We start from the raw sequence: 42961 nt of genomic DNA, 5'->3' as shown, positions 1-42961 counted from the left end.
CCGTCTGCTTATCACCGCATGTTGCGTCACACGGTGTGCAGGGTCTCTCACCCCGCGAGATCAGAAACGGCATGAAAATCAAAGCACTCCTTTCTTTGATAGGGGCCCAGCGCACATGAACGACGTGGGGGTCATCGACACTTTCCTCAACACCTTCACCAGCTACATCGATTCCGGCTTCGGCCTGATCAACGGCGAGGTGACAGGCCTCTCCTCCATCCTCATCGCCCTCGACATCACGCTCGCCGGCCTGTTCTGGGCCTGGGGTGCCGACGAGGACGTCATGCGCCGGCTGGTGAAGAAGACCCTCGCCATCGGCTTCTTCGCCTGGATCATCGGCAACTTCAATTCCCTGGCCCAGATCGTCTTCGAGAGCTTCGCCGGGCTCGGCCTCAAGGCCGGCGGGTCCGCCATCAGCACCGCGGACTTCCTGCGGCCGGGGCGTCTTGCGGAAGTGGGCCTCTCCGCCGGCCAACCGATGCTCGATGCCGCAAGCCAGCTCACCGGGCCGGTGGCGATCTTCGTCAATGCCGTGCAGATCGCCGTGCTGCTGATCTCCTGGCTTCTGATCCTGATCGCCTTCTTCATCCTGGCGGTGCAGCTCTTCGTCACCCTCATCGAGTTCAAGCTGACGACGCTCGCCGGCTTCGTCCTTATCCCCTTCGCCTTCTTCGGTAAGACCGCCTTTCTAGCTGAGAAGGTGCTCGGCAACATCGTGGCCTCCGGCGTGAAGGTGATGGTGCTCGCCGTCATCGTCGGCATTGGCTCAGGGCTGTTTTCCCAATTCACCTCCAGTTATGGCGATGCACAGCCGACCATCAGCCAGGCGCTCTCCGCGGTTCTGGCCGCGCTGGCGCTCCTCGGCCTCGGCATTTTCGGTCCCGGAATCGCGACAGGACTGATCACGGGCGCGCCCCAGCTCGGGGCCGGCGCTGCCGTGGGGGCCGGGCTTGCCGCGGGTGGTGTCGCGCTCGCAGGAGTTGGTGCCGCGGGCCTCGCCGCTCGCGGGGCCGGCGCGGCACTCTCCGGGACCGCTGCCGCCGCACAAGCGGGGGCGGGCCTCGCTGGAAGCGCGGCATCCGCCTATAGCGCCGGTGCGGCCGGCCAATCTGGCCTTTCGGGCGTCGCAGGTGGCCTTGGCGGCATGGCGAGGGCGGCCGGCGCAGCGGCGGCATCTCCCCTGCGGCGTTCCGCAGACGCCGCTCGCGACACGGCATCCACCGCCGCAGGCCCGAGCCCCGCGCCGTCGAGCGCTCCTGCTCCGACCAGCACCCCCACCGGCGATGTCCCCGACTGGGCGCGGCGCATGCGGCGCTCCCAGCAGATGTCCCATGGGGTCCAGGCCGCCACCCATGCCGTGCGATCCGGCGACAGCCATGGCGGCGGATCGTCCATCTCCCTCTCTGAAAGCGATCGCCCATGACGCCCTTCAAGCGACCATCGGTCCATTACGGCCGCTCCCCTGAGCCCGAGACGCCGTACCAGCGGGCCGCCCAAGTCTGGGACGATCGCATCGGCTCCGCCCGCGTCCAGGCGAAGAACTGGCGCCTCATGGCTTTTGGCTGCCTTGCCCTCTCGGCTGGCCTCTCCGGCGCTTTGGCATGGCAGGCCCTGAGCGGTTCGGTGGTGCCGTGGGTCGTTCAGGTGGACAAGCTCGGACAGGCGCAAGCCGTGGCGCCGGCCACTTCAGACTTCCGCCCCTCCGATCCCCAGATCGCCTTCCACCTCGCGCGCTTCATTGAGGAGGTGCGCAGCATCTCCGCCGATCCGGTCATCGTGCGCCAGAACTGGCTCAGGGCCTACGCCTATACGACACAAGCCGGAGCGGTGGCCCTCAACGACTATGCCCGCGCCAACGATCCGTTTGCCCGGGTTGGCAAGCAGCAGGTGGCCGTGGAGGTCTCGAGCGTGATCCGCGCCTCGCCGGATTCTTTTCGCATCGCCTGGACCGAGCGCCGCTACCAGGACGGCAGCCTCGCCGACACCGCCCGCTGGAGCGCCATCCTCACCGTCGTGGTGCAGGCGCCGCGCGATGCCGAGCGCCTCCGTGCCAATCCCCTCGGGATCTACGTCAACGCCATCAACTGGTCGAAGGAGCTCGCCCAATGACGCCTGCCATCCGCACTTCCGGGAGGCCGGCTTCCCGTGTCCTCTCCATTCCGGATTTCCGTAAGTCCGGCTTGCCGTTTCTGCTGCTTTGCACGTCCGCGCTTGCCGGCTGTGCCACATTCCAGAAGCCGCCGGAGATCGCCTATGATGATGCCCCGCCCGCCGTCTTCAAGGCTGAGCCGGCGGGTCCGGTGCGGATCGTGGAGCTGCCGAAGCCCTTGCCTCTGCCGGGTCAGCTGAAGCCCGTGGGCAAGAACGGGAAGGCGGAGCCCGAGCCGGCCGATCCGAAGGCGCGTGTCAAGCAGGCCAATGCGGCTGCCCGCGTTCAGCCGGTGCGCAACGGCTTCATCAATTCCATGCAGGTCTATCCCTTCGTGGAAGGCGCGCTCTACCAAGTCTATGCGGCGCCAGGGCAGGTCACCGACATCGCGCTCCAGCCTGGTGAGCAACTGGTGGGTTCGGGGCCGGTGGCCGCCGGTGACACGGTGCGCTGGATCATCGGCGACACCGAGAGCGGGACAGGGGCTTCCGAGCAGGTCCACATCCTGGTGAAGCCCACCCGGCCGGACCTCACCACCAATCTCGTCATCAACACCAATCTGCGTACCTATCACATGGAGTTGCGCTCCACCGAGAAGACCTACATGGCCTCGGTTTCCTGGCAATATCCGCAGGACCAGCTCATCGCCCTGCGGCGTCAGAATGCCGAGGCTCAGGTGGCGCAGCCGGTCGCCAAAGGCATCGATCTCACGCGGGTGAACTTCCGCTACGAGGTCTCGGGCGACCGGGCACCCTGGCGGCCGCTGCGGGCCTTCGACGACGGCCAGCAGGTGTTCATCGAGTTTCCACGCGGCATCGGTCAGGGCGAGATGCCGCCGCTCTTCGTGGTGGGCCCTGAGGGCGACACTTCTGAGCTCGTGAACTATCGCGTGCGCGGCAATTACATGATCGTGGATCGGCTCTTCGCCGCGGCCGAGTTGCGGTTCGGCGCCGATAAAGACCAGAAGCGCGTGCGCATCTCCCGCACCGACGGGAGGCCGGTCATATGAGCGGCATTGACCCCGGGAAGGAGCAAGGACCGGGACCCGACGGCGACGACGGTGCTCGGTCCCTGATGGGGGAGGCTGCGGCAGCCATGCGGCTGCGGCCGGAGTCGCCGCGGGTAACCCGCCTGTCACGTAAGGTTCTGGCCGGCCTGGGGCTCGTCGCCGGCCTCGGGATCGGCGGAGCGCTGATCTACGCCCTCCAGGCGCGGAAGGATCACGGGCCGAACCAGGAACTCTATGCCACCGACGTCAAGGCGACGCCGGACGGGCTCGCCGAGCTGCCCAAGGACTACACCGGCATCCCCAAGTTGGGGCCGCCGCTGCCGGGCGACCTCGGCCGGCCCATCCTGAATGCACAGACCACAACACAACCGCCGGTGCCAACAATGAGCGGCATGCCTAATGCTGCCCTCAGTCCCGATGAACAGCGCCAGCAGCAGGAAAGCGAGGCGGCGCGGACCGGGCGGCTGTTTGCCCAGACCAATACGCGGCCGGCGAGCCCGATTGTGGCGCAACAGGCAAGCGTCACTTCGGTGCCAGCTGCGACACCTGCCCCGGACCTCACGTCTCTTGGTCTTGCCCCCCACGGGGCGACACCAAAAGCCCAAGAACGCCAGCTCGCCTTCCTCAATCAGGCAGTGGACCGACGCACGGTATCGCCAGACCGTGTGGTGGCTCCGGCCTCTGCCGCCATCTTGCAGGCGGGCGCCGTCATTCCCGCGGCGCTGATCACCGGAATTCGTTCTGACCTGCCGGGGCAGATCACGGCCCAGGTCACCGAGAATGTCCATGACAGCCCGACCGGACGGATCCTCCTGATCCCTCAAGGCACCCGCATCATTGGGCAGTACGACAATGGCGTCGGCTTCGGACAGCGCCGGGTGCTGCTCGTCTGGAACCGGCTGATCTTCCCCAATGGCCGCTCCATCGTGCTGGAGCGTCAGCCCGGAGCTGACGCCGAGGGCTATGCCGGGCTCGAGGATGGGGTCGACTATCACTGGGGCGAGCTGTTCAAGGCCGCGGTGCTCTCCACCATCCTGAGTGTTGGGGCGAGCGCGGGCTCGTCCGGTAGCGACAGCGATCTCGTCAGCGCTCTGAAGGAAGGCGCCTCCGACAGCATCAGCCAGACCGGCCGTCAGATCGTCCAGCGCCAGCTCAACATCGCGCCGACGCTGACCATCCGACCGGGGTTTCCGGTCCGCGTGATCGTCACGCACGATCTCGTTCTTGAACCCTATGGAGGCTGACATGCCGAAGCTGAAGCTCGCAGAGATTTTCGACGACAAGCCGGTGAAGGTGACGCTGGAGCTGCCGGCGAAGCTTCATCGAGATCTTGTCGCCTATGCGCAGATGCTGAGCGGAGAAACGGGAAGCGCCAGCGCCGACCCCACCCGCTTGATCGCGCCGATGTTGGAGCGTTTCATCGCCTCCGACCGTGGCTTCGCCAAAGCCAAGCGTTGCCAAATCGCTCAGTCCGACGCTAAGACAGAATCCGTATCGGAATAGCGCTTGCGCAACAGCTTGAGAAAAGAGCGTAGTGCAGGATTTCGATTGGTCTCTTTCCAATAGACCGCGATCCCGAGGCTGAGTGGACCGTCGTCATCATTCAGCTCTCGATACTCGACCCCGGAGACATTGAGCCGGGCGGCGCCTTCCGAGACCAGCGTCAAACCGAGCCCTGCAGCAACTAAGCCCAAGAGGCGGTCCGGGCAAACCTCATGACTAATGAAGGTACAACCACTGCGATCGCCGAGTCGCGCCCGCAGCATCGCTTCATATTCAGGCCCCGGGTCTCGCCGGTTGACCAGTATGCGAGCACCAACAAGATCCCGCCAACGAATAAAGGAGCTCGAGCACAGAATGTGGTCCGCTGGAAGAGCGACCACTAGGTGCTCGCTCCAAAGGGACTTTGATCCGTCGCTCCACGTTGAGTACATGCCTGCTGCAAAGAAGACGTCAATGTTCCCTGACGCCAGATCAGCGAACAGGCGAGATCGCGATCCGTCAATGCTATGAACTTCGATACCATCGTGCTGACGGCGATACTCCGCAAGTATTTCACGCAGATTGAGTGCCGGAAACGCCACGCAGATACCGACGATGAGATCGCCGCTCTCGCCGCGTCCTCGCGCTTTCATCCGCGTGAAAGCGGCCTCCATCTCGGCCACGATACGTTGCGCGGCAGGGATGAATGCTTCACCTGCTGCTGTGAGACTCGTCCCGTTAGCGCTCCTCTCGAACAGCTCAACGCCGAGCCGGTATTCGAGATCTTTCAGGCGTCGGCTGAGGCTCGATTCCTGCACATTGAGCACTTGAGCCGCCTGCCTCAGGCTGCGAGATCTAGAAACCGTAAGGACCCATCTCATGTCACGAAGCTGAAGTGGCACACTCGTTCCTCACGAAAGCCGAACAACCTTACAGTGGAATGCCTTCACCATGTGAACGATCTCATCAATGGGAAATCGTTCTGCGAGAACTGCTGGGTCGCTTTCGCCGCCGGAGTAGTCGCAACAACCGTGTCGTAGCCCCCCGTTGGACTCCTTCAGGCTTTTCACCAGTACAACACGCATTTCATGTGCCGGCGGCCGGCCCGCTCGCGGGCACGCCCTTGTCCTCTGCACGATTTTCACAGATTTCACCAGTCCATATCATTTGTCTGGACTGGTCATCGATAATTTTTACAATAGACGAATGAAGTCTTGCATCACCCCCAGGGTAAGGTATGCCATTAGCAGCGCAATTCCTGCGTCGAGCCAACGCCAAGCCTGCGATGATCTGAAAAGGCCGCTCAACTTCCTGCTGCCAATCGCCAACAGCACGAACCAAAGGAAAGAAGCGGCCATTGTGCCTGCTGAAAACGCTGACTGCTCATTGATCGGCTTGGCTGCTCCGATCGAGCCGATGAGCACGACCGTATCCAGCCAAGCGTAAGGATTTACAAAGCTGAGGATGAACGCGGTCCGCAGCAGGTGCCTCTGATTGCCAGTGTTGGCATCAGTGAAAATTGGCATGGACTGATTGCGGATGCAGGCAAGCAATCTCTGCCCACCGAACCAGAGCAGATAGATCGCGCCGGACAACAATAGGATCGATACAACATAGCGCTGGTTTTTGAGGAGCGTACCGACCCCCGCGACGCCAATGGCAATGAGAATAGCGTCCGCAATCACACAGATGGCAACGACACTCCATATAGAGCCACCGCTGACACCCTGGCGGATGACCAGGGTGTCTTTGGGGCCGGGGGCGGAAAACAGCGCTACGCCCAACGCCAGACCTTCGAGGAACAGAGAATATCCGGATGAACCCATTTCTGCCTCTTATCAGGCCGGTTTCGACGTGACCGCAATTGGACGATTTCCGAAGCCTGTGTGATGCGCATTCATCGTTGCCAAAAGGTCGAGCGGCTTCTTGCGGCGAAAGCCGATAAACGCATCTGAGCTACTGGGGTTGACGAAATATACGAGAGAGCTTCGTTGAATGGGCTGGCTCGGCACCAAAACGGCATGGTAGGTCGCTGGAATGGCGCAATCCGACAGTTGCGTCAGCAACGAACCTGACAGGACAGCCAATTCGTTTTCCAGCAGGCGAACCGGCTCCAGCGCGCTCCCCCGCAAGATGACCAGACCGTCGCGATTGGGGCGGATGAAGGTGAGCAGGTGACCGTCTTCGTGCGGGTCCTGTGCAAATTGCCGTTCACTGGGCGACGGATTCTGGCCGTACACGCACAGCTGCAGGTAAGAACTGTCACGGATTGAAGCTAACGGTGGCGCTCCGAATTCACGGCATATTCCGTTGATGATCTGCTGAGCGAGCCCAGTGATTTCACTTTCATAGGCCGCGGCTGCTCGCAAATATGGACTTTGGCTGAAGGGGTGGTCCTGGCGTTTGTTGCTGTGAGTGTGCCAGTAGCAGAAACGCTCACACAAATCGGGATTGTCACTGACGTGGGCATATTCGGAACCAAATGGAAGGAAGCCGTCGGTATCTTCGGAAAAACTGTAGGTTTCCTTGATTTTTGTTGTCACTGCCAAAAACCCATCAACCAGAAGGAGATAGTTTTTCCTCATTTCCACCGTCATCGGGATCGTCCCAAAGCCGGTTCGTGCAAGAGCTTCAGCGCAGTTTTGAATGTGAGACATAAGGATGACCTGTTCAGCTGCGTTGTTGATCCAACCATCTGGTTGCTGCCATTAGACCTTCTGCGGGCAGCAGAGCGTGTCTGGCAGCAACCTTGTTTATTGGCGATCGCTCGACCGAAGATGGGCTGCCTGATGGATTGAATTCTGGCAGTCGATGAGTTTACTGTGGCGTTCAGATTGTCCTTTTTAGTGGACAATGCACAGTGACTCCCGGAGCGTTTAGCGGAAGCGACATGACATCCAAGAGGGAAACGCTACGCGCGTTGATCGCGCGGCGCGGTCGCGAGCTCGGCAAATCCATGACCGCGATCGCCAAGGAAGCCGGGCTCTCCCGAACCTATCTGTACGGACTGGCAGGCGGAGCATCCCAGGATCCTTCTGTACGCACATTGGTCAAGCTGGCCAAGGCCATCCAGGTCTCGCCATTGCTGCTCTTCCGGTACTACGCGGATCTCGGTGGTGCGCCGTCGATCGGCGCGCAGCTGGCACCGACCAATCGGGCCGTAGGCCTGAAAGATCCGAGTGACATCGCCGTGTTCAATGCGGATGTGACCACACCCGACCACGCCATCGTTCTCCCCGGCGAGTCTTTCCGCAAAATATGGGAGATACAGAATGTCGGCCGGAAGCCGTGGCATGGACGCAGGTTGGTGCGGGTGGATGGTGAGTATGTCATAGCCCGCCGTGATCCGGGTAAGGCCGATTTGCAGGTGGTTTTGAATGCTCACCTCACCAGCCTGTATCAAGAAGTCGCGATTCCTGACACGCTGCCGGGGCAACCTGTGCGGATTAGCGTTGAATTTGCGGCTCCGAAAGAGAGCTGCACGGTGGCATCCATCTGGCGAATCGAGGATAGCGAAGGCAATCCCTGTTATGGACCATCCTTCATCTTGCATGTGGTGGTCACGGTGATGGCGCGTTAGCCTTCAGCAGCGCGCCGTTGTCCCGGGTTTGCCGGAGGCTATTTCGTGTGAGTCACGCCGCCCGTTTCTGCTCGTCGAGGCTGGCGTAGCCGATCCGAAACGCCTCCGGAGCGCTTGCGGCGTCGAGCGCGAACTGCAAACCGGGCGTTACCGCCAGACCCAAGCGGTGGGTGTTGGCCGCTCATGTCTCGGCGCTGAGACCGGCCCGCGGCCTGAGCCAGATGGCAAGGCCACCAGCGGGAACGTCGAAAGTCACTTCATCGCCGAGCCTGTCGATCAATTCCCCCGCAAGATGGTCTCGCCGGGACTGATAGATGCGGCGGGCCTTACGAGCGTGCCGGCGCAGCGTCCCGTCCTCGATCAGACTCGCGAGCGCCTGTTCGTGCGGCAGATCGCCCTGCCGGTCGATGGCGTCGCGGCGATAGGCCATACGAGCGCGCAGGCCTGGTCGCGCCGTCACATATCCGGCGCGGACGGCCGGAGCGAGCAGCTTGGAAAGCGAGCCGACATTGATGACGGGCAACTCCGCCTCGGCGCGTCCCGCCAGCGGCAGGACGGGACGACCGTCGAAGCGGTATTCGTGATCGTAATCGTCTTCGATAATCGTCAGTCCGCGACGGGGCGCGACATAGACCGCCTTCAGCGAAGGCTCCCGGTCGGCAATCCGGTGCGCCGTCCGACACACGCAGCGGCGGCGGCGCGTTCTTCCCTGTCTCCACGGTCTTGGCTGGAATGCAATTGCGCCTCCTGCCGCGAGCCGAGGCGATGTCCGGCAGGTCGAGCGCGACGAATGTGCCGCGCGACGGCTCGGATACGAGCCAGCCCTGCATGGTCAATTCTTGATAGGCCGCATTGACCGTGTTGCGGTGAAGCCCGAGATTGCGCGCGTGCCCGGCAAGGCATCGCCAGGTTTCAGGTGACCGCGCTCGATCTCGCGGATGAGGGGCGTGGCAAGGTTGAGGAAAACCGGCTGTCCGCCGTCTTCCTTCAACTCGATCGAGATGTCGCCACGTTTTCCCAACCCGGCCTACTCACTTTTGAAGAACCGGCACTCCTGAATAGGCCAGTTAGAAGCTATTGCATGGGAAGCAGGTCATCGCAATCGCGCCGTGGCCGAGAGGGAAGGAACGAAGCATGGCCGAGAAAGCAGCGTTTTATCACGCCGGATGTTCAGTGTGCGTCGATGCCGAGCCGCGATTTGTCGGCGCCCTCGACAAGAACCTCTATGACGTCGAGGTCGTCCACCTTGGCGAGAGTAAGGGCCGCATCGACGAAGCCGAGCGAGCCGGCGTGAAGTCTGTTCCCGCGCTCGTCATCGCCGGAGCTGTCTATCATATCAATCACGGTGCCGATCTTTCGGCGCTGCGCTGACCGCCATGTCGAGGGGAGCCCCCGCCATGCTGAAAACGGCAGTCGCCATCCGGCATGTTCATTTCGAGGATCTCGGAACCTTCGAGGCCGTGCTTACGACCGCTGGCTACAGGATTCACTATTACGATCTCGGCGTGCATGACCTTTGGACGCTCGACCCGCCGCTTGCCGACCTGCTCGTCGTGCTCGGCGGCCCGGTGGGGGTATATGAGACAGACGCCTATCCGTTCCTGGCCGAAGAACGGCAGATTCTAGAAGCGCGTTTGGAGGCGGGTCGCCCGACCCTGGGCATCTGCCTTGGCGCGCAGCAGATCGCGGCGACGCTCGGCGCGGAGGTCGCGCCGAGCGGAATCAAGGAAATCGGCTTTTCGGAGTTGACCCTGACCGATGCTGGGCGGGTTGGGCCGCTCCGGCATCTGGAAGGTATCTCCGTGCTACATTGGCACGGCGACGCCTTCCAAATCCCCGAAGGCGGCGAGAATCTCGCGACGACGGCGCTTTGTGCGACGCAAGGCTTCGCGCTCGGCCGGAACGTCCTCGGCCTCCAGTTTCACCCCGAGGTGGACGCCTGCGCCGGCATCGAACGCTGGCTGGTCGGCCACGCCGCCGAGCTGGCGTCGGCGGGCGTCGATCCGCGCGCCTTGCGCGAGGATGCCCAACGGTTCGGCCGGGCCTTGCGCGACGCGGCGCGCAAGATGCTGACCGAATGGTTGCAGGGGCTGGCGCAATGACAGCAGCGGTCGACAGCGAACTCGCCACCGCCATCAGGCAGGAAGCAAGACGGCAGCAGAATCATATAGAGCTGATCGCGTCGGAGAACATCGTCAGCGCGCAAGTGCGGGCCGCACAAGGCTCGATCCTCACCAACAAATATGCCGAGGGCTATCCCGGCCGCCGCTACCATGGCGACTGCGAGGCGGTCGAGAGGGGCGAGCAGCTCGCCATCGACCGGGCCGGAAGGCTGTTCGGTGCGGCCCATGCCAATGTGCAAGCCCATTCAGGCGCGAACGCCAATATCGCCGTCCTGTTCGCGCTGCTCGATCCGGGCGACGGGATCATGGGGCTCGATCTCGCCTGCGGCGGCCACCTGCCGCACGGAACGCCCGTCAGCCCGTCGGGGCGGTGGTCCGAGGTCGCGCCTTACAGCGTCCGCGAGGATGACGAACGGATCGACTATGACGAACTGGACCGTCTTGCCCGCGAGGCCAGGCCGCGTCTGATCTTCGCTGGCGGCTCCGCCTATCCGCGCGAGATCGACTTCGCGCGCATGCGCGCCATCGCCGACGCGGCCGGCGCGTGGCTGGTCGCGGACGTTGCGCACTATGCCGGGCTGATCGCCACCGGGCTCTATCCCAATCCCGTGCCTCACGCTGATGTCGTCACCTCCACCAAGCACAAGACGCTCAGGGGACCGCGTGGCGGACTGATCCTCACCAATGATGCGGCGCTGGCGAAGAAGATCGACAAGGCCGTGTTTCCCGGCATGCAGGGCGGCCCGCTCATCCATGTCATCGCCGCGAAGGCCGCGAGTTTCCATGAAGCGCTTCAAACGGCGTTCGGCGACCACGCCCGCGCCGTCGTCGCCAATGCGCAGGCGCTCGGCGACGCGCTCACGGCGTGCGGGTTGCGCCTCGTCACCGGCGGCACCGACTGTCATCTCCTGCTGGTCGATCTCCGCTCTTTCGGCGCCACCGGCAAAGCGGCGGTCGAAGCTCTCGAACGCTTCGGTCTGACCACCAACAAGAATGCCGTTCTGTTCGATCCTCTGCCGCCGACCGTCACCTCCGGTATCCGCCTCGGCACGCCCGCCGCAACCTCGCGCGGATTCGACGAAGCGGCCTTTCGCGAAGTCGGCGCGCTGACTCTGGAGGTGCTCGGCGCGCTTCGCGCCGGGCGCGAACACGGCCCGTCGGTGCACGACCGGATTCGCCGGCTAACCGACGCCTGGCCGATTGATGGAGGGACGGATGGCTGATGTCGCCGCTAATCTCGCAGTTGTCCAGCAGAAGATCGCCGACGCCGCAGCGCGGTCGGAACGCTCGCCGGATGCGGTGCGCTTCGTCCTCGTGACGAAGACCGTAGCGGCTGAACGGGTGCTGGAAGCCGTCCGCGCGGGTGCGACCGACCTCGGCGAGAACAAGGTGCAGGAGGGACGCAGGAAGGCGGAAGCCCTGACCGACGAGCCAATCCGCTGGACGATGATCGGTCATCTCCAGAGCAACAAGGTGAAGGATGCGCTGCACTTCGCGCGCGAGGTGCAGTCGCTCGATCGTCTCTCTCTGGCGACCGCGCTCGAAAAACGGCTCCAGCTTCTCGGGCATGGCCTCGACGTGCTGGTGCAGGTCAACACGTCGGGCGAGGCCAGCAAATACGGCCTTTCACCCGACGACGTGCCTGCGTTCCTGCGGGAATTGCGCGCCTTCGACGCGCTGCGCCCCAAGGGTTTCATGACGCTTGCCACTTTCTCGCCCGATGAGGCGGAGGTGCGTCGCTGTTTCCGCCTGCTGCGCGGCATACGAGATCGCGCGCTGGCGGAAGCTCCGCAGGGCACGAACCTTGCCGACCTCTCGATGGGCATGTCGGGCGATTACGCCTGGGCGATCGAGGAAGGCGCGACCATCGTCCGGGTCGGCCAGGCGGTGTTCGGTGCCCGGCCGCTTCCCGATTCCCACTATTGGCCGGGCGCGGCAGGGACGGCCTGATGCTGGTCATCTCAATCCAGAGCCAGGTCGTCCACGGCCATGTCGGCAACAGCGCCGCACTCTTTCCCATGCAGGCCGAAGGCGTGACGGTGGCGGCCGTTCCCACCGCGTTGCTCTCCAATCATCCCCACTATTCGACGATGCGGGGCACGGTGCTGGACGCCGGGCTGGTGGCGGACCTGCTGCGCGGAGTCGAGGAACGTGGGCTGGTCGAGCGCGCAACGGTGCTGCTGACCGGCTATCTCGGCTCGCCGACGATTGCCGGGCATGTGGCGCGGTTCGTCGCGGCCGCCCGGAAGCACAATCCAAACCTCGTCTATCTTTGCGATCCCGTCATGGGCGACGACGACCTCGGTGTCTTCGTCGCGGACGGTTTGACGGACATATTCCGCGACCAACTCGTTCCGCTCGCCTCGATCATCACGCCCAACCAGTTCGAGCTGGAGCTTTTGGCCGGGACGAAGGCGCGCGACGCGGCGGGGCTTCTAACGGCCAGCGATGGGATAGCGCACGGCGGGCGACCGGCAGTGATCGCAACCGGATGCACGCTCGCCGATACGCCGGCCGGCCAGGTCGAGACGGTTCTTTGCGCGAACGGACTGATGACGCGCATCGCCACACCGCGCCTGCCGATCCGCCCATGCGGGACGGGCGACCTCATGAGCGGCCTTGTCGCCGCTCATGTGGCGAAGGGCACCGATGTTGAAACTGCGCTGCGCCGCGCTGTCGAAGGCACATGCCGGGTGCTGGAGCGCACGCTGCAGGCCGGCGCGGATGAGATGTGTCTTTCCCCGATGGCGGCGCAAGTTGCCACGCAACCCGATTGACGGAACCCATGAACGGCTTCGATTTTGCCTCATGCTTCGCCGAAACGCTGCAAAACCTGAGACGCGAGGGGCGCTATCGTGTCTTCGCCGATCTTGAACGGGATTCGCATAGCGGCGTCCATGCCTATGACCACCGCACAGGCCGGCGCGTCACGGTCTGGTGCTCGAACGACTATCTGGCGATGGGCTCTCATCCCGATGTCATCCGCGCGGCAGGTGCCGCGCTGGAACGATATGGCGCAGGCGCGGGTGGCACGCGCAACATCTCCGGGACAACCCACGAGCATGTTCTGCTCGAACGGGAACTGGCGGACTTGCACCGCAAAGAATCCGCCTTGCTGTTCACGTCCGGCTATGTGGCGAACGACGCGGCGCTGTCATCACTCGGTCGTTTCCTGCCGAGCTGCGTGATCTTTTCCGACGAACTGAATCATGCGTCGATGATTGAAGGCATTCGCTGCTCAGGCGCCGACAAGCGGATATTCAGGCACAACGACTGGCGTGACCTTGAACGGCAGATCGCGTCCGTCAGCAAATACCGGCCCAAGATCATCTGTTTTGAGAGCTGCTATTCCATGGATGGCGATTTCGCCCCCATGGAAGCGATCTGCGATGTCGCGCAGCGGCACGGCGCGTTCACCTATGTCGATGAAGTGCATGCGGTCGGCCTCTATGGCGCGCGTGGAGCCGGCGTGGCGGAGCGCGATGGCCTGCTCGGCCGCATCGACATGTTCCAGGGCACGCTCAGTAAGGGCTTCGGAGCCATCGGCGGCTATATCGCCGGCAGTCGCGATGCGGTCGATTTCGTCCGCAGCCATGCTCCCGGCTTCATTTTCTCCACCGCTCTGCCGCCCTCCGTCGTTTCCGGCATCCGCGCGACCCTGCATCACCTCAAGGAAGACGGCTCCGCCCGCAAGGCGCTCGCGAAACGTGCGGCCTCGCTCAAGGCGAAGATGCTGGCTCACGGCATTCCGGTTCTTCCAAGCCCAAGCCACATCCTGCCAGTGATGATCGGCGATGCCGCTCTGGCGAAAGAGATCACCGATCGGCTTATGGTCGAGGACGGAATCTACATTCAGCCGATCAACTATCCGACCGTCCCGCGCGGAACCGAGCGCCTGCGAATCACGCCGACGCCACTGCACACGGACGAAGACGAGGATTGCTTGATTGCGGCGCTGATCTCAGCGCGCAACGCCTTTTCGCGCTGGCGGGAGCTTACGGAAATAGCACCTCCCGGCCTCCCCGCGCATATGATGGAGGATGCGGAATGACCGCCGCCCTTCTCCGCGTATTCCAGCCCGCACCCATGATATTCGAGCGCGGCGAAGGGGCCTGGCTCACAACCGCAGAGGGCGAGCGCTGTCTCGATTTCGGCGCGGGCATTGCCATCAACGCCCTGGGCTATTCCCATCATAGATGACGGCGGCCATCATGAGGCGCCGATTCTGGCGTATTCATCGAAGTTCACGTCGGTGTTCTATGGTCCCTTCCGCGCCGCTGTGGGCTGCGACCTGATCGGGGATCGCCTGTCCTACCAAATGGACCCTGCAAACGGACGGGAAGCCTTGCTGGAATCGCTTCTGGACGAAGCGGAGGGTGCGGACATGCTCATGGTCAAGCCCGGTTTGTCCTATCTCGACGTACTGACGCGGTTGCGCGATCGCACGTTGTTGCCTCTCGTGTGCTATCAGGTCGGCGGTGAGTACGCGATGATCAAGTTCGCGACCGACGCTCGCGCTCTCGACGAAGCCGCGACGGTCCGCGAAAGCTTGTTGGCTATGAAGCGCGCGGGTGCAGATCTGATCGTGAGCTATTATGCCTGTCTTGCCTTGCGGGAAGGCTGGATTGCATAGCCCACACCATATTGAGGTGGTTTCCTTCTCGATCTTCATAACATCACGGTGTATCGCCAGATCTCTCGGATACGCAAAATCACCCTCAAAAACCGCGTCACTAACCCACAAAAGCCAGTCGATCATGTCGATCGTGTTGGTGCGAAATTCTTCGCTTACGGTAACGTCTTTGGCACCTGATGTTTACGGCCGCGAACGATCAAGCAAATCGACAGCTTTGATCATTTCATCGTCTTTCAAACGCGCAAAGCCGAGGCGAAACGCTTCCGGCGGCGAAGTTGGCGTCATCATAAATCGAACGCCCGGGAGAATGGAGAGACCGAGGCGCCCGGCGTTCGTCGACCAGGTCTCGGCGCTGACGGTCGTCTCCTCTCGCAGTCGCAACCAGACCGCGAGCCCGCCAGCGGGGATCGAAAATTCGGCGACGTCCGCGAAGCGCTCGCGGAGCAGCGCGGCAAAACGGTCTCGCCGTGCATGGTACACGCGCCGCGCCTTGCGCGCGTGCCGCCGGACTGCCCCTTCTGTGATCAAATCGGCCAAAGCATGTTCGAGCGGTAGATCGCCCTGCCGGTCAATGACTTCGCGGCGGTCAGCCATGCGACGAATAAGGGCGGGCTGTGCGATGGCATAGCCGACGCGCAGGCCGGGCGCAAGCAGCTTCGACAGCGAGCCGAGATAGATGACCGGCACGTCCGCTTCCGCACGTGCGGCCAAGGGCAGCACAGGACGTCCGTCGAAGCGGAATTCGTGGTCGTAGTCGTCCTCGATGACGACCAGCCGATGGCGCCGCGCGAGTTCGAGCAGCCGCAGCCGCCGCGCCGCTCCGAGAGTCACCGTCGTTGGATATTGATGGTGCGGCGTCACATAAACTGCCTTCAACCGCTTCTCGCGTCTCGCCAGTAGCTCGAGTGCGTCAATATCGATGCCTCCTTCGTCTGCTGGCACACCGACGACGCGGGCATCGACCGCTCGGAACGCGCCCCAGGCCAACGGATAGCCAGGCGTCTCGACTGCGATCGCCGCGCCGGGTTCCATGAGGGCGGAGGCCGCGAGAAACAGCGCCATTTGGCTACCGCGCGTGATCAACATATTGTCCGCGCCCACGGCTAGTCCGCGCTCATCCTTGAGGTAGGAGGATAGAGCTTCGCGCAGCGCTAGGCTGCCGCGCGGATCGCCATAGGCCCGGTCGACGAGAAAGGAGGGCGAGCTTAGAGCCCGGCGGAAAGCTTGGCCAAGTGTGGCTATAGGCACGAGGCGCGGGTCTGGCGCACCATCCGAAAGATCAAGCATCGGTCGCTTCCGATCAGCGGTGGCGACTGCCGGTTGAACGAGACGCAGCTCGCGGCCGAAATCTGGCAGATCTCTCGCGACGAAAGTGCCGCGCGACGATTCCGCCGTGAGCCAGCCTTGCATTGTGAGTTCATGATAGGCGGCGTCGACCGTGTTGCGGTTAAGAATGAGATTTCGCGACAAAGCCCGCGTGCCCGGCAGGGGATCGCCCGGCTTAAGTTTGCCCTTTTCGATTTCGGTGATGATGGCGCGAGCGAGCGCGAGGAAGATGGGCTCCTTTTCCTCGGGCCTTACTTCAATCGCCAGTGTCGCACCCTTCCCCATCCGGCCTACCGATATTCTAGAATCCGGCTCTCCTATATGGGCCGGGTAACAGCTATTTCATGAACCATCGCCATTGGCAACTGCGCTCGGCCGGCTCGAACGAGGGAAACAATCACTGGTAGAGAAAAGCGATCCTCTAGCATGCAGAATGTCTTGTCTGTGTGGACGCTGAGCAACGTGTCGCTCACTCTCGATGCCAGAGGTTCGATGTCGAGGTCATGGAGAAGGCGCACCGACCCAGGTTCTTGGCGGGGCATTATCACATCGACCACTGTGCCGATTTGTCGGCTCTTCGTTAAACTTTGGAGACCGTCCCATGTTTAGGACCGCGATCGCCGTTCGTCATATTCACTTTGAGGACCTCGGCGTCTTTGAAGCGGTGCTCTCAGGAGCCAGTTACAAGGTCCATTATCTTGATGTCGATGCCGGCGGCTTTTCGACCCTCGACCCCGTGGAGCCCGATCTTCTTGTCGTGCTCGGCGGGCCGGTTGGGGTCTATGAGACTGACACATATCCATTCCTCGCCGAAGAGCGAGCGCTGATCAGAAAGCGGCTCGACGCCGGGCGTCCGTTGCTCGGCATTTGCCTCGGCGCCCAGCAGATCGCTGCTGTGCTCGGCGCTAAAGTCGCTCCGACCGGCTTCAAGGAGATCGGATTTTCCGAATTGACGCTGACGGATGCGGGCCGCGCCGGGCCGCTCCGGCATTTGGAAGGCGTTCCGGTCCTGCATTGGCACGGCGACGCCTTCGAAATCCCCGAAGGCGCAGCGAGTCTCGCGACGACGCCGATGTGCGCGACGCAGGGATTTGCACTTGGCGAGAACGTCCTCGCTGTCCAGTTCCATCCCGAGGTCGACGCCTGCGCGGGCATAGAACATTGGCTGATCGGTCATGCATGCGAACTTGCCGCAGCCGGTGTTGATCCCCGCGTCATCCGCGAGGATGCCAAACGGCGCGGCCCCGCTTTGCGCGAAGCTGGACGCGCCATGTTCGGCGCTTGGCTGGAGGGCCTCACTTTCTGAGCGTGTCTATCCGATTTTGGCACGAAACGGCCGGCGCAGCCGCGAGAGGCAGCCTGAACAACCACGCTATGCAGGTCGCACCGTTGACCGATCTCTCTATGAGTATGTCCGGCGATCAAGGATCGCCATAAAAAATCGGAGCGAACGTCTTCGGCGTCAGTCAAGCCGCCTTCGGCCTCCGCCCATAACCTGGTTGTTATTATTGGTCGGGTGCGGAGATTTTCTTTCTGAGCATCGCCGACTCGCTCCACGCCCGCCGTGGCGGAATTCGTGAATCGGATTAGTTTCTGCAAGCAGAGCATCGTCTCGACTGGTGAGACGTCAGACGTCAGACGTCGGGACATTGCCCCGCGTCATAAAATAGAACGGAGTTCGAAAACCCCGTCGAATGCCTTCGTTACATGCGCGCTGAGTGTCTGCGTGCCCGCAACCAACTGCTGTATAATCTGACAACCTGTTATGCCCGAAACTCAATACAGGGAAATGCGCGATGGAAGATGCAGCCATTGGAAATGTCGACGCTGTTGGAGACATGCTTAAGAAACTGTCGACGCTCTGGAAAACGCGCGCCGCAGTCAATCTGGATCTTCCGGACTATTGGGGGCTGGCGTATGATCCAACGAAAAGCGACTTCAGCGAATTGCTGTTGCCGTTCAGAGATCATCCCTCCTGGACGGCGGCGCCGAGCGAGCTAAGATCGAAGGTTCTGTCTTACGCTTGGGCGATCTACAATCTCAAAACGGTTTACATCGAATGCAATGTCGTAACTCCGGCTTGCGAAGACTTTATTAAGGCACCGCCCAGCAGCATCAATCGCGCCGCAGTGCAGGATGTCATGTCTCAAGTGCTGCTCGACGAAGCGCTGCACACGCGCATGTCGATCATGGCCTGCAACTATATTTACGAAAAGAACGGCATACCGCCGCTCGAATTCGTAAATTTCAATCTCGTTCAATGGCGCGAAAATCTCCTGTCGAACTGCAACGCCGATTGGGAGCGGCGATTAACGCGTTTCGCTGTGGCCTGCGCGAGCGAAACGCTGATCACCGATTATTTGAAAACCATGGCCGAAGACAATTCCATCCAACCCATCTGCCATGAGGTGACGCGGACGCATGCGATAGATGAATGGGGTCATTCGAGCGTTCTCAGTACTGTAGCGATGGATGTCGTTCACGGCCTCAGCAACCGCGAGCGTGACTATTTGCGACAGGTGATCGTCAAAACCGTGCAAATGTTCGCGAACAACGAACTGGGCGCCTGGGCCAAGGTGTTTTCGATGCTACAATTCGCGCCCGGGCGCGACATGTTACGCGATATCGGCGACACCAACGAAATCAGCGTCTATACGCACTCCGTTGAAACGCTGCTGGAGCGTGTCGGATTGACGCGCAACGAGGGCAATGTTTCGACTCTTGCCGAAGCTGCCGATAAGCGTGAAGGGGCCTTAGTATGAGCGCGCTCGTACTGGCGCGCTGCGAAGGCGTGCGACCCGAAACGGGCGACGTGAAAGTGATTACCTTGCGCGTCGAGGGCGCCCATGCGCATTTCCTCGACACGGTGCTGCCGGGTGGTCACGTCGCGGTCCGCTATCCCGACGGAACAGGGCAACTGCAGCAACGGCTGTATTCCGTCACTCGCGTGGAAGAGCCGAACCTTTTCGAGATCGCCGTCAGACGCGCGAGCTATAACGGTGTTTCGGATCGGCTGCATTCCGACGTTCGCGAGGGGGTGATCATCCCTCTCGCTATCACTGATGCGCCAAGAGCGCGTCTACTGCTCGCGGAAACGGGTCGGATGTTGGGCGTCGCGCCCGGTAAATCGATCCTCGAAATTCTGGATGACTATGGCGTGCCCTTACGCTCTGGATGCCGATCGGGCATTTGTGGCGGTTGCCGGATTAGGATTGTCGGCGGCGAATGTCGTGTCGAAGCCGACTCTTCTCTCAACAACGCCGAGCGGGCTAATGGCTATGCTCTGGCGTGCTGCGTATTTCCGATCTCGGGCGATGTCGTCATCGCGGTCGGGGCAGCTTTGCGAGCATGAGCATGGGCGCCACTTCCTCCGGCGTGTAGATATAGGGCGCTGGGCCTGTCGCAGGATTGCGGTGGGGATGATGCTGGGGGACGTCATGCACGCGATCCTCCGCATGCAGAAAACGGGCACAGTGCGCGATCTCTCGAGGCCGCCGCTGGAGACTACGAGGGGTCCGCTGTGGTTTGCCAGCGTGATCGGTGACGGGGTGCGATGGCCCCGTCTCATGTTCCTTTCGCCATGCGCCAGAGACCGGCATTCAAGATGCCTCCCCGTAGCGTGGCTTCCCGCGAAACGGCCGCCGCCCTCGCGTTAGGGATTGAAGCCGAATGGCGGAAGCGCGCTTGCCAAGCGTGGTTCCGGCGCAGCCGAAAGCCCGGGCCGAAGGGCAACGTCCATTCTCCCCTTTTCTCACTACTCTTCGTCCGGGATCGCATCCAGGGCAGCAATGATGCTGCGAAGGGTCGCGAGAAAGGTTTCCCGCTGGTCCGGCTCGAGGCCGGCGACGGCGTCGGAATTGACGCTGGCGATTGCCTCCCGCACGCCTTGCATCTTGTCCAATGCAGCTGGCGTGAGGGAGATCAACGCTGACCTGAGCCCCATTTTTCCTCCGGTTTGGGGGAGAATCCATGGGTTGATTTGTGACCTCAAGGGGCCACGATTTCCAGTGTGAGTGCTGTGGCAAACTTGGCGGGGGATCGATGGCCCAGCGCCGAGTGGGGTCGGTTCAAATTGTAGTCCTCTTTCCATGAGCTGATGGTGGCGCGGGCCTGCGCCAGGTTCGAGAACAGGGTCTCATTCAAACACTCGTCCCGAAAGCGCGGTACCCACCACTACGAGATCGTCGAGACCGGAAACTGGAGCTGGTGGTTCAAGAACCGCCACTGACCGCACAGACTCTTGATGCCATTGGACGCAATGCACACCAACGCTCCCCGGCCATGGGGCAATGCCCCAGGCCGGGATCAATATTCGGCGTCGATATGGGGGGCAGATTTCCATGCCGATTGACAGCGGGAGTGGACGAAGTGAGCTGGGCCCTGGTCCTCTTGGCAGATTGCCCACGCGTTTACCGATTCATGCGGCAAGTCCATCGTCTTCGTCACGCTCCGGATACTGATCTCCGGCTGCCCTCTGTAGAAACCGTGCCAGCGCCGCTTTCCGGGAGCCTCGATCGAGCGCATAGGCGGTCTGTTTGAACTCGACCCCGTCGAGCAGCCCCTGAATGTAGCCGGAGATGGTATCGGCGGCCATGATCAGCGCTGTGTCGAGCGTATGGATATAATTGCTCGTGACCGATCCCTTCGCATGGCCCACCAACGCGGCGATGGTGACCTCGGTGAAACCCAGATCGTTCGCGACGCTGGCGAAGCTGTGGCGCAGGACGTGAGGGGTGACATCGGCCAAGGGCGAGCCTGCGAAGATCTTCCCCCAGTGATTGGGGAAGCTGCCGAACGCGCTCTCGCCGCCCCGGCCGGGGAAGACATAATCTCCGATCGCCTCATTCCGACGCCTCTCCAGATATTCCACCACGGGTAGCCCAATGGGTCGGATGGAGCTTCCTTCCTTGCTATCCTTCAGGCGCAGGCAACTGCAATCCGTATCGGCTTCATCCCATCGCAGCGTCACCATCTCCATGCGCCGGCATCCGGTCAGGGCGATCTGGCGGATGATCTCCACCGACATCCGGTAGTTCTCGTTCTTGGAAGCCGTCTTGAGCAGGTCGCCGAGGACGCGATATTCGGCTTCGCTCAGTCGCCGGGCGCGGACATTATCCTTTGGCCGCCGCACACCATGTGCAGGGTTCGTCTCGATGATCCCGGCTTCGACCGCGTAGGTGAGGATGCCACCGAGCAGACCGATTGTCCGCGTGGCTGTGCCGGCGCCACCTTTTACGATGGACTTGCCACGCAGGTTCTTCGTCTTGACGGTGATGCGCGTCTTTCCCGCCATGATGTCCTTCATGGCCCTCGTGATGTCGGCTTTCGTCAGGTCCCTGACGCGACGCGAGCCGAGGAGGGGAACGATATGACGGTGGATGCGGCCGAGATCGGAGGCGATCGTGCCCGGCTTCTTGGGGCGGCCACCCTTTCCGAGGATGAGACCCGCTTTCAGATCGGCGAGGTAGAGGTCACAGAGTTCCTTGACCGTGAGCGCTTTCCGATCCAGCCGCCGTTCTTCAGCCGGGTCGTCGCCTTGCGCGATCCGGCCCAATTGCGCCTTGGCTTCCTGGCGCGCGCGTTCTGGTGTCCACACTCCGTGCAGCCCGATCGTAAAGCGGCGCGATCGGCCGGCCGACCGATACTGAAGGACGTAGCTTCGCTTTCCGGACGTGAAAACCCGGAGGCCAAAACCAGGGAGCTCATCGTCCCAGATCACGTAATCCTTCGCGCCGGCTTCCGCGGCATCGACAGCCCTTTTGGTGAGCTTAGCCATGGGGTTTCTCCGCCCTGATCGCTTCGTCTCGCGTAAGCGCCACGTAAGCAGCAGGAAGAAAGTGGTGGCGGAGAGAAGGATAGTCTCGGCTAGAGTGCGTTACAAATTCCTTTTCAGTAACAGTACGATATCGCATTTCTTCGCGCTCCATCGTAAATTTGACGGAGCTACCAGTAATCCCTCCGAAGGCGGAGGCCACACGTTCGAATCGTGTCGGGTGCGCCATTTCAGGACAGAACTCTGAACGCCGAATGCCGCCGTTTCCACGCTAGAAGCGGCGACCAGCGTTCGCAGCAGTTCCGATTTCGACCCCATGATCCGAACATCGTCGTCTGCGACCTCGACGCGCTGTGCCAGGGCGCGCAGGTGGTCGCGGCGGTAGCCGCCATCGTCGAGGCACATCCGTTCACGGGCCTTGCGGGCGAACGCCGCTAGCATGTCCGGGCTGACGGCCTGACTGGCCGAGCTATCTAGCGCGAGCCGCGTGCGCTCCGCTTCGGCCGTAGCTTGATCCCGCAACGCCTTGAGGCTGGCCATTCGCTCTTTCGCTACCGCATCGTCCTTATTGACCATGCCCGATTCGATGGCATCGAAGAGACCGCCGATCCGCTGATCCGCCTCGGTGATTCGCCTGTGAAGTTCGGCCAGATGCTCACGGCGGCGCTCAGTGCGCTCCTGGCGGCGGTCGATAATGCTGGCGAGGATGGTTGACGTTGCCCCCAACTTCTATCCAGCAGTGAGCTCGTCCTGGCGATTGGGTTTGGCCTTGTCGGCCGGGTGAGCGGCGGGATCTGGCGCGGAGCCCTTGGCTTGGCGCAGCGGCAGATCCCGTCGCGGGTGGAAGGTGGCTGCGAATGCGGACGGGGTCTGCCAGCCGATTAAACGCCTTTGCATGCGGGTCCAAACGCCCGTCGCGCTTCTTGGCCTCGATCTCTTCCATCGCCTTCGGGACGATCAGGGTACTGATCAGTCCAGCCGTTGCAATCTCTGTCCAAGGTAGTTCGGCCACTGGCTTGCCTTCGAGCACAATATTCGCGTCGAGGAAGGCGACCAATTCATCGGTAGACTCGGGCGGGATGGCCATTGCCTACCGATTTCCGCAGACTACGAGTTGATCGAATAGCGGACAGCCGTTCATGCAGCTTGGCCGGTGCGAACAACCGCCGCAGCGGTTGGAGGCAAAGTAGCGTCGGAATGAGCGGACGTTTTCCGAGCCGTGCCAGATGTCGAGCAATGAGGTGTCGTCATTAAGCATGTCGCCCTCGACTAAACAGCTCTGAAACGAGCAGGGATAGACCTTCATGTCTTCGGAGACGTATAGAGAGAACCGTCCCGCATCGCAGGCATCAACCAGCGCGTTGTTGGCATCCGTCCTGGCGAACACGCCGCTCACGCAGCAGGCATCGAACCCGACCTTCAGTTTCGCATCAGTTGCGGTGGCTAGGCCGAAGAACTCGTCGAGGCGATCGCTATGGCGGAGCATCTTTTCCTCGAAGACCTTCCGCCCCGAAGGTTTGTAGTTGAGGAAGATGAGCGCGTTGATCTTGACAAGGAACTCCGGCGGGTTGCGGAGCCAGTCGATCGCCGTATCGACGCTGTCGCTATCGATGATGAAATGAACATTGGTCTTGATGTCGTGATCGGTCAGCAGACGGATGGTCTCGGCTGTCTCGTGATACGGTGCGTAAGCGGAGACGGCCACGGCGCCGCAATTGCGGCGGGTCGCCGCCAATATTTCGTCGGTCAGCCCGCGCCCGTTGGTCGTGTAGTTTGGGACGATCCCTTTTGCCCAAGTATAGTCGAGGATTTCGACGAAATCGGGGTGCTGGTTGGGATTGCCACCGCCTAGCGCGACTTGGAAGGTGCCGATCTCGGCGGCCTGGTCGATCACGCGCTTGTAATCAGCGAGCGCCATGTGCGACCCGTACCAAGTCGAGCTCTTGTAGCAGAATACGCAACCCTTGTCGCACCAGTTGGTGATCGAAATGTCCATCAGCTCGGGGCCGTGCGGCGACCAGAACGGCTCGCGCTGGCCGGGCTCGGGGGCGCGCGCGAAGAAACCGGTTCGCGCGTTGAAGAAGGTCGAATAGCCGAGATCTTTGTAGCGATTGACGCGCAAGCGCGCTTCACCAATAGTTGTCATAGGCATTGATGAAGAACCTTTCGGACTCGATCTCGAAAATCTCGGTGCACAGCGTCATCTCGGCCAGATTGTTCTCGCTGCTGAAATGGCCGATCGTGACCGTCTCGCCGTCTGCGATGCCCCGCTTCATGCGATCGAGCACCGCCGGCGTATAATCTTGCCGGTGCTCCAGCGTGTCGACCTCCTCGACTCGCGTCAGGACGGTGCCGCGGTCGATCTGGCTCTTGAGCTCGGCAAACATGGTCTCGAACAGCGGCGCCACTGGGCTGTCGGGACCGACGCCGGCCGCTGCCAGGAAATCGTCGCGCGACAGCATGTCGCGAGCGATATAGACGAACGAAGTCGACGAGCTGTTCGAGACAAAGTCCATCTTAATCTTCATGGCTGTCCTCCAGCTTGCGAATGCAGGCGATGACCGTGTCCCGGACATTGTCGTCATAGGCTTCCTCGAGCACGCCCCCCGGGTGACTTAATCTTGAGTATGTGCGTTTTTTCGAGTTCGGCCGGGTCGAGATAGATTTCGTGCGCCAATTCGAGATAGGTCGCGAGCGTCGGATACTCCACGCAATAATATTGGTTATATTGCGCGCGCAGGTCGTTCGACCAGGAGAAGAGCTGGTTGTAGACGTCCGTGAACAGCTGCGCCGCGAGCCCGGCTGGCTTGATCTTCAAAGCATCGAGAAATTCGTCGAGCGGCGGAATCCGGCGCAAGGGTAGGACGAGATCCTTCTCGGTCATGCTATGGCTCCCGCGGATGCTGCGATGTCCGCCAACAGAATTTGCACCGCCGTGGCTCTGGCCGGTCCGACCAGCACCAGGGCTGCGGCGCAATTTACGGCGTCCCCTGCGTCCTGGAACAAGCTGGAGGTGCGCTCTCGTTCCAGCCAGCCGGCGTGCGCAGCGGCGTGCAGGAAAAACGCGAGCCATTGGGGTGAGTATCGCACCAGGCCCCGGCCGCCTTCGTCCTCCCCGACGTCGGCCACCAGCTCATTGATGCTTTGCCGCCACGCCAGCGCGTCGTAGTCGCGATCGCCGCCGAAGATCGCCCGAATGAATGTGGCGTGCTCCGCGTCTTCGAGGTCGTTCAAATGGCCGATGAGGATGGCGATGTTCAACAAATCGGCTGCGTTGCGCCGGTGCAGCAGAAACAGCGCGACGCGCGGCCACCGCCGAGAGGCGCCGGCGTCCGCCAGGATGCCCTTAACGTGCGCGACGTCCTCGCTCGTCTGCACCGAGGGGGGCAATAGGCGGACGTTGAGGCTGAAATGCTCGGTGAAGTTCGGCGCCGCCTCGCACGCCGCGATCGCGGCGGTATCGTTCGCGTTGCGCGCGAGCAGATAGGCGTAGCGGTAGACGCCTTCATAGACCGGGCGGCTGGGCAACCGGGCCAGCATTTCGGTCAACGCTTGGGCATGGCCGGCAGCGGCACGACCGACCAATTGATAGGCGATGGTGAAGTCCCTCAGCTCGTCATAGGTAAACGAGATGGCGAGGTCGCCTACTGCCGCGAGCCCCCCGCTATCGACTTCCCGGCGGAGGATGACGTCGTCCTCGACGAAGCGCCGGACGATCTCTTGCTCCTCGGCCGAAAAATCGCGCACCGAGAGCTTGGAAAAATCGTCCGCGGCGAGCATCGACGCCGCGATCTTGAACAAGGTGGGCTGGGCCTTGGCTTGGTGCTGCAAGGGGAAGGAGCCGATCTTCTTGCGCAAATAATCGACGAACAGATCGCCTTTGTAGATGTCGGTCACGTACCCAACATCGCTGCCCTCATAGCGTTCGCAGAAGATCCGCAGCAGCAAGAGGTCATTCTCGAGGAACGCCTTCGCTTGCCCTTGCCGCGACCCTTTGATGCGGAAATGCGCGAGATAGGCGTTCAACAGCCGGGCCTTGCTGAGGTCGGTCATTTCCGAGCGCAAGTCGTTCACGCGGTGGATGTGCGCTGCGAATGGCTCGTCGAGCATCGTTGCAAAGCGCTCGTCGAAGAACTCGCTTCGGCACGTGATAACGAGCTTGATACAATCATATTGGCAAACCGCGCTGCAGAACGCCTTGAGCTCTTCGTTGAACGAGGTGAGATCAGTCACTTCGTTGATCCCGTCGATGAGGATCACGAACGGCTTTTCGACGTCGTGCGCGACCTGATCGAACAGCGCTAGATAATCGTGCAGCTTGGTGCCGTCGGGCGCATAGCGGTTGTGCGCGATATAATTGAACAGCCGCGTGCCCGGCGCGAAGCCGTTCAGCTGGCGCGCTGGGATGAATAGGCACGGAATTTCGAAGAGCCGGAACTGGTTCTCGACCAAGTCGCACACGAAATTGGTCTTTCCCTGACCGGCCATGCTGGTGACTAGGAAGATCTTGTTGCAAATGAGGCCGATCAGCGCGCGCGCATCGTTCAAGCGCGATGTCAGCCTGCTGGCGGTACCCTCGAGCTGGAGCCGCGCGATCATCCACCCCGCCGACTCTGGGTTCACCGGTTCGTAGCGAGCCTCGCCGGTCTCGCGGCGTCACGACAATGGGCGAACCTTGGCCAGCTCGACGCCGATCGCTTGGTCGACCTGATCGAGCCACGCGCCGAGTTCGGCGAAAGTCGCCGGCGTGGCGCTGAGCAGGCAGGCATCGAGCTCAGACACGAGCTCGGGCTCGCCGGCAATTTTGAGGCTGGCGTTGAGGTGATCATAGGCGAAACGGCGGAGCTTGTCCTGAATCTTGCGATAGAAGAAAAACGGGTTGGCGAAGAGCCTCATCTGTTCTTTGGCGGAGTACGTTTCCACGAAGATTGCGGGAATGTATTTCCGCGATGTCTTTTCGACCTCGATCCTCTCGGTCGAGAAGGCGAGAAAGTTGTTGAGCTGCTCGCGGAACTTCACCTGGCTGTCGCGCTTCGCCCAGCCCGACGCAAGATAATGATCGATCGCCTCCAGCTTGTCGGTCTCGAGATGCCGAATGCGCGTCAGTATATCGTCCCAATCGATCACGTCCGCGGCCGGATCGAACGGAATCGTGAGCGCCGTGATCGCCCGTTCGAGCGACTTTGCCGTGTACGAAGCCTGCTTCTCGGTCAGCGCGAGGCACGTAGAGGTGGTCGAAAGTCTTATCCAAATCATGCTCATGAAACGTCGCGAGCATTTTCTCGATTTTACTGGTCGACCCGTCGGTGGTTACCTGAAACGAGACTCTGGTCGTCGCGCAGCCCAGGTCCACGGCCGGGAAGTTGGCTTGGATCTTGTTCATGTTTTGCAGATCCGGGCATTCGAACGCCTGCTTCAAAACGGGGATCAGGAAATCTTCGGCAACCGAATTGATGTCGAAGCGTCCGACGGCGTTGAGCGCCCTGATCTCATGGACCAGGCGCCCTGCATATTTCGCAATATTGTTGAGGTGGTCGTCGCGGTTCATCGGGCATCCCACCGAAGCGGGGATCGGCGCGAGAGGTTGTCGCTGACCTCGCGCTGTAGCTGCTCGATAGGCCCGTCTGCGAATGACATGAAAGGTCCCCCTAAACCGTTGATTATCGAGAATAATGGAAAGCAGCGCAAGCAACACACGCAGGCGTTCTATAACCTGAATGGCGCTGGCTGGCGTCTTATAGGGGACGCCGGCTCAAGATGAGCAGGCATGATCGCGTGCGCGCCGGTTGAAGGCCACTTCCACGATTCTGCGCCAACTGCAGCCAGTCGGCTCCCGGCCCCAGCTACGGCCTTCGCGCCCAAGCCAGATATTTCCGGCAAACGGCGTGCTCGCCATACCAATGTTGAACGCCCGGCAACCCTGTGGGAGATAGCGGATAGGACAAACGCATTTTTGGACAGGCAGTGGCTAGGCCGGATCTTGCTATTCTCAAATACTGGCGCTCGGCTGTCGTTGACAGCGCGATCGGAGACGTCTGCCTGAAGGCAAAGGCGCTCGCGGAGTTTCGCAGCCTGTCGGCCGAGGAAGCCGCAACTGGCATTCTTGGACGAGAGGCCGTCGATTTCCTGTTTTCCAAGCTGCCAGCGCGTGTGCAGTGTGTTGCGGTCAGTTATCGCCCGCTCCATGTTCGCCGCCAGAGCATGCACGCCTATGCGCGCCGCGATGGCCTTCCGCCCGACGTCACCCCGATCGTCACCGAAGCGCGAGTCACACGGGAAGGCCGGATCATTCCCGGTCGAAGCGTGATCGCGCGGGATATCCTCGAGCCGCTCGCGCGCGACACGTTCTCGATCGGCCGCGTAGCGGATCTCGACAGCTTCCTGACGGCACATCCCTTCCCGGCCGACGATGAGGGGCCGGATCTTTGGCTACGCCATCAGGACCACTGGCAACGGATGATGGCAGAAGTCGGTGGTGACTGGCCGGCCTTCGACCCGGAATATCAGATCGTCGGGCGCGGGCTGGTTCGCCCCGCGACCGAAGCGCCCGAGACCGTAAGGCAGATCCTCCTCCTGAGCGATGCACTCATCAAGGAGCAGCCGAAGACCCCGCTTCTGGCAAATTTCGCGCGCAGAGCTCCCTGCGACATCGAACCCGCGCGTCGCGCGCCATTCCCGTTGGCGGAGCGTCTCGGCCATTCCAACGATACGTTCCCCGTCGCCGACCATCAACGCGAAGTGCTCGCCCATCTGGCGGTGGCGCGCGACGGCGACATTCTTGCCGTCAACGGCCCGCCGGGCACCGGAAAAACGACGATGCTCCTGTCGGCAATCGCCGGAGAATGGGTGCGCGCCGCGCTGGAAAAAGCCGATCCGCCATTGATTGTCGCGGCGTCCTCCAACAACCAGGCCGTCACGAATATCATCGACGCCTTCGGAAAGGATTTCGGGCACGGTGAAGGTCCGTTCGCGGGCCGCTGGCTGCCGGGCATCAAAAGCTTCGGCCTGTTCCTCGTGGCGGCCAGTAAGGAGAAGGAAGCATCGGCCAACTATCAGACCGAAAGCTTTTTCCAGGAACGCGAAACACAGGAATATCTGAGTGAGGCGCGCGCCGCCTATCTGGATGCGGCCCGGAACGCCTTTCCGCATCTGAAGCAGGCCGATGTAGCGGCGGTGATCGATGCCCTGCACCGGTGCCTCAAAGAGGAAAGTGGATTGCTCGTTCAGGCCGACGAGGCTTATGCGAGATGCCGCGAGGCGGAAAATGCCGCCTGCCGCATGCTGGGCGATGATCCGGAAGCCGCCCTTGCAGGACGCCGCGAAGCGATGGAGCGCAGCGAGGCCGAGAAGGCAAAATTCGACGCGCTCCTGCACGAATGGGAAGGTTGGCTCGCGGTCGAGCCGATGCTGCTGTCGCTGTTCGATTTTCTGCCGCCGGTCGCGCGAAGGCGGGCCTTGCGGGCGCGGCTGTTCCTGCGCGAAGCCGGTGCGTCCGAGGCGCTGGCGTCGCTCGAACGGATCGACGCGATCGATGACCGGCTGAAAACGCGGGCGCGTGATGCCGCGGCGCGAGTGAAAGAGACGACGCAAGCCTATGGGCAGGCGGCACGGGCCATCGCCGAGCAAAAGGCGCGGGAAGAAGAATGGCGCGCTCTGGCCGGGACGCTCCTTGCCAACGCGAAGGACAGCGCCGATCCCATGGAGTTCGATCGGGCAGCCGACCGCCTCGTGCGTTTCCGCCTTTTCCTGCTCGCCACCCATTACTGGGAAGGGCGCTGGCTGCTGGCGATGGAGATGGCCCTGCCAGCGCTCCAGCGGGCGCGGCGGAGCGGCCGCGGCGGCAATGACCGCGACATCGTCGAACCGATGTGGTCGCGCCGGATGATGCTGACGCCGTGCGCCGTTTCCACCTTTGCGACCCTGCCGCGCAAAATGACCTGCCGCGACAACACTTCGGGCAGCTATCGCACGGAATACCTGCTCAATCATATCGATCTTCTGATCGTTGACGAGGCCGGGCAGGCACTCCCGGAGGTCGCCGGGCCATCTTTCGCCCTGGCGAAGAGGGCGCTGGTGATCGGGGATACCCAGCAGATCGAACCGATCTCCGAGCTCCCACTCGCCGTTGATACCGGCAATCTGATCGAGGCCGGGCTTCTGCCTCCCCGCGGAGGACACGAGGCTTTGCGGGCGCTCGACAGGGTCGGTCTTACATCGCACAGCGGAAGCACGATGCGTCTCGCGCAATCGGCCTGTCGTTTCCATCCCTATCCGGAGGGGGAACGGGGGCTCTATCTTTTCGAGCACCGGCGCTGCTTCGACGAAATCATCGGCTTCAGCAACGACCTTTGCTACAAGGGAGCCCTGCAACCCATGCGCGGTCCGGCCCCGGACGGCTCGCTGCGTCCGATGGGCTACCTCCATGTCGACGGCATGGCGATGTCGGCCGGCGGCAGCCGGTTCAATCCGCTTGAGGCGAAAACGATCGCCGCCTGGCTCGCTGCCAATGCCGACACACTGAAAGCGCGCTACGGCAAGGAGCTGGAAGAGATCGTCGGGATCGTGACGCCTTTCGGTCGGCAGGCCAGCGAAATCCGCAGCGCCTGCGCTGCACAAGGCATCGACGTCAGCCGGAAGGGTATGACCGTCGGCACCGTGCATGCGTTGCAGGGGGCCGAGCGCCATGTGATCATTTTCTCGCCAGTCTACTCCAAACATGCCAATGGCAATTTTATCGACCTCTCGCCCAGCATGCTCAACGTGGCGGTCTCGCGCGCGAAAGACGCCTTCCTCCTCTTCGGGGACATGGATACGTTGGCCTCGGCACCGTCAGGTAGTCCGCGATCCGTTCTCGCCCGTTTCCTCGGCAAGGATAGCGCGAACGAGATGGTCTTCGAAGCGCTGGCGCGGACCGATCTTTCGCGAGGCACGCGAGCGCTCGAGCCCCTGCGCGACGCGGCCGAGCACGACGCCTTTCTGCTGAAGGAATTTGCGAGCGCCCAGCGAAGGCTGTGCGTCGTCTCGCCCTGGCTCAACATCGCAACCATGGAACAGGCCGGCTTCATCGCCGCCATCGCAGCGGCCCGGTCACGGGGCGTCGATGTGGACATCTACGCCGATCCCCAGCTGACCCGCGAGCGGGGCAGGCCCGGACAGGATATTTTCAAGGAAGCCCATGAGGCGTTGACCGGAGTCGGCGCGTCGGTCCATGCCGTCCGACAGCTTCACAGCAAGCTGGTGTGGGCGGACGACATGTTGCTTGCGGTTGGCTCGTTCAACTGGTTCAGCGCTCACCGGACCGGCGAGTTTGCCCGCCACGAGACCTCGGTCGTCTATCGCGGCGGTCATCTGGGATCGGAGATCCAGATTCTCGAAGACAGCCTCAAGGTCCGCACGCTGACCTTGTAAACTTGGTTCAGCGAACCGATCAGCGCCGTTTTACAGGGGTTTTGGAACGGCAGCTTATCCTAGACCCTGATCGAAAACCGGCCAGTCCGCTCCCGGCCCCAACCCGCCATTCGTTGTCGTCGCAGCGAACTTCTGCTTCTGGCGCACTCCAGAGGTAGTGGCAGCATCGCCCTCTCTCGCGTCATTGCGGCGGGATACCATCCATCGGAGCGACGCGTTTTTGAGGCGGCGAGGTTGAGCCCCTCGTCCGCTGAGAGTGAGAGGTTGGACCGGATTTCCGTGACGGGTTGAGGATCGGGCGAGAGGCTCCCGGCACCCGTCGCAGAGTTTGGTCCCATGATCGAGGTTCAGGTTCTCGAAGGACACCGCGATGCGGCGAGCGGAACGGCCGTGTGTCCTCCGAGAGGTTCTCCCGGCCGGCGGACAAGCGCTATCTGTCGCTGTCGGAGCTCTACGGTGGGGTGCGCGGCAGGTCCGACCGGAGCCGGACGCGCACCGTGGAGAGCGCCGCCATCCGCGTCGAGGCGAGCCGAGAGGCGCCGGACCGGCTGACGCTCGCGCTGCCCGGGGCAGACGCTCCTGTTGCCCCCACCCACTGGAGCTTCGGCCAGCTTGCGAGCCTCATCGGGGCACCGGCATCTTATCTGCGGCAGCTTCCCGCGCCGCTCGCCGGCATCAACCTGCAGCACGGCCTGCTGACGCACCGCGCTGAGCAGGTGAAGACGCTGGAGGTGGAGGACGGCCGGGTTGAACTCCGGGCAGTGACCGGCCCTGACTACGGCCGCATCTATGACCATGAACTGGTGGACGCCGTGCGCCGTGTCGCCGGCAATGGCACCGGCGACACCCGCTGGAAGGTGCCCGGTGTGCTCGACTGGTCGACCGGCATCTACAATCCCCGCGTCGATATCACCAGGGACACCACCACGCTCTACGCCTCCGACCGGGACGTCTTCCTGTTCCTGGTGGACGACCTCAACCCCATCGAGGCCGGCCGGTTGCCGGATGGCTCGCCCGATCTGTTCTTCCGGGGCTTCTATTGCTGGAACTCGGAGGTCGGCGCCGAGACGCTGGGGATCGCCAGCTTCTATCTGCGGGCCGTCTGCCAGAACCGCAACCTCTGGGGGGTGGAGGATTTCGAGGAGATCACCATCCGGCACTCCAAGTATGCCGCGGCCCGCTTCGCCCATCAGGCGGCGCCGGCCCTGGAGCGCTTTGCCACTTCCTCCCCCATGCCCTTCGTCAACGGCATCAGGGCGGCGCGCGAGCGCATCGTTGCGCGCACCGACGAGGACCGCACCGAGTTCCTGCGCCGCAATGGCTTCTCCAAGGCGGAGACGCAGCAGGTGATCGAGACCGTGCTCGCCGAGGAGGGGCGAAAGCCTGAGAGCGTCTTCGACTTCGTTCAGGGCATCCCGCCGTGGCGCGGGACAAGCCGCACCAGGACGCCCGCCTCGATCTGGAGGCCCGGGCAAAGAAGCTCCTTGATCGGGCTGCCTGAGATCCGCATTGCCGGAGAGACGCAATGCCGTGTCTCCGGCTTCGTGTTGATCCGGATTTCCTCATCGTCGGCTTTGCGGCGCGGCCCTCAGAGGTAGAGGGCGGCGCCGTGCTTTGTGACGGGTTGGAGGTCGCGAGAGAGGTTCTCCGGCCGCCCGTCGCGGAGACGCATCCCATGGCCACGGCCGTTCAGAAGATCACCCTTTCGTCCTAGCGGGACATTCCCTTCAACAGGCTGCTGCTCAGCCAGTCCAACGTCCGCAGGGTGAAGGCCGGCGTCTCCACCGAAGAGCTCGCCGAGGACATCGCCCGGCGCGGCCTGCTCCAGGGACTCAATGTCCGCGCCGTGGTTGACGCCGATGGCATCGAGACCGGCATATATGAGATCCCGGCCGGCGGGCGGCGCCACCGGGCGCTGAAACTGCTGGTGAAGCGCAAGCGCGTCGCCAGGACCGCGCCCGTGCCCTGCATCGTGCGGGAGGGCGGTATCGCCGAGGAGGATTCCCTCGCGGAGAATGTCCAGCGCGCCCCGCTCCATCCCCTCGACCAGTTCCGCGCCTTCCTCGCCCTGCGGGAGAAGGGCCAGTCCGAGGAGGAGATCGCGGCCGCCTTCTTCGTCTCGGTCGCGGTGGTGAAGCAGCGACTGAAGCTAGCCTCGCTTTCCCCGAAGCTCCTCGACACCTATGCCGAGGACGGCCTCACCCTCGACCAGCTCATGGCCTTCACCGTGTCGGGCGATCATGAGCGACAGGAGCAGGTGCTGGAGCGTCTCGCCCAGGCTTACGACAAGCAGCCCCATGTCATCCGACGCATGCTGACCGAAGGCGCCGTCCGAGCCAGCGACAAGCGGGCCCGGTTCATCAGCATCGAGGCCTATGAGACGGCCGGCGGCACGGTGCTGCGCGACCTGTTCCAGGGGGACGACGGCGGCTGGCTGCAGGATGTCACCCTCGTCGATCGCATGGTGGCGGAGAAGCTCGCCATTGAGGCCGATGGGATCCGCGGCGAAGGCTGGAAGTGGACCGAAGTGGCACCGGACTTCGCCTATGGCCACACCTACGGCCTGCGCGAGCCGCGGGGTGAGCCGACGCCCCTGACCGCGGAGGAGGAGGCAGCTCGGGCGACGGCCCAGGCCGCATATGATCGCCTCTCCGAAGAACATGCCGATGCCGACGAGCTTCCCAAGGAGGTCGATGCGCGGCTCGGTGAGCTCGAGGCGCTGCTGGAGGCCTTTGATACCCGCCCCCTCGCGTTCGATCCGGCGGAGGTCGGCCGCGCCGGCGCCTTCGTCAGCATCGCCCAGGACGGCAAGCTCCGGGTGGAGCGGGGTTATGTCCGCCCGGAGGACGAGGTGCCGGTCGAAGAGGAGCATGCCACTTCCACCGAGACCGATGATGCAAACCATGTGGCATCGACTTCTCTCCAGGAGGCGGCCACACCCGATGCCCCTGCTGAGCCCGAGGAGGAAGACGGCCTCGCCCCGATCTCCGACCGGCTGCTTACGGAGCTGACCACCCATCGCACCCTCGGCCTGCGACATGCGTTGGGCGAACAGCCCGATGTGGCCTTCCTCGCGGCGGTGCACGCCCTCACGCTGAAGGCCTTCTACGTCTATGGCTCCGACAGCTGCCTTGAGCTCAATCTCAAGAGCGTTTCGCTCAATGCCCAGGCGCCGGGCCTCAATGACAGCGTTTCGGCCGAGGCCATTCGTGTCCGGCATGCGAGCTGGGCCAAGGCACTCTCAAAGGAGCCGGTCGCGTTCTGGGATAGGGGACGAAAAATGACAGCGATCGCCGATCTTCAGCATGCCTCCGCGGACATTAGCCGGCGGCAGGTTTGCGCACCGGCCTTCGGACCGCCGCACACTTCAAGGAATTCTCCGCTTCGAGGGCTTCCCGCTGTGCGCGAAGCTTGGCGCTCCTCTCACGGACAGCCTCGAAGTCGCTTTTGTAGCGTTCCATGGCGCGGGCAATGGATTCCTCCAACTGGCGACGACTGTCAGCACTGGAGAGGTGATTTTGATGTGTTGTGATTGGTGTCATACTATAAGATATCATAAATATAGAGAAACAGAGTGCATCGTGCGTGAATATTAGATAATTATATTAAAAAAGCTCCGCCGTGTCGAGGCGGAGCCTTCTCAAGCACTCCCCTTCAGGGAGAACTCCACGCCATCGCCAGTACATCCGTGGTCGACGGCAGAGGAGGGTCACGCGGCCTGGAGATTGCCGGCCGAACTCTTTCCGGACTTGTTGTCCCGAACGATCTCGAACTGGAGCTTCTGCCCTTCGGCGAGAGACTGCATTCCGGCGCGCTCGACGGCGGAGATGTGCACGAACACATCCGATCCGCCATCGTCAGGCTGAATGAAGCCGAAGCCCTTGGTGGCGTTGAACCATTTCACGGTACCGATATTCATGACGATTTCCTTTCAATCGTGCAAAGGGTATCCGCCTGACAAATCAGGCAGGAAATAGAGCTAGATATTGAAGGAAATTATCGTCATGTGCGCTGTGCGCACCAGAAAATCAGCCGTCAAGATCAGACAAAATCAATATAATGCGCAATTGTGTTCACGGAGAGGCCGGAATTTTTTTAGTCGAGAGAACCGATCTTTGCTGCGAGACGGCGCAGCTCGGATTCCCGGGCCACCCGCTCGAAAGCCTCGCTCTCCCCCTTGATCCGATAGCTGGGCTCACCCCGCTCGGACGGCAGCTCGCTGACGATCCGAAATCGCCCGGACGGCGAACGGAACCCCGTGACGAACTCGACCCAACCACCACTCTTGAATTTCGCGCTCATCGTTTTTTTTAGCACGTTTCACTATCAGCATGGGCTCAATTCAGGGGGAGGATCCATATTTTTCCTGGCAACCGATGTTGGCGAGCAAACAGCTTCGGTTGTGTTAGTCTGTTCGCGGCTTCTGTCAGGAAGCTCGAGGAGCCATAATGAAAATCATAAGCGTGCTGGCTTGTCTTCTCTGCGGGGGAGCTTCCTCTGCCCTTGCGTATTCCCCGGGCATGACGCTGGATTTCACATGGATCGGATTGGTCCTGTGCACACCAAGACCAAGCAGCCCCGAGTTCCAGGTGGAGAACGCGCCGGCCGGAACCGTGCAGTTGCGCTTCGCGCTGACCAGCCCGAGCGGCGGCGAGCTGGGAGGCTCCGACGTGCACCTGCCCGCCCGCGGAATCGTTCCGCGTGGCGCCGTTGCGTTTCAATCCCCGTGCGTGGGCGGGATGTATACGTGGACCGTCGAGGCCATGGACGCAGACGGCAAGCCCCTGGCGCGCGCGACGCTAACCCGCCCGTTTTATTGAGGCGCTGACGGCTGTCGAGCCGGCGCATCGCTTGCGCCAGCCCGCCATCTTGCTTCAGCGGGATGTCGAAGTTGCCGGTTTTCTCTCGCGGCGCTTGGGAGCCGCAATCGCCCCCTCCCGCTGCGCTTTCTTGCGGGCCGCCTTGCGGTGGCGGCGTACAGCCTCCGCGTGCTCTCGCACACGCCGCTCCGACGGCTTCTCATAGGCCTTGCGCTGCTTCATCTCGCGGAAAACGCCCTCGCGCTGCATGCGCTTCTTGAGGACTTTGAGCGCCTGCTCGATATTGTTGTCCCTGACGAGAACCTGCAAAAGATATCCGATCTGAAAGTCGTCCCGAGTCCCTGGCCATTGTATGGCCGCTCGCTAGGATAGCCGACTGCGGGCCGGCTGGAGGCATCATAGAGGGGATGAGCCCGCAACGCGATGGCCGCTGGCCCCCTTCACGCCGTTTCAGCCGTCACCACCTTGAAGCTCTCAAGCGTCGAGGGCCCAAAAGTGGTCACGATAGCGACGTCGGTGGCGTCGCGCCCCCGCGCCATGAGGATGCGGCCGATGCGCGGCTGATTGTGCCGGGCATCGAACGTATACCAGCGCCCGCCGAGATAGACCTCGAACCAGGCGCTGAAGTCCATCGGTGCTGGATCCGGCGGTACGCCGATGTCGCCGAGATAGCCGGTGCAGTAACGCGCCGGGATGTTCATGCAGCGGCACAGCGTGATGGCGAGATGGGCGAAGTCGCGGCACACGCCCTGCCTGAGCGTATAGGCATCGAACGCCGTCTTCAGCGGGCTCGCATGCGCGTAGTCGAAGGCGATATGGCCATGGACAAAGTCGCAGATAGCTTGCACCAGGGGCCAGCCCTTGGGCGTGTGGCCGAACATGGACCAAGCGATGCCGGAGAGCCGGTCCGTCTCGCAATAGCGGCTGCCCAGGAGAAACACCAGCACGTCCACCGGCAGGTCGCCGAGCGCGTGCTGGGGCGCATCCAGGGCCACGTCGTCGGGCCGGCCGCTGTCGCGGATGACGAAGTCTGCATGCATGGTGAGACGGCCGGCCGGTGCCTCCACGACATGGCAGAAATTGCCGAAGCTGTCGTGATAGGTGTTCGCCAAGATCGGCGGATTGAACAAGGCGCGATCGAGACTGACGAGGTCGTTGATCCGTGATGGATGCACGCTCAGGGTGAGGATCATGGGCGTGGGTTGAGGGCAGGTATAGGAGATTTCGTAGCCGGCGTGGATGAGCATGTGAAACCTCGAAGGAATGAGCGGGCATCGCCCGCGCCTTCAGCTATGGTGGGTGCGCAGCTTCGAGCCGCGCAATGGGCGTGGCCGGAGCCGCGAGGGTCTCAAAAGGTGGAGGGAAAGTTCTCTTTGCTGGCGGCGGACGACATGCCACCCGGCTCAATCTTCAATGCCGATGGTCGATCCGCGTTCCTCATCGTTGCGGATCATGCGGGCAATGCCTTTCCCTGCGTGTTGAGTGGCCTTGGCCTCGATGCTACGGACCGGGAGCGCCACATTGCGTGGGATATCGGCATAGCCGGAGTCTGTCGGTCCCTGTCAGACCTACTCGATGCCACGCTTGTACAACAGAACTATTCCCGCCTCATCATCGACTGCAACCGGCCGCCGAGCACGCCTCAATCCATCCCCGATGTGAGCGACGGCACCCGTGTGCTCGGCAACCAGGGCCTCGACACAGCGACGCGGCAGATGCGGGAAGCAGAGATATTCCAGCCCTATCACGCACATATTGCTATGGAGCTCGATCGGCACCAGGCGGAAGGCAGGCCTGTGATCCTCATCGCCATGCACAGTTTCACGCCGGTTTTCGCCGGCTTTGTGCGCCCGTGGGATGTCGGTGTCCTCTACCATCGCGACAACCAGTTCGCGAATGCACTGCTCGACGTGCTCCGGCGAGAACCCGACCTGACGGTCGGCGACAACGAGCCCTACGATGTCGGGGACGCGACAGATTGGACCATTCCCGTCCATGGCGAACGCCGCGGTATTCTCCATGTCGGTGTTGAAGTTCGCCAGGACCTGATCACCCGACCACAGGACCCAGGCTGTCTGGGGGGCACGCCTTGCCGCCCTGCTGCGGGCTAGCCTTACGCGATGCACGGCCATGGCGCTGACTATGCCCTCCTCATAAAGGCATAGCGTCGAGAACCGACGACGAGGGGCATACTCCACCCGTGCGAAGCAGCGTCGTGGCGGCGAGAAAGTCGCGCCATGCGGCCCATTTCTTGCTTTAGCAACCATGTCTGACCTTCGAAAGTGCGGGTGCCGATCCCGCCGCCCGGCGCGACAGATGCCCTCCGCCATATTGTGGGAGGCCAGCATCGTGAGACGGAGGAGTGGCCATGGACAGCTTCGGGCGTAAGCGCGGCATGTGCGAGTGGGGCGACCTTGATGCCGACGACCTGGCTCTCGATACCGTTCTGGCGGATGGCATCGGCCATCACCTGTCGCCCTTCCATCTCCTCTCGGTTCCTGGCATGAGCGCGCGCCAGCAGCGCACTTGCTCCGAACTGTGGACCCGTGACCGCCGCGCCGCCGCTTTCGCCGAGCGCGCCGCCCTCGGCTTTTGTCATCCCACCCGCAGCGCGCGAAAGATTCGCCTCGGCTATCTCTCCAACGACTTTCAGGAGCATGCCACCGCCCATCTCCTCGTGGAGGTGCTGGAGGGGCACGCGCGGGACGACTTCGAAGTTTTCGCCTACTCCTTCGGCGCCGACGATGGGCTACCCATGCGTCGTCGCTTGGTGGCGGCCTTTGACCGCTTCGTCGACATTTCCCACTTGGATGATCAGGCGGCGGCGAAACGCATCCACGCCGACGGCGTCGATATCCTCATCGATCTCAAGGGGTTCACCGCGCGGGCGCGCACCGGAATCATCCTGCTGCGACCGGCGCCGATTATCGTGAGCTATCTCGGCTATCCCGGCACCATGGGCGCAGGCATCTGCGACTACCTCATCACGGACAGGTTCCTCACGCCGGCTTCGAGCGCTCCGGAATACGCCGAGGCCCTCGCCTACATGCCCCACACCTACCATCCTCACGGCCGCGGCACGCCCCTCGGGAGGAAGCCCGGTCGACGCGAGGCGGGGCTGCCGGAGCACGGCTTCGTCTTCTGTTGCTTCAACCAGCCCTACAAGATTTCTCCGGAGACATTCGATATCTGGTGCCGGCTGCTGGCCGTCGTGCCGGACAGCGTCCTGTGGCTGCTGGACCACCCCCAAGCAGCGGGGAACCTGCGCAGCGAGGCGATCCGGCGTGGCGTCGACGCACGCCGCTTGATTTTCGGGGCGAACCTACCACAGGCAGAGCATCTCGCCCGGCTCCAGGTCGCCGACCTGATGCTCGACACCGCGCCATTCAATGCCCACACCACGGCGAGTGATGCGCTTTGGGCTGGGGTGCCCCTGGTCACGTGCCCCGGCGAGACATTCCCTTCGCGGGTGGCCGGCTCGATCCTCCACGCCATCGGCCTTGGAGATCTCGTGGCCGGGAGCCTTGATGATTATTTCACGCTGGCCTTCAGCCTCGCCACCGAGCCGGACCAGTTGTCCATCGTCAAGGGGCGTTTGGCCGCCAACCGTCTTGTCACGCCGTTGTTCGACGTTGCAGCCTACACCCTCGGCCTCGAAGGGCTCTATCGCGCCATGGTCATGCGCCACCATGCCAAGCTGCGGCCTTCCGCGGTCGGCGCACGGGCCGAGTACGCGCGCCTTTCGACTCCAACGAACATCCGAAAACCGCATTCCTCACAGATGATGCTCCTATCGTGAGGCTCGCCGGATCGGCTGGTGGCTTGCGTATCTGCACCACCCCAAAATTGGAGCCTTCGATGTCCCAGCCCATCGCCCATACGCTTCGGCTTTCCGTCGACGGAGAGATCCAAGTGATGCGCTCTCTTGAGGAGGCCGCCATCTTCGTTCGGCGCCACCCCTTGGGCGAACACGCAGGATCTCTGCTGGACCAGATCGCCGGCGCGTCCAATCCCCTCCTGACGGACCGCGCCTGGGTGGCCGTCGCCACGTTCGCCGATGCCATGCAGCGCTCGGGGAACGTGACCCTTTCACGCAGGGCATGACCATGGTCACACCGACCAATGAGGCGATCGCTCGTTCCGTCTGCGAACGAGGCCTGCGCGCGCGAGGCGAGATCGCCGAAGCCGATATTCAGTCTTTCGTCGACCGCTTCTGGCAGATCGTCGCCGCGAAGCTCGACGCCCAGCTTATCGATGTTTCTGGTGGCCAGATTCAGCACACCATTGAGCAAAGCGTTGATGCCTACTGGGACTGGTGTCTGAGACATGCTGAAAAATAGATGCGGCAGAGGGAAAGCCCGGTGCGCCTTCAAGCAGATAAACTGAGCGCAGCGCACCGGCTCAAGGCAGCGGTAGTAGGCGCGTATGAGCGCGACCCATCGTCAGTGCGCCTTCTCGCGGTGCTGCGATTGTCCCGAGAGCTGGCAGAAGAGATTGATGTTTTGCGGCGCGCCATTTACGACTTTGACGATCGGGTCGAAATGTGCAGGAAGCCTGGGAATTGATCATTCCGCCACCTCCGGCGTTTGAGGGACGGACTTCTCCGCCGTGTTCCCCACCCCTCGTGCCCCGGGCTGGCGATAGCGAGAGAAAAGATCTGCGCGCATTGCCCACAGTAACGTCGCGAGATTCTCTCACCCTCGCCCCTGCTCTGCGGCGTACCAAGTCGCGAAGCAATGCGATGCGGTTAAATTTGTGGAGCGTCTGATGGTCAGACCCTGGAAATCGGAAATAGAGAGAAGATTGAAACTCTTGCGCCGCCGCGCATAGATGCTCAATGCGATGCATTCGATCCTGGCGCGGTTTGCGTCAAAGACGTGCAGCAAAGCCGCTGCCTACCGCCCGACCCGCGGACTGAAACGATGCAGCACCTCTTCATCCACCTGGACTGCGATCTCGAAGGCGGAATCGTGGCCCCAGGACATGACGCAGCGCCGAACCGGATCATAGACGCGGCTGGCGTTGGGAAAGTGGAGCGACATTAGAAGTCTTTGTGATGGGTTGGCCCATAGAGGCACGCGCTACGGCACAGAGGAGACCGTGGCTCTTCCTTGCGACTCCGCCGGTCCTTCAACGGCCTGGCGTCCAACTCAGCCGGGTCGATGGCCAGACGTGCATTTTCCCGCAGGGCGCCAAAGGTGCCGGCGCTTATAGCACGGTCGTGGTGCGTCGGCCGGTGACAAAACCCCCGGAAGGCGTCTCCTCGTCGATCGCCACGCGATTAGATCCACGCCAGCCAGATACCTTCAGACCAAGCCATCTGGAGAGGATGATCACGCTTGATCACCATATCACAAGTCCGGGTTTCTGCTTTGCTGCCTCAGTTTTTCTTCTTCGGCACTCCGACCGAAATTGGTGCCCCCTTCGCGAAGGAAGGTGCAGCCACGGGTTCCTTCGGCTTTTTGGGCTTCTTGGCTTCGCGATTGCCGCGCAATTGACCCTTGGCCATTGTCCTCTGCTCCTTTGATGAATGTAGATGAATGCTGCGGGCGGAACATGTAGCCACGGAACCTCAAGGGTGCGGGCTGCCAAGTGCCGGACGCTTTGCTGGCGGAACGCTTCCAAATCGCCCGCTGAAGCTGCCGTTGCATCCGAATTCAGCCACGGCGAAACTCTACAAGAGCCGGCCAGCTCCGAACGATCCGGAGCCCAGCAGTTCATCGGGACCAGCCGAGAACTTGCCGCTCTTGCTGTTGGTCATGAGGTCGACGCTGAACTTCTGGCTTTCGCGCGGATCACCCACACCCATGCGCTCAACCGCGCTGATATGGATGAGCGCATCGTTGCCGACGGCGTCGGGAGTGATAAATCCAAAGCCGTTCCAAGCGCTGAACCACTTCGCGGCTCCCTCAGCCATGGGGAAACCTCGTCAATTTTTGGAATAGAGCTTGCGGGCCTTGCCCCGCCGCCGAAATCGCATTTTCCGGCGCGAGATTTGGTTGGATTCAGATTTGACCCTGCATCGATCTAACTGAGTCAGACTTCTTTTGACAAAGGCACCATGCTCTCAAACACAGACAATGGCAATCAAATATTGAATATTAAATATGCTTGACATTCTGCGCCCGACGCGCGGCGACGATCTACGAATTTTGGCTTCCCATGGGATCGCAAATAGGATTCAACCCTGGTTTTCGAAGGTCCGCGATAGATTGCGACACGCTTCGCGACGACCTATGGGAGCGGATTGAGAGCTTAGGGTCTGGCGGCACCAAGGGCAGGCAAGGGCCGCATACGGATAGTTGCAAATTCCTCACGATACCTCGTTGTGGATGGCACTCGGGCGATAGGCGCAATCCTATCCTAGCACTACATTGGCGGATTAACAGATTGATAACGTTCAGGTGCTGAGGTTTGCGCCCGGATTGGATCGCGGGCCATGGCGATCTGGGATGAGGCGCCGGGGGAGTTTCTGAAGCCGTTCGTGGCCCTGCTGGGGCACAAGAAGCGGCGGCAGATGTGTCCGCTCTATGTGCGGGGCTGATTGGTCCGGGCGAGCGCAAGAGCATGCAGCCCATGGCCGAGCGGCTCGAGCCGACACGGTATGACCGCTTCCACCACTTCATCTCGGATGGTCTATGGGACGAGGCCCCCT

45 protein-coding genes and 4 pseudogenes are annotated in these 42961 nt (G+C 62.2%); 26 read left to right on the top strand and 23 right to left on the bottom strand.

Annotated features, from left to right (window positions below; translation table 11 throughout):
- The first annotated feature begins 115 nt into the window (after positions 1-115).
- From trbL to L0966_RS21680, 5 genes are read left to right on the top strand one after another with little or no spacing between them, the layout of a single operon-like run.
- Positions 116-1423 (top strand): P-type conjugative transfer protein TrbL, encoded by a 1308-nt coding sequence (trbL, locus tag L0966_RS21700; RefSeq protein WP_234054192.1) that lies wholly within the window; start codon positions 116-118, stop codon positions 1421-1423.
- Positions 1420-2109 carry a conjugal transfer protein TrbF gene (gene trbF / locus L0966_RS21695; RefSeq protein WP_234054191.1) on the top strand — a complete coding sequence of 230 codons (690 nt, stop codon included), beginning with the start codon at positions 1420-1422 and terminating at the stop codon, positions 2107-2109. Before trbL ends, trbF begins: the two co-directional genes overlap by 4 nt.
- A complete protein-coding gene (gene trbG / locus L0966_RS21690) occupies positions 2106-3158 on the top strand; it encodes a P-type conjugative transfer protein TrbG (RefSeq protein ID WP_234054190.1) in 1053 nt (350 codons plus the stop codon). The genes trbF and trbG overlap by 4 nt, the downstream gene beginning before the upstream one ends.
- Complete coding sequence (locus L0966_RS21685; RefSeq protein WP_234054189.1) at positions 3155-4402, top strand: TrbI/VirB10 family protein; 1248 nt, start codon at positions 3155-3157, stop codon at positions 4400-4402. Before trbG ends, L0966_RS21685 begins: the two co-directional genes overlap by 4 nt.
- A 1-nt stretch (position 4403) precedes the next feature.
- Positions 4404-4661, top strand: a complete 258-nt coding sequence (locus L0966_RS21680) for a DUF2274 domain-containing protein (protein WP_234054188.1) — start codon at positions 4404-4406, stop codon at positions 4659-4661.
- Here L0966_RS21680 and L0966_RS21675 read toward each other — a convergent pair.
- The 3 genes from L0966_RS21675 to L0966_RS21665 all read right to left on the bottom strand — a co-directional run bounded on the left by L0966_RS21675 (position 4625) and on the right by L0966_RS21665 (position 7297).
- On the bottom strand, positions 4625-5521 hold the full coding sequence (locus tag L0966_RS21675; RefSeq protein WP_234054193.1) for a LysR family transcriptional regulator: 897 nt from the start codon (positions 5519-5521) through the stop codon (positions 4625-4627). The two genes, L0966_RS21680 and L0966_RS21675, sit on opposite strands and share 37 nt — an antisense overlap.
- Before the next feature lie 312 nt (positions 5522-5833).
- On the bottom strand, positions 5834-6466 hold the full coding sequence (locus tag L0966_RS21670; protein ID WP_234054187.1) for a LysE/ArgO family amino acid transporter: 633 nt from the start codon (positions 6464-6466) through the stop codon (positions 5834-5836).
- A gap of 12 nt (positions 6467-6478) precedes the next feature.
- The gene (locus L0966_RS21665) at positions 6479-7297 is read right to left on the bottom strand and encodes a 2OG-Fe(II) oxygenase family protein (protein ID WP_234054186.1); all 819 of its coding nucleotides are present in this window, start codon (positions 7295-7297) and stop codon (positions 6479-6481) included.
- Between the two features lie 233 nt (positions 7298-7530).
- On the opposite strand from L0966_RS21665, the gene L0966_RS21660 reads away from it, so the two are divergent.
- Positions 7531-8220 carry an NBR1-Ig-like domain-containing protein gene (locus L0966_RS21660; RefSeq protein ID WP_234054185.1) on the top strand — a complete coding sequence of 230 codons (690 nt, stop codon included), beginning with the start codon at positions 7531-7533 and terminating at the stop codon, positions 8218-8220.
- A 181-nt stretch (positions 8221-8401) separates the two neighbouring features.
- Here the strand turns inward: L0966_RS21660 and L0966_RS21655 are convergent, their stop codons facing one another.
- Entirely contained in the window at positions 8402-8905 is a 504-nt protein-coding gene (locus tag L0966_RS21655; RefSeq protein WP_234054184.1) for a hypothetical protein, read from the bottom strand.
- 147 nt (positions 8906-9052) lie between these two features.
- A complete protein-coding gene (locus tag L0966_RS21650; protein ID WP_234054183.1) occupies positions 9053-9241 on the bottom strand; it encodes a hypothetical protein in 189 nt (62 codons plus the stop codon).
- 113 nt (positions 9242-9354) lie between these two features.
- On the opposite strand from L0966_RS21650, the gene L0966_RS21645 reads away from it, so the two are divergent.
- From L0966_RS21645 to L0966_RS21610, 8 genes and pseudogenes are all read left to right on the top strand, one after another.
- Complete coding sequence (locus L0966_RS21645; RefSeq protein ID WP_234054182.1) at positions 9355-9591, top strand: thioredoxin family protein; 237 nt, start codon at positions 9355-9357, stop codon at positions 9589-9591.
- Between the two features lie 26 nt (positions 9592-9617).
- Positions 9618-10322 carry a glutamine amidotransferase gene (locus L0966_RS21640; RefSeq protein ID WP_234054181.1) on the top strand — a complete coding sequence of 235 codons (705 nt, stop codon included), beginning with the start codon at positions 9618-9620 and terminating at the stop codon, positions 10320-10322.
- A complete protein-coding gene (gene glyA, locus L0966_RS21635; RefSeq protein WP_234054180.1) occupies positions 10319-11566 on the top strand; it encodes a serine hydroxymethyltransferase in 1248 nt (415 codons plus the stop codon). Before L0966_RS21640 ends, glyA begins: the two co-directional genes overlap by 4 nt.
- Positions 11559-12293: a YggS family pyridoxal phosphate-dependent enzyme gene (locus L0966_RS21630; RefSeq protein WP_234054179.1), complete on the top strand. Its 735-nt coding sequence runs from the start codon at positions 11559-11561 to the stop codon at positions 12291-12293. Before glyA ends, L0966_RS21630 begins: the two co-directional genes overlap by 8 nt.
- Positions 12293-13120, top strand: a complete 828-nt coding sequence (gene pdxY, locus L0966_RS21625) for a pyridoxal kinase (protein WP_234054178.1) — start codon at positions 12293-12295, stop codon at positions 13118-13120. The genes L0966_RS21630 and pdxY overlap by 1 nt, the downstream gene beginning before the upstream one ends.
- Positions 13121-13128: 8 nt before the next feature.
- A complete protein-coding gene (gene hemA / locus L0966_RS21620; protein ID WP_234054177.1) occupies positions 13129-14394 on the top strand; it encodes a 5-aminolevulinate synthase in 1266 nt (421 codons plus the stop codon).
- A pseudogene (locus L0966_RS21615) lies at positions 14391-14534 on the top strand (aspartate aminotransferase family protein); the annotation flags it as partial. The gene hemA and the pseudogene L0966_RS21615, both read left to right, overlap by 4 nt.
- 61 nt (positions 14535-14595) lie before the next feature.
- On the top strand, positions 14596-14976 hold the full coding sequence (locus L0966_RS21610; protein WP_234054176.1) for a hypothetical protein: 381 nt from the start codon (positions 14596-14598) through the stop codon (positions 14974-14976).
- A gap of 183 nt (positions 14977-15159) precedes the next feature.
- Here L0966_RS21610 and L0966_RS21605 read toward each other — a convergent pair whose 3' ends face one another.
- Positions 15160-16590, bottom strand: coding sequence for a PLP-dependent aminotransferase family protein (locus tag L0966_RS21605; protein WP_234054175.1), 1431 nt, complete (start codon positions 16588-16590; stop codon positions 15160-15162).
- 316 nt (positions 16591-16906) lie between these two features.
- Between L0966_RS21605 and L0966_RS21600 the strand changes: the two genes are divergently transcribed.
- The 3 genes from L0966_RS21600 (at position 16907) to L0966_RS21590 (ending at position 19657) form a co-directional block, all read left to right on the top strand.
- Entirely contained in the window at positions 16907-17611 is a 705-nt protein-coding gene (locus L0966_RS21600; RefSeq protein ID WP_234054174.1) for a glutamine amidotransferase, read from the top strand.
- A 490-nt stretch (positions 17612-18101) separates the two neighbouring features.
- Complete coding sequence (locus L0966_RS21595; RefSeq protein WP_234054173.1) at positions 18102-19067, top strand: diiron oxygenase; 966 nt, start codon at positions 18102-18104, stop codon at positions 19065-19067.
- Entirely contained in the window at positions 19064-19657 is a 594-nt protein-coding gene (locus L0966_RS21590; RefSeq protein ID WP_234054172.1) for a 2Fe-2S iron-sulfur cluster-binding protein, read from the top strand. The genes L0966_RS21595 and L0966_RS21590 overlap by 4 nt, the downstream gene beginning before the upstream one ends.
- Before the next feature lie 402 nt (positions 19658-20059).
- On the opposite strand, the gene L0966_RS21585 is transcribed toward L0966_RS21590, so the two are convergent.
- From L0966_RS21585 to L0966_RS22620, 10 genes and pseudogenes are all read right to left on the bottom strand, one after another.
- Positions 20060-20230, bottom strand: coding sequence for a hypothetical protein (locus L0966_RS21585; RefSeq protein WP_234054171.1), 171 nt, complete (start codon positions 20228-20230; stop codon positions 20060-20062).
- 62 nt (positions 20231-20292) lie between these two features.
- Positions 20293-20466 (bottom strand): annotated as a pseudogene (locus L0966_RS21580) (transposase); the annotation flags it as partial.
- Between the two features lie 256 nt (positions 20467-20722).
- Entirely contained in the window at positions 20723-22081 is a 1359-nt protein-coding gene (locus L0966_RS21575) for a site-specific integrase (protein ID WP_234054170.1), read from the bottom strand.
- Positions 22082-22180: 99 nt separating this feature from the next.
- Entirely contained in the window at positions 22181-22804 is a 624-nt protein-coding gene (locus L0966_RS21570; protein ID WP_234054169.1) for a hypothetical protein, read from the bottom strand.
- Between the two features lie 364 nt (positions 22805-23168).
- Positions 23169-24230, bottom strand: a complete 1062-nt coding sequence (locus L0966_RS21560) for a radical SAM/SPASM domain-containing protein (RefSeq protein ID WP_234054168.1) — start codon at positions 24228-24230, stop codon at positions 23169-23171.
- Entirely contained in the window at positions 24208-24606 is a 399-nt protein-coding gene (locus tag L0966_RS21555; RefSeq protein ID WP_234054167.1) for a hypothetical protein, read from the bottom strand. The genes L0966_RS21560 and L0966_RS21555 overlap by 23 nt, the downstream gene beginning before the upstream one ends.
- 53 nt (positions 24607-24659) lie before the next feature.
- On the bottom strand, positions 24660-24962 hold the full coding sequence (locus tag L0966_RS21550; RefSeq protein WP_234054166.1) for a hypothetical protein: 303 nt from the start codon (positions 24960-24962) through the stop codon (positions 24660-24662).
- A complete protein-coding gene (locus tag L0966_RS21545; protein ID WP_234054165.1) occupies positions 24959-26677 on the bottom strand; it encodes a hypothetical protein in 1719 nt (572 codons plus the stop codon). The genes L0966_RS21550 and L0966_RS21545 overlap by 4 nt, the downstream gene beginning before the upstream one ends.
- A gap of 57 nt (positions 26678-26734) precedes the next feature.
- On the bottom strand, positions 26735-27340 hold the full coding sequence (locus tag L0966_RS21540; protein ID WP_234054164.1) for a hypothetical protein: 606 nt from the start codon (positions 27338-27340) through the stop codon (positions 26735-26737).
- 49 nt (positions 27341-27389) lie between these two features.
- Positions 27390-27626, bottom strand: a pseudogene (locus L0966_RS22620) (SMEK domain-containing protein); the annotation flags it as partial.
- Positions 27627-28042: 416 nt separating this feature from the next.
- Between L0966_RS22620 and L0966_RS22615 the strand changes: the two are divergent.
- From L0966_RS22615 to L0966_RS21520, 3 genes and pseudogenes are all read left to right on the top strand, one after another.
- Positions 28043-31486, top strand: a complete 3444-nt coding sequence (locus L0966_RS22615; RefSeq protein WP_234054162.1) for an AAA domain-containing protein — start codon at positions 28043-28045, stop codon at positions 31484-31486.
- Positions 31487-31773: 287 nt separating this feature from the next.
- Positions 31774-32987: pseudogene (locus L0966_RS21525) on the top strand (DUF932 domain-containing protein).
- Positions 32988-33251: 264 nt separating this feature from the next.
- Complete coding sequence (locus L0966_RS21520; RefSeq protein ID WP_370640804.1) at positions 33252-35018, top strand: ParB/RepB/Spo0J family partition protein; 1767 nt, start codon at positions 33252-33254, stop codon at positions 35016-35018.
- 177 nt (positions 35019-35195) lie between these two features.
- Here L0966_RS21520 and L0966_RS21515 read toward each other — a convergent pair whose 3' ends face one another.
- Both L0966_RS21515 and L0966_RS21510 read right to left on the bottom strand, forming a co-directional pair.
- Positions 35196-35405 carry a cold-shock protein gene (locus L0966_RS21515; protein WP_234054161.1) on the bottom strand — a complete coding sequence of 70 codons (210 nt, stop codon included), beginning with the start codon at positions 35403-35405 and terminating at the stop codon, positions 35196-35198.
- A gap of 176 nt (positions 35406-35581) precedes the next feature.
- Positions 35582-35788: a hypothetical protein gene (locus tag L0966_RS21510; protein ID WP_234054160.1), complete on the bottom strand. Its 207-nt coding sequence runs from the start codon at positions 35786-35788 to the stop codon at positions 35582-35584.
- Positions 35789-36006: 218 nt separating this feature from the next.
- Between L0966_RS21510 and L0966_RS21505 the strand changes: the two genes are divergently transcribed.
- Positions 36007-36306, top strand: a complete 300-nt coding sequence (locus L0966_RS21505; RefSeq protein WP_234054159.1) for a hypothetical protein — start codon at positions 36007-36009, stop codon at positions 36304-36306.
- 54 nt (positions 36307-36360) lie between these two features.
- Here L0966_RS21505 and rpsU read toward each other — a convergent pair whose 3' ends face one another.
- Both rpsU and L0966_RS21495 read right to left on the bottom strand, forming a co-directional pair.
- Entirely contained in the window at positions 36361-36615 is a 255-nt protein-coding gene (gene rpsU / locus L0966_RS21500; RefSeq protein WP_234054158.1) for a 30S ribosomal protein S21, read from the bottom strand.
- A gap of 131 nt (positions 36616-36746) precedes the next feature.
- The gene (locus L0966_RS21495) at positions 36747-37553 is read right to left on the bottom strand and encodes a transglutaminase family protein (protein ID WP_234054157.1); all 807 of its coding nucleotides are present in this window, start codon (positions 37551-37553) and stop codon (positions 36747-36749) included.
- 108 nt (positions 37554-37661) lie between these two features.
- On the opposite strand from L0966_RS21495, the gene L0966_RS21490 reads away from it, so the two are divergent.
- The 4 genes from L0966_RS21490 to L0966_RS21475 all read left to right on the top strand — a co-directional run bounded on the left by L0966_RS21490 (position 37662) and on the right by L0966_RS21475 (position 40646).
- Positions 37662-38417, top strand: coding sequence for an N-formylglutamate amidohydrolase (locus L0966_RS21490; protein WP_234054156.1), 756 nt, complete (start codon positions 37662-37664; stop codon positions 38415-38417).
- Positions 38418-38809: 392 nt separating this feature from the next.
- Positions 38810-40105, top strand: coding sequence for a UDP-N-acetylglucosamine-peptide N-acetylglucosaminyltransferase (locus L0966_RS21485; RefSeq protein ID WP_370640805.1), 1296 nt, complete (start codon positions 38810-38812; stop codon positions 40103-40105).
- Positions 40106-40164: 59 nt separating this feature from the next.
- Positions 40165-40410 carry a hypothetical protein gene (locus L0966_RS21480; RefSeq protein WP_234054154.1) on the top strand — a complete coding sequence of 82 codons (246 nt, stop codon included), beginning with the start codon at positions 40165-40167 and terminating at the stop codon, positions 40408-40410.
- Positions 40407-40646 carry a hypothetical protein gene (locus L0966_RS21475; RefSeq protein ID WP_234054153.1) on the top strand — a complete coding sequence of 80 codons (240 nt, stop codon included), beginning with the start codon at positions 40407-40409 and terminating at the stop codon, positions 40644-40646. The genes L0966_RS21480 and L0966_RS21475 overlap by 4 nt, the downstream gene beginning before the upstream one ends.
- Before the next feature lie 555 nt (positions 40647-41201).
- Here the strand turns inward: L0966_RS21475 and L0966_RS21470 are convergent.
- The 3 genes from L0966_RS21470 to L0966_RS21465 form a co-directional block, all read right to left on the bottom strand.
- Positions 41202-41348 (bottom strand): DUF1488 family protein, encoded by a 147-nt coding sequence (locus L0966_RS21470; RefSeq protein ID WP_234054152.1) that lies wholly within the window; start codon positions 41346-41348, stop codon positions 41202-41204.
- Positions 41349-41686: 338 nt separating this feature from the next.
- On the bottom strand, positions 41687-41815 hold the full coding sequence (locus tag L0966_RS22345; RefSeq protein ID WP_255684238.1) for a hypothetical protein: 129 nt from the start codon (positions 41813-41815) through the stop codon (positions 41687-41689).
- Positions 41816-41980: 165 nt separating this feature from the next.
- Complete coding sequence (locus tag L0966_RS21465; protein WP_234054151.1) at positions 41981-42223, bottom strand: cold shock domain-containing protein; 243 nt, start codon at positions 42221-42223, stop codon at positions 41981-41983.
- A 602-nt stretch (positions 42224-42825) separates the two neighbouring features.
- Between L0966_RS21465 and L0966_RS22610 the strand changes: the two genes are divergently transcribed.
- Positions 42826-42961 (top strand): transposase (locus tag L0966_RS22610; protein ID WP_370640806.1); only part of this gene is annotated, 136 nt, incomplete at its 3' end.

Origin of the sequence: Xanthobacter sp. NM-59 (assembly GCF_021401125.1) — a bacterium.
Taxonomy (GTDB): domain Bacteria; phylum Pseudomonadota; class Alphaproteobacteria; order Rhizobiales; family Xanthobacteraceae; genus Xanthobacter.
Note: the sequence above shows the minus strand (reverse complement) of the source record. Positions and strands in the feature narration are given on the sequence as shown.

Coding starts and splice junctions, on each gene's coding strand:
- trbL (WP_234054192.1), top strand. CDS start 116: ATGAACGACGTGGGGGTCATCGACACTTTCCTCAACACCTTCACCAGC.
- trbF (WP_234054191.1), top strand. CDS start 1,420: ATGACGCCCTTCAAGCGACCATCGGTCCATTACGGCCGCTCCCCTGAG.
- trbG (WP_234054190.1), top strand. CDS start 2,106: ATGACGCCTGCCATCCGCACTTCCGGGAGGCCGGCTTCCCGTGTCCTC.
- L0966_RS21685 (WP_234054189.1), top strand. CDS start 3,155: ATGAGCGGCATTGACCCCGGGAAGGAGCAAGGACCGGGACCCGACGGC.
- L0966_RS21680 (WP_234054188.1), top strand. CDS start 4,404: ATGCCGAAGCTGAAGCTCGCAGAGATTTTCGACGACAAGCCGGTGAAG.
- L0966_RS21675 (WP_234054193.1), bottom strand. CDS start 5,521: ATGAGATGGGTCCTTACGGTTTCTAGATCTCGCAGCCTGAGGCAGGCG.
- L0966_RS21670 (WP_234054187.1), bottom strand. CDS start 6,466: ATGGGTTCATCCGGATATTCTCTGTTCCTCGAAGGTCTGGCGTTGGGC.
- L0966_RS21665 (WP_234054186.1), bottom strand. CDS start 7,297: ATGTCTCACATTCAAAACTGCGCTGAAGCTCTTGCACGAACCGGCTTT.
- L0966_RS21660 (WP_234054185.1), top strand. CDS start 7,531: ATGACATCCAAGAGGGAAACGCTACGCGCGTTGATCGCGCGGCGCGGT.
- L0966_RS21645 (WP_234054182.1), top strand. CDS start 9,355: ATGGCCGAGAAAGCAGCGTTTTATCACGCCGGATGTTCAGTGTGCGTC.
- L0966_RS21640 (WP_234054181.1), top strand. CDS start 9,618: ATGCTGAAAACGGCAGTCGCCATCCGGCATGTTCATTTCGAGGATCTC.
- glyA (WP_234054180.1), top strand. CDS start 10,319: ATGACAGCAGCGGTCGACAGCGAACTCGCCACCGCCATCAGGCAGGAA.
- L0966_RS21630 (WP_234054179.1), top strand. CDS start 11,559: ATGGCTGATGTCGCCGCTAATCTCGCAGTTGTCCAGCAGAAGATCGCC.
- pdxY (WP_234054178.1), top strand. CDS start 12,293: ATGCTGGTCATCTCAATCCAGAGCCAGGTCGTCCACGGCCATGTCGGC.
- hemA (WP_234054177.1), top strand. CDS start 13,129: ATGAACGGCTTCGATTTTGCCTCATGCTTCGCCGAAACGCTGCAAAAC.
- L0966_RS21605 (WP_234054175.1), bottom strand. CDS start 16,590: ATGGGGAAGGGTGCGACACTGGCGATTGAAGTAAGGCCCGAGGAAAAG.
- L0966_RS21600 (WP_234054174.1), top strand. CDS start 16,907: ATGTTTAGGACCGCGATCGCCGTTCGTCATATTCACTTTGAGGACCTC.
- L0966_RS21595 (WP_234054173.1), top strand. CDS start 18,102: ATGGAAGATGCAGCCATTGGAAATGTCGACGCTGTTGGAGACATGCTT.
- L0966_RS21590 (WP_234054172.1), top strand. CDS start 19,064: ATGAGCGCGCTCGTACTGGCGCGCTGCGAAGGCGTGCGACCCGAAACG.
- L0966_RS21575 (WP_234054170.1), bottom strand. CDS start 22,081: ATGGCTAAGCTCACCAAAAGGGCTGTCGATGCCGCGGAAGCCGGCGCG.
- L0966_RS21560 (WP_234054168.1), bottom strand. CDS start 24,230: ATGCCTATGACAACTATTGGTGAAGCGCGCTTGCGCGTCAATCGCTAC.
- L0966_RS21555 (WP_234054167.1), bottom strand. CDS start 24,606: ATGAAGATTAAGATGGACTTTGTCTCGAACAGCTCGTCGACTTCGTTC.
- L0966_RS21550 (WP_234054166.1), bottom strand. CDS start 24,962: ATGACCGAGAAGGATCTCGTCCTACCCTTGCGCCGGATTCCGCCGCTC.
- L0966_RS21545 (WP_234054165.1), bottom strand. CDS start 26,677: ATGATCGCGCGGCTCCAGCTCGAGGGTACCGCCAGCAGGCTGACATCG.
- L0966_RS21540 (WP_234054164.1), bottom strand. CDS start 27,340: ATGAGCATGATTTGGATAAGACTTTCGACCACCTCTACGTGCCTCGCG.
- L0966_RS21515 (WP_234054161.1), bottom strand. CDS start 35,405: ATGAATATCGGTACCGTGAAATGGTTCAACGCCACCAAGGGCTTCGGC.
- L0966_RS21510 (WP_234054160.1), bottom strand. CDS start 35,788: ATGAGCGCGAAATTCAAGAGTGGTGGTTGGGTCGAGTTCGTCACGGGG.
- L0966_RS21505 (WP_234054159.1), top strand. CDS start 36,007: ATGACGCTGGATTTCACATGGATCGGATTGGTCCTGTGCACACCAAGA.
- L0966_RS21495 (WP_234054157.1), bottom strand. CDS start 37,553: ATGCTCATCCACGCCGGCTACGAAATCTCCTATACCTGCCCTCAACCC.
- L0966_RS21485 (WP_370640805.1), top strand. CDS start 38,810: ATGAGCGCGCGCCAGCAGCGCACTTGCTCCGAACTGTGGACCCGTGAC.
- L0966_RS21480 (WP_234054154.1), top strand. CDS start 40,165: ATGTCCCAGCCCATCGCCCATACGCTTCGGCTTTCCGTCGACGGAGAG.
- L0966_RS21475 (WP_234054153.1), top strand. CDS start 40,407: ATGACCATGGTCACACCGACCAATGAGGCGATCGCTCGTTCCGTCTGC.
- L0966_RS21470 (WP_234054152.1), bottom strand. CDS start 41,348: ATGTCGCTCCACTTTCCCAACGCCAGCCGCGTCTATGATCCGGTTCGG.
- L0966_RS22345 (WP_255684238.1), bottom strand. CDS start 41,815: ATGGCCAAGGGTCAATTGCGCGGCAATCGCGAAGCCAAGAAGCCCAAA.
- L0966_RS21465 (WP_234054151.1), bottom strand. CDS start 42,223: ATGGCTGAGGGAGCCGCGAAGTGGTTCAGCGCTTGGAACGGCTTTGGA.